Annotated in this window: 35 protein-coding genes and 1 pseudogene (1 of these 36 running past the window's edge); 8 read left to right on the plus strand and 28 right to left on the minus strand. The window is 31.0% G+C overall.

Features of this window, described 5'->3' with window-relative positions:
- Both BED47_RS21630 and BED47_RS23845 read right to left on the minus strand, forming a co-directional pair.
- A protein-coding gene (locus tag BED47_RS21630; RefSeq protein ID WP_069035392.1) for a fumarate hydratase crosses the window boundary here: on the minus strand, nucleotides 1-380 show its 5' end (the start). Its footprint begins 1,144 nt before the window's first position; the window shows 380 of its 1,524 coding nt (coding positions 1-380); its start codon is at nucleotides 378-380; its stop codon lies off the left edge, out of view.
- A 191-nt stretch (nucleotides 381-571) separates the two neighbouring features.
- A complete protein-coding gene (locus tag BED47_RS23845; protein WP_097973332.1) occupies nucleotides 572-739 on the minus strand; it encodes an SE1561 family protein in 168 nt (55 codons plus the stop codon).
- 198 nt (nucleotides 740-937) lie between these two features.
- On the opposite strand from BED47_RS23845, the gene yfkAB reads away from it, so the two are divergent.
- A complete protein-coding gene (gene yfkAB / locus BED47_RS21635) occupies nucleotides 938-2,065 on the plus strand; it encodes a radical SAM/CxCxxxxC motif protein YfkAB (RefSeq protein WP_069035393.1) in 1,128 nt (375 codons plus the stop codon).
- A gap of 116 nt (nucleotides 2,066-2,181) precedes the next feature.
- Here the strand turns inward: yfkAB and BED47_RS21640 are convergent, their stop codons facing one another.
- The 3 genes from BED47_RS21640 to cax form a co-directional block, all read right to left on the minus strand.
- The gene (locus BED47_RS21640) at nucleotides 2,182-2,985 is read right to left on the minus strand and encodes a YfkD famly protein (RefSeq protein ID WP_069035394.1); all 804 of its coding nucleotides are present in this window, start codon (nucleotides 2,983-2,985) and stop codon (nucleotides 2,182-2,184) included.
- A 90-nt stretch (nucleotides 2,986-3,075) separates the two neighbouring features.
- Entirely contained in the window at nucleotides 3,076-3,684 is a 609-nt protein-coding gene (locus tag BED47_RS21645; RefSeq protein ID WP_353615545.1) for a YczE/YyaS/YitT family protein, read from the minus strand.
- A 27-nt stretch (nucleotides 3,685-3,711) separates the two neighbouring features.
- Nucleotides 3,712-4,770, minus strand: coding sequence for a calcium/proton exchanger (gene cax / locus BED47_RS21650; RefSeq protein ID WP_069035395.1), 1,059 nt, complete (start codon nucleotides 4,768-4,770; stop codon nucleotides 3,712-3,714).
- Nucleotides 4,771-5,026: 256 nt separating this feature from the next.
- Between cax and BED47_RS21655 the strand changes: the two genes are divergently transcribed.
- Nucleotides 5,027-5,437 (plus strand): pyridoxamine 5'-phosphate oxidase family protein, encoded by a 411-nt coding sequence (locus BED47_RS21655; RefSeq protein ID WP_069035396.1) that lies wholly within the window; start codon nucleotides 5,027-5,029, stop codon nucleotides 5,435-5,437.
- A 524-nt stretch (nucleotides 5,438-5,961) separates the two neighbouring features.
- Here BED47_RS21655 and BED47_RS21665 read toward each other — a convergent pair.
- From BED47_RS21665 to BED47_RS21695, 7 genes and pseudogenes are all read right to left on the minus strand, one after another.
- Complete coding sequence (locus BED47_RS21665; protein ID WP_069035398.1) at nucleotides 5,962-6,477, minus strand: VanZ family protein; 516 nt, start codon at nucleotides 6,475-6,477, stop codon at nucleotides 5,962-5,964.
- 111 nt (nucleotides 6,478-6,588) lie between these two features.
- Nucleotides 6,589-7,359: pseudogene (tagH, locus tag BED47_RS21670) on the minus strand (teichoic acids export ABC transporter ATP-binding subunit TagH); the annotation flags it as partial.
- Nucleotides 7,360-7,371: 12 nt separating this feature from the next.
- Nucleotides 7,372-8,172, minus strand: a complete 801-nt coding sequence (locus BED47_RS21675; RefSeq protein ID WP_069035400.1) for an ABC transporter permease — start codon at nucleotides 8,170-8,172, stop codon at nucleotides 7,372-7,374.
- Nucleotides 8,169-9,452, minus strand: a complete 1,284-nt coding sequence (locus BED47_RS21680; protein WP_069035401.1) for a nucleotide sugar dehydrogenase — start codon at nucleotides 9,450-9,452, stop codon at nucleotides 8,169-8,171. The genes BED47_RS21675 and BED47_RS21680 overlap by 4 nt, the downstream gene beginning before the upstream one ends.
- Nucleotides 9,453-9,742: 290 nt before the next feature.
- Entirely contained in the window at nucleotides 9,743-10,813 is a 1,071-nt protein-coding gene (locus tag BED47_RS21685) for a glycosyltransferase family 2 protein (RefSeq protein WP_069035402.1), read from the minus strand.
- Between the two features lie 100 nt (nucleotides 10,814-10,913).
- Nucleotides 10,914-12,239 carry a glycosyltransferase gene (locus BED47_RS21690; protein ID WP_069035403.1) on the minus strand — a complete coding sequence of 442 codons (1,326 nt, stop codon included), beginning with the start codon at nucleotides 12,237-12,239 and terminating at the stop codon, nucleotides 10,914-10,916.
- The gene (locus tag BED47_RS21695) at nucleotides 12,232-13,446 is read right to left on the minus strand and encodes a glycosyltransferase family 4 protein (protein WP_069035404.1); all 1,215 of its coding nucleotides are present in this window, start codon (nucleotides 13,444-13,446) and stop codon (nucleotides 12,232-12,234) included. Before BED47_RS21695 ends, BED47_RS21690 begins: the two co-directional genes overlap by 8 nt.
- Before the next feature lie 302 nt (nucleotides 13,447-13,748).
- Here BED47_RS21695 and BED47_RS21700 point away from each other — a divergent pair, with 302 nt between their 5' ends.
- The 5 genes from BED47_RS21700 (at nucleotide 13,749) to BED47_RS21720 (ending at nucleotide 21,453) form a co-directional block, all read left to right on the plus strand.
- Nucleotides 13,749-14,465 carry an IspD/TarI family cytidylyltransferase gene (locus BED47_RS21700; RefSeq protein WP_069035405.1) on the plus strand — a complete coding sequence of 239 codons (717 nt, stop codon included), beginning with the start codon at nucleotides 13,749-13,751 and terminating at the stop codon, nucleotides 14,463-14,465.
- Nucleotides 14,462-15,487 (plus strand): ribitol-5-phosphate dehydrogenase, encoded by a 1,026-nt coding sequence (locus BED47_RS21705; RefSeq protein WP_069035406.1) that lies wholly within the window; start codon nucleotides 14,462-14,464, stop codon nucleotides 15,485-15,487. The genes BED47_RS21700 and BED47_RS21705 overlap by 4 nt, the downstream gene beginning before the upstream one ends.
- Before the next feature lie 90 nt (nucleotides 15,488-15,577).
- A complete protein-coding gene (locus tag BED47_RS21710; RefSeq protein ID WP_069035407.1) occupies nucleotides 15,578-17,890 on the plus strand; it encodes a bifunctional glycosyltransferase/CDP-glycerol:glycerophosphate glycerophosphotransferase in 2,313 nt (770 codons plus the stop codon).
- 175 nt (nucleotides 17,891-18,065) lie between these two features.
- The gene (locus BED47_RS21715; protein ID WP_069035408.1) at nucleotides 18,066-20,378 is read left to right on the plus strand and encodes a bifunctional glycosyltransferase/CDP-glycerol:glycerophosphate glycerophosphotransferase; all 2,313 of its coding nucleotides are present in this window, start codon (nucleotides 18,066-18,068) and stop codon (nucleotides 20,376-20,378) included.
- Nucleotides 20,379-20,508: 130 nt separating this feature from the next.
- On the plus strand, nucleotides 20,509-21,453 hold the full coding sequence (locus BED47_RS21720; protein WP_069035409.1) for a GDP-mannose 4,6-dehydratase: 945 nt from the start codon (nucleotides 20,509-20,511) through the stop codon (nucleotides 21,451-21,453).
- 84 nt (nucleotides 21,454-21,537) lie between these two features.
- Here the strand turns inward: BED47_RS21720 and galU are convergent, their stop codons facing one another.
- The 7 genes from galU to BED47_RS21755 form a co-directional block, all read right to left on the minus strand.
- A complete protein-coding gene (galU, locus tag BED47_RS21725; RefSeq protein WP_069035410.1) occupies nucleotides 21,538-22,416 on the minus strand; it encodes a UTP--glucose-1-phosphate uridylyltransferase GalU in 879 nt (292 codons plus the stop codon).
- A 288-nt stretch (nucleotides 22,417-22,704) separates the two neighbouring features.
- Nucleotides 22,705-23,904, minus strand: a complete 1,200-nt coding sequence (locus tag BED47_RS21730) for a DHHW family protein (RefSeq protein WP_069035411.1) — start codon at nucleotides 23,902-23,904, stop codon at nucleotides 22,705-22,707.
- A 17-nt stretch (nucleotides 23,905-23,921) separates the two neighbouring features.
- Entirely contained in the window at nucleotides 23,922-25,349 is a 1,428-nt protein-coding gene (locus tag BED47_RS21735) for an MBOAT family O-acyltransferase (RefSeq protein WP_069035412.1), read from the minus strand.
- Between the two features lie 329 nt (nucleotides 25,350-25,678).
- Entirely contained in the window at nucleotides 25,679-26,782 is a 1,104-nt protein-coding gene (gene wecB, locus BED47_RS21740; protein WP_439097801.1) for a non-hydrolyzing UDP-N-acetylglucosamine 2-epimerase, read from the minus strand.
- Nucleotides 26,783-27,094: 312 nt separating this feature from the next.
- On the minus strand, nucleotides 27,095-28,078 hold the full coding sequence (locus BED47_RS21745) for a glycosyltransferase (RefSeq protein ID WP_069035414.1): 984 nt from the start codon (nucleotides 28,076-28,078) through the stop codon (nucleotides 27,095-27,097).
- A gap of 12 nt (nucleotides 28,079-28,090) precedes the next feature.
- The gene (locus tag BED47_RS21750; protein ID WP_069035415.1) at nucleotides 28,091-30,205 is read right to left on the minus strand and encodes a CgeB family protein; all 2,115 of its coding nucleotides are present in this window, start codon (nucleotides 30,203-30,205) and stop codon (nucleotides 28,091-28,093) included.
- Between the two features lie 10 nt (nucleotides 30,206-30,215).
- Nucleotides 30,216-30,632: a hypothetical protein gene (locus BED47_RS21755; RefSeq protein ID WP_069035416.1), complete on the minus strand. Its 417-nt coding sequence runs from the start codon at nucleotides 30,630-30,632 to the stop codon at nucleotides 30,216-30,218.
- 436 nt (nucleotides 30,633-31,068) lie between these two features.
- Between BED47_RS21755 and BED47_RS23380 the strand changes: the two genes are divergently transcribed.
- On the plus strand, nucleotides 31,069-32,556 hold the full coding sequence (locus tag BED47_RS23380; RefSeq protein WP_084007034.1) for a DUF6270 domain-containing protein: 1,488 nt from the start codon (nucleotides 31,069-31,071) through the stop codon (nucleotides 32,554-32,556).
- A 36-nt stretch (nucleotides 32,557-32,592) separates the two neighbouring features.
- Here BED47_RS23380 and BED47_RS21765 read toward each other — a convergent pair whose 3' ends face one another.
- The 9 genes from BED47_RS21765 to BED47_RS21805 all read right to left on the minus strand — a co-directional run bounded on the left by BED47_RS21765 (nucleotide 32,593) and on the right by BED47_RS21805 (nucleotide 43,577).
- Nucleotides 32,593-34,773: a CDP-glycerol glycerophosphotransferase family protein gene (locus tag BED47_RS21765; RefSeq protein ID WP_069035417.1), complete on the minus strand. Its 2,181-nt coding sequence runs from the start codon at nucleotides 34,771-34,773 to the stop codon at nucleotides 32,593-32,595.
- A 1-nt stretch (nucleotide 34,774) separates the two neighbouring features.
- A complete protein-coding gene (locus BED47_RS21770; RefSeq protein ID WP_069035418.1) occupies nucleotides 34,775-35,911 on the minus strand; it encodes a glycosyltransferase family 2 protein in 1,137 nt (378 codons plus the stop codon).
- A 491-nt stretch (nucleotides 35,912-36,402) separates the two neighbouring features.
- Nucleotides 36,403-37,413 carry a dTDP-glucose 4,6-dehydratase gene (rfbB, locus tag BED47_RS21775; protein ID WP_069035419.1) on the minus strand — a complete coding sequence of 337 codons (1,011 nt, stop codon included), beginning with the start codon at nucleotides 37,411-37,413 and terminating at the stop codon, nucleotides 36,403-36,405.
- Nucleotides 37,414-37,416: 3 nt separating this feature from the next.
- Nucleotides 37,417-38,277: a dTDP-4-dehydrorhamnose reductase gene (gene rfbD / locus BED47_RS21780; RefSeq protein ID WP_069035420.1), complete on the minus strand. Its 861-nt coding sequence runs from the start codon at nucleotides 38,275-38,277 to the stop codon at nucleotides 37,417-37,419.
- 5 nt (nucleotides 38,278-38,282) lie between these two features.
- The gene (gene rfbC, locus BED47_RS21785; RefSeq protein ID WP_069035421.1) at nucleotides 38,283-38,843 is read right to left on the minus strand and encodes a dTDP-4-dehydrorhamnose 3,5-epimerase; all 561 of its coding nucleotides are present in this window, start codon (nucleotides 38,841-38,843) and stop codon (nucleotides 38,283-38,285) included.
- An 18-nt stretch (nucleotides 38,844-38,861) separates the two neighbouring features.
- Nucleotides 38,862-39,740, minus strand: a complete 879-nt coding sequence (gene rfbA, locus BED47_RS21790; protein WP_069035422.1) for a glucose-1-phosphate thymidylyltransferase RfbA — start codon at nucleotides 39,738-39,740, stop codon at nucleotides 38,862-38,864.
- Nucleotides 39,741-39,953: 213 nt separating this feature from the next.
- Nucleotides 39,954-40,907, minus strand: a complete 954-nt coding sequence (gene tagU, locus BED47_RS21795; protein ID WP_368072861.1) for a polyisoprenyl-teichoic acid--peptidoglycan teichoic acid transferase TagU — start codon at nucleotides 40,905-40,907, stop codon at nucleotides 39,954-39,956.
- Between the two features lie 217 nt (nucleotides 40,908-41,124).
- On the minus strand, nucleotides 41,125-42,081 hold the full coding sequence (gene galE, locus BED47_RS21800; RefSeq protein WP_069035423.1) for a UDP-glucose 4-epimerase GalE: 957 nt from the start codon (nucleotides 42,079-42,081) through the stop codon (nucleotides 41,125-41,127).
- A 92-nt stretch (nucleotides 42,082-42,173) separates the two neighbouring features.
- Nucleotides 42,174-43,577 carry a hypothetical protein gene (locus BED47_RS21805; protein ID WP_069035424.1) on the minus strand — a complete coding sequence of 468 codons (1,404 nt, stop codon included), beginning with the start codon at nucleotides 43,575-43,577 and terminating at the stop codon, nucleotides 42,174-42,176.
- Between the last annotated feature and the right edge of the window lie 240 nt (nucleotides 43,578-43,817).

The raw sequence follows: 43,817 nt of genomic DNA on the forward strand, positions 1-43,817 counted from the left end.
TCAAATTTAACAACAGGAGTACCTGGGCCTAAGTTATTTCCGCTGTTTTTACCAAATAAAGAATCTACAGAGTTAGAACGAAGCTTACCATCTTTTGTAGCTTGTTCAATTGCTGCATAAATTGCTTCTTTTATCACAAGTTGGTTTACCCCAACTGGCGTTTTCACTTTAAAAGTTGGCATACCAGTATCTTGGCAAATAGGTGAAACATCGCCTTCAGCCATCATGATATTGTTTGTAATCGTTTCCAATGCGATGGCACTTCTTGTACCTGCTGTTTCACTTGCTTTAGCTTGTCTGATTGCTTTACGTACGTCTTTTGGTAGATTTGTTGAAGTTTCTACAATTAATTGATAAATACTTTCCTGTATGTGTTGCATTCATGCTCCCCCTTAAAACCCTTTATAAAAATACTGAATGTTCCCCTCTTCATTATAATACAATTTTTAATAAACGGAATAAAAAAAGCCCTTCAGAATTAGTTTCTGATTTGGGCAAATATTTAGCTACTTCTATTGTTAACAATTAAACAATGTGCACTTTCCAATAAAAAAAGCCCATTACAATGGACTCAATCTAGGCGATTAACTTCACGACATTTACTTTCTAAGTCATCTAGAACTGATAATAATTGATCTAGCTCTTCTAAGCTTACTTCTTCAGCTTCTAATGATTCGATTGTTTCCATTACTGAATTAAAACGTTCTTTAATATAGGATAATTGTTCTGTGTTTGACATGAAATGATCGTCCTTTCTAATACAATTGCTAATTATATTATACCCTTATTCTCCTATATATCGTAAACTTTCGACATTTTTTTAAATTTTAGGAAGTTATTCCTATACAAGGTTTCACTTTCTTTCTTATAATAGTTGAGGAAAATTAAATTAGTCTAATACTTATGGGTACAGTTGTGTGCCTAAAGGAGTAATCAAATGAAAAAATTATTACAACAAATAACACCTACATATGATCCTTGGGAAGCATATTTAGATGTTGAAGAGTATGGTAAGAACATGCTGACAAATGTAGAGTTTACGACTACAACGATTTGTAATATGCGCTGTGAGCATTGTGCTGTCGGATATACTTTACAACCTAAGGATCCAAATCCACTTCCTATTGAATTAGTTTTAAATCGCTTAGAAGAGATTGAAAAGCTTCGTTGTATTAGTATCACTGGTGGAGAACCGATGCTTTCAAATAAAATGTTGAACGGTTATGTTGTGCCTTTATTGAAATATGCACATGAACGTGGCGTACGTACTCAAATTAATTCAAATCTAACATTAGATTTTGAAAGATACGAAAAAATAATTCCTTATTTAGACGTGTTACATATCTCTCATAACTGGGGAACTGTTGATGAATTTGTAGAAGCAGGTTTTGCGATGATGGAACGTAAACCGACATATGCACAGCGCGCGAAATTATTTGAAAACATGATTGAAAATAGCCGACGCCTTGCTGATGCTGGTGTTATGGTATCCGCTGAAACAATGTTAAACAAACGTACTCTTCCATACTTAGAAAAAATCCATCGACAAATTATAGAAGAAATGAAATGTCAGAGGCACGAAGTTCACCCGATGTATGCCAGTGATTTCGCTAGTACATTAGAAGTCCTAACTAAATCAGAGCTTCGCGAAGCAATCTCAACTTTACTTGATGTACGTGATGAAAATATTTGGATGTTATTTGGTACTCTACCATTTTATCCATGTAGCGATGATCAAAACGATTTAGACATCATTCAGAGATTATATAATAGTAAAAATGTAACATTACGAAATGACCCTGATGGTCGTTCTCGCTTAAATGTAAATGTATTTGATGGTAGCATCATCGTTACTGACTTTGGTGATGTCCCTCATCTAGGAAATATTCAAACCCATACATTACAAGAAGCATATGATACTTGGACATTATCAAAAACTGCAAATGAACTTAGCTGTCATTGTCCAGCAGTTAAATGCTTAGGACCTAATATTCTTGTAAAAAACAGCTATTATCCAGAAACTGATTTTTCGAATAGAAGTACTAAGATTTTAAAGGGAAATTAAATACTTAATAAAGAGCATGTCAAATTTATGGCATGTTTTTTTTGTATATACAACGCTTAGTATTTGCCCAAAACAAAAACCACAAGGAAAATGATTTACCCTTGTGGATTTCTCTATTATCTAGGGTGTGGCGAAGCGAAATAACCAAATGAAACATAATCCTGAACAGGGATCCATGCACCTACACCTTGTGATACTACATTTTTAACTTGTAGAGTTCTTTTATTACCTTTTAAGATGAGGTACACTTCTCCAAATGTAACTTTTCCTTTTTCGTTAACTGCAGGAGCATAAGCATATAGATAGCCGAGTTGCTTTGGTGGTACATTATATACTCTTTCGTTTTTAGTTCCAGCTCCGACTACTGTTTGGAATGCTAGTGGGAGAGTTGTTTTTTCTGATGCATCATGCATCATTAAATTAATCACGTCATCCGCATTTCTTACTTTAGCAGTTAAACCACCTTTAACGATCTGTTGCGAATTTTGGTAGTATTTTATTCGTCTGTACGCTTTTTCTCCTCTATTATCTAGAAAGTTTGTATTTATTTTTTTATATTGCCAATTAATTGTTGTCTCATTTGATTCGTAATTTAAAGGCCAAACTCCTAAGAAAATTTTCGCATTATATCCTACTGCAAACGGTGCTTTGCTGACATAGGATTCATTAAACATACGAATTAGATTTGGATTCTCAATTTTTACATTTGATGAATTTAATAACTGCTTTGCTAATCCCCCTGGTTGAAGTTCTGGCAGGTCCTGAGTTGGATTAGGGTAAGTATTCTCTTTTGTCACATTTGCAGCCGAACGTGGGACTTTAATATCTGTATTAGCTGCAAAAGTTGTTTGTCCATTATTTAAAGAAATAATTAAAATAGCTATATTAACAAGAACGAATGGCTTAAACCATTTAGACATATTCATGCCCCTTTCACAAATAAGGAAATTATTACTCTTAGCATGAACATTTTATGTAAATATATGTATTCCTTAAAATGAAAAATTTTGCTATGAACTCAGCTTAATATATAGTTTCTCAATTGGACCTCTTAGCTTCTGCAAAATAGGTCCAATACTGAATGTAATTAAGACGGTTCCGATTCCAATTGGACCTTTAAGAAGAAAGGCCAATACTAACGCAAACACTTCACCAATCGTTTTTGCCACACCTAAACTTACTCCGAACCGCTTATTTAGCGAGATCATTAAATCATCTATTGGACTTAACGGAAACTTAGCTTGCAAATAAATCGCAATACCTATAGTCATACTTAAAATAGCTAGTACTAATTGAATATATCTAGTGACCATATTTGAATCAAATAAATGTTCCGACTCGACAGTTAGCCAAAAATCAAGAAATCGTCCAATTAAAATAAACGTAATCGCAGCAAGCCAATCCGGTCTTTTCTTTTGTAAAAAAGCATTAACAAACAACAGTATTGACGAGTTAATGATAATCCAATTTCCAACAGATAAGCCAAAGGTTTTCGACTCACCAACAGCTAATGCATCCCAAGCACTAGCTCCTAGTCCAGCTTTAATCGCTAAACTAATTCCTAAAGTTAAAAATAGTAATCCAATTAAATAAAATAGAATCCTTATTATTATTTTCAAGTATTACCACCTTCAATTTTTTTGTTTTTATAATAAGTAGAAACCGATCCCCATAATTAAATATGCAGCTAATAAGGTTAACCCTTCAAACCAGTTTGTATCTCCGTCATTCATAATCGCAATTGTTAAAAATACAGAAGTGATCATCGAAATTAATTCCGGCATGGAAAATATTAATGGCATTCTTTCTCCAATAAACAATGAACAAATCACTAAAACTGGCGCTACGAACATGGCAATTTGTAATGATGAACCAACAGCAATTTCGACGGAAACCCCTACTTTATTTTTATATGCCATCACAATTGCAGACGCATGTTCAGCAGCGTTACCAACGATTGCTACAACGATAATACCGATAAATAATTCAGTCCATCCGAACTTATCTCCCACAGTCGTAAACGTATGAACTAGCTTCTCTGAAACATATCCAACCGCTACAGTCGCTAACGCTAAAATAATCATGGCTTTCCCTGTTTTCCACTCAGCTTCTTCATGCTCTTCTACGATCTCTTGATTTTTAGCTACGTAAACCCCTCGATGTGTAACTAATTTGAAGTAAAGTGCAGCTAAGTATAAAACCATTAAAACAATCGAAACACCTACACTAAGTGTCATCTTATCATTTGCGGTCATTTTAACTGAAAAAATTTCGGGAATGACAAAGGCTAGTACCACCGCAAAAATCAACAATCCTGAATTATGTCTCGCATCGTAAACATTAAAGCTTTGACGTTTATATTTTAATCCACCAATAAAAAAGGATAGTCCACCTACAAGTAGTAAGTTTCCTATTACAGAACCTGTTAGTGATGCTAACACTACTTCCGATAAGCCATTTTGCAATGCAAAAATCGCGATAATTAACTCTACCGCATTCCCGAATGTTGCATTTAAAAGTCCCCCAATTCTCGGGCCAGCTGCAATCGCTAAACTTTCAGTAGCTCTTCCCATAATGCCAGCTAATGAAATAATCGTTAAACAGTAAATGATAAATAATAAAATCTCGCTCCAATGCATCAAGCTCCCAATTACCGATAATGGTACACCGATAAATGTAACAATAAAAAATAAACGATGAGCCATAATAACCTCCTAATTAAATATCCTTATAAATATCATATGCAAAAGACTTAAAAAAATAGGTTTAAATGTAAAACAATTAACAAACACTTAAAGTGTTGATGGCAAAATCATCGTTCCATTGGATAAAAGTTTCGTTTTTGCTTATATTGCTCAAAGGATTATGACCTTGAGAACTAGAATAACTTATGTTGGAGATTCGGTTGGTAGAAAAGTTTTCTACCTCCTCTTCTTCTGAACTAGGAGGGAGTTAATAAAAATGATTCAACAAAATATTATGAAAGTGCTTAAAGCGAAACAATTAGGTCTATTTACAACCATTCGTGAAGACTTTCCACATAGCTGTTATATGGTATTTTTCTTTAAAGGCCTAACACCTTATATCGCTACAAATAAGAATTCTCAAAAAGTAGAAGATATAAAAAAGAATCCAAACGTACATATACTACTTGGTCATGATGGTGACCGATTAGATGATAACTTTGTTGAGATGTTTGCAAGAGCTGAAGTAATTGAAAATGCAGGTCCTGAAGAGAAAGTTTGGACTGAGGAATTGTCTAGATGGCTTGAAGGTCCCGAGGATCCTAACTATGTATTGATTCAAATGACTCCAGTTAAAATTGGTTATGTTGAGAAAGCAGGTACAGAACCTACTTTTATAAAGCTTTGAAATATGAAATCTTATCTAATTGAATTTAGGTAAGATTTTTTTTTGGTGAAAAAATAATCAAATTTTCGTAAAAGGAGTATAGTGATGTTGATTTCCACTGCGGGATGCTCGCTTTCCATGGGGCGAGATTCTTTAGCCTCCTCGGCAAGCCTGCGGGGTCTCAGCCTTCCCGCTAATCCCATAGGAGTCGAGCATCCCTCCGTTCCAATCAACTTATTCATTAAAATAAGTCTCCATTAAAAAGCTTCTTAATATCTTTTACTTAGAGTAACAAAAGTTCATTAACCAGTTTTACTTCAATTAAGTCGAAAATTAACTTATAAACTAATCATTTGAACTTTTTTCAAAAAATTAGTTCTTTATGGTTAAAATTCCTAAGTTATAAAATGTTTTTATCATTAATAATGTTCACTTAATTTACGCTTTCACTATTAACCCTTAATATTTCATCACTTTGAAATGTTTTGTCTTTATAACGTCTTTCTTACTACCGTTTATGATTTCATACAAAAAAATCCATTCGATTAAACTCGAATGGATTTTTGAACTTTTGCTTTAAGCTTCTTACTTATTAATAAAAATAAAGATGCTCCTATTAGTGCTCCGATCGAATCGATTACTACGTCTTGAACTAGCGGAGTTCGGTTTGCAGTGAAGGATTGGTGAAATTCATCAGAAGCTGCATATAGGATTGAAAAAATCACGCCTATTAAAAAGGCTCTGTTTACATAAAGCTTTGCTAATCTTGTAGCAAAAAAGGCAAGTAAAAGATAGATTGAAAAATGGCATAGTTTACGAATAAAGAACTCTGTAAATCCTGCTACTCCAAGTTCTTTTATACTTACTATATGTCCAGCATAGTTAAAGTGGACAAAGGTGAAATGCTTCATTAGATCATATAAAAATGTAAAATGACTTATTTCTGGTCTTATATCTTGTTTTTCATACGGGGTTGCTGATGAATAAAAGATAATGCCAGCTATAAGGATAACAGGTATCCAATAACCAATAAAAATTCTAAATTTACTTTTGGATTCCATAATATTCCTTTCCAATACAACTTTTGTATAGATAAAACTCTATTAAAATAGACACTATTATGAAAAAAAATCTATTTCATAAAGTGTCTATTTACATTATTGATTTACATGCATGTTCTTTTCACGGTCTGCTGCACGTTCTGCAGGCGTTAATTTATTATAATCAGTTAGGAAATTTTGGTAGTTATCGCATACTTCATTAATTTCACCATACTCAACTAATTTTCCATAATGAATCCATAAGCCTTTTGTACAGAAGCTTCTAACCTGACCTAATGAGTGACTAATAAAGAAGATTGTTTTACCTTGTTCTTTAAAATCATTCATTTTATCTAAACAACGTTTTGTAAAAGTAGGATCACCAACAGATAATGCTTCATCGATTACCATGATGTCTGGGTCGATATTTACAGAGATCGCAAACCCAAGTCTTGATCTCATACCACTTGAATATGATTTTACTGGTTGATTAATAAATTTTCCAATTTCGGCAAATTCAATAATATCAGGAGTGATTTTTTCAATTTGCTTAATCGTAAGACCCATCATCAAACCTTTTAATCGAATATTTTCTAAACCAGTTAATCGGTTATCTAATCCAGCTTGAATGGCAATTAGTGAAGCAACTCCATTTACTTCAACTTCGCCATCATTTGGCATTGTAACACCAGCAATTAAATTAGACATTGTACTTTTACCTGAACCATTTAAACCAATGATCCCTACAATTTCACCTTGTTCAATTTCGAATGAAATGTTTTTTAACGCATGAAAATATTCTCCGCCTCTACCACCAAAGAATAAATCCTTTAGCTTGTCAGTCGGTTTATTATAAATTTTAAATTTCTTTGTAACATTTTTAAAGACAACTTTTTTTGTCATTCAGTTCACCTTCTATAGGAAATCAACAAACTGCTTCCTGAATTTAACATGAAAAATAGAGCCGATAATGAAAAAGGCTAGCAATACACACCAAAAATAAATAGTTATTTTAGAAAAAATCAAATTAGAATGTCCATATAATAAAGCGCCACGATATCCTTCTATAATATAGTAGAGAGGATTTAGCTTCATTAATTTAGTTAAAATATTTGCACCCTTAGGCTCCCATAAAATAGGTGATAAATATAATAGCATTCTAGTTAATGATTGAATTAATAAATGAACATCCCTAACCATCGTTGATAAAGTAGATGTAAGTAATGCAAGTGCGATATTAAACAGTAAGCCCACAATCATAAAATAAATTAGTGCAAAAATATTTATATGTTCGATTCCTCGATTTACAATTACACCAATTAATAAGATGAGCATCATAAATACATGTGTATTAAACCTAGATAAAACTACATATGATGGGATAATACTTAATGGAAAGTTCATTTTAGATACTGTTCCGATTCGGTTAAAAATCGAACTTGATCCTTGCATAATTGCTGCACTAATAAAGAACCACGGTATTAAACCACAAAGCATCCAAATAATAAACGGGATACCATTTACTGGAGCTCCATTTCTTATTCCCGTTCCGAAAGTTACCCAGTAAACAGCTATTTGAAAAAGCGGGTTTAAAAATACCCAAATTACGCCAAGTTGGCTATCTGCATATTCTTTACGTGTCTCATAAGATGAAAGACGAAAAATTAATGATAAGTTTTTAGCATGTTCTTGTAAAACTGTTTTTATACTACTCATAAATCAACCACATTCTTTTTAATTTCTTTATATAAATTTCCGTAATTAACAAATTTCATATCAGAATCATTTGAAGTTGGTACACAATTACGTGTATCAAATAGTACTGCTTGCTTCATTTGTTTAGCAAGTTTATTATAGTCCATTGTTTTAAATTCATTGTGATCTGTTAATACAAGAATTAAGCTTGCATCTTCCACAGCTTCCTCAGCAGATAAAACATCAATTTTCTCAGAAGTTACATGAGGATCGTGAATTGTGACATTTAGTCCCTCTTCGTTCAATAACTCAATAATTTCCATTGCAGGACTTTCCCTCATATCATCTACATTACCTTTGTATGTCACACCAAATGCTGCAATCTTAGGATTTTCTATACCTGAAACTAGTTCTTTTACTGAATCAACAACATATTTAGGCATAGATACATTTGTATCACGAGATAATTTGATCATACCAGCTAATTCAGGAGTTTTAGCTACAATAAAGTATGGGTCAACAGCAAGACAGTGACCTCCAACACCTGGTCCTGGTGAATGAATGTTTACACGTGGATGTTTGTTTGCCATTTGAATAACATCTAATACGTTGATTTCTAATGAGTTACAAATCTTTGTTAGTTCATTTGCCAACGCAATATTTACATCACGGAATGTATTTTCCATTAGTTTAGACATTTCAGCAGTTTTTGCATCTGTTTGAATAATTTCGCCTTCAACAAATGTACGATACACTTTTGCTCCAGCTTCACTACATGCAGCTGTAATCCCGCCTACAATACGATTATTATGAATTAATTCGTGTAAAATTTGGCCTGGTAATACACGTTCTGGACAATGAACAAGATAAATATCTTCACCTACAGTAAATCCAGCTTGTTCTACTAGTGGTTTTACAAAGTCATCCATACTTCTAGGTGCGATTGTTGATTCAACGATTAATACATTCCCTTTTTTTAAGAAAGGAATTACTTTATGAACTGCGTCTAATACATATGATAAATCACAAGATTTATTCTCATCATCATTATTAGGTGTTGGTACTGCAACAATAAATGCGTCAGCCTCTTCTGGTGTTAAAGATGCTCTGAAAAATCCTTTTTCTACAACTTCTTTAACCATTTCGCCTAATCCAGGCTCTTCTATATGAATTTCTCCAGAATTTAATTTATCTACAACGCTTTTTTGTACGTCTACACCTACAACACTTGCGCCATATTTCGCAAACATCGCAGAAGTTGGTAATCCTATATACCCTAGTCCAATTGTGCAAATTTTCATTTTACTATAACCTCTTTCAGAAATTTTACTAATTTCTACTCTTTTGCTTTACTAATAGTTTACTGATATTTAGATTATAGTAAACGTCTTATTAGTAAACTTTTTGGATAATTGGATAAAACTTAAATCACTATAACTTACCTTTTCTATTAAAGAAACGAATAAATTAGAAAAAGCACCAATCATCATTTTAAATTAGTAGAAATTATATTTCAATAAATATCTATTTATTGTTTTAATTAATCTTACAATTAATTTTCATGATTCGACTCTATTTTACATTAAATTAACTAAGATTTAACAAACTTGTATCTTAAAGAAAATAGTGAAAGAAGGTAAACTACTTTTCTTAACTTACTATTCGTCATTTTAGGGTTTGATTTTAAGGATAAATAAATTTTTAAACCTCTTTTATCATTTAATCGTAAAGTCTCAGCAACAAACTTTGGAACAACACTTAGCTCATTTTTAATCGATTCATTTCGAATTGTTTTCATAAATTCATTCCCAACAGATGCAAGATTCAACTTCTCATCATTTGGTAGTTTATTTGCCTTTAGATTAATTGAGTTAATAAAGAATTTAAGTTGTCTTCTTTCGATATGTATTAATTCTTTTGTAAAACCATTTTCTTCATAATAAGATCGTAGCTCTTTTTGTAGCACAACTAATTGTTTAAAAAATTGTATTGTTCCAGATTTGATTAAACTATTTTCTGGATCTTCAATTCGATAACCAATTACATCTACATCGCATACGACTGTGCAGTTTGATTTCAACAATGATTTCTCCGTAAAAAATAAATCTTCGCCGACTCGAAGTTCATCATGAAATCGAATATCCTCGCGTTCTAGTAGTTCTTTTTTAAATAATTTATTACTTGCAGATGGTGTAAGATGTAATTCTGGGTTCTTTAGAATCTGTCTATTTTCAGGTAAACCTTCTTTGAAAATTTCTTTCATATAATTTAAACGCCAAGTTTTTTCGCCGTTAAAACATAAAATATTACCTACTGCCGTATCAGCGTTATATTTTTTTGCTAAAGAATATAATTGGCCATATGCATCGGGGTAAGCAATGTCATCTCCATCTAAAAATGCAATATATTCGCCACTTGCATGAGATAAACCTGTATTTCTTGCAGCACTTGGTCCCTTATTTTCTTGCTTTATAAACTTTGCATTTTGATATTTTTTTGTGAATTCTTCAGCTAAAACACTACTTTTATCAGTCGATCCATCATCGACAACAATCAGTTCAATATTTTCTAATGACTGATCCATGACAGATTGTAAACTTTCCTCAATAAATTTCTCTTTGTTATAGTTAATGACTACAACACTTAACTTATAATTGGTCATTTTAGCTACCTCTCTATGCATAGAAAGGTAAAAAGAAATATGGCATAATCCCTAGTTCTTTTTACCTTCTCTACTAAAATATTCACATAATCAAACTCTTTTAGCTTACCATTGTTGCTTTTTCACCGTATAAAACTTTTTCGTAAATTCCGATGAAAACTTTCTTCTCATTATTCCAATTGTATTTATGTCTTGCTTTTAAACAATTTTTGCTCATTTCGTCACGAACTTCAGGGTTGTCTAATAAATAGTTCACACCTTCAGCGATTGAATTGATATCGTGGGAGTCTACACATACACCAGTATATTCACCTTCAACTACCTTCTGAATTTCTGGGAAGCTACAAGCAACAACTGGTACACCGCTCATCATGTACTCAAATAATTTATTCGAAGACGCTGAATAATGATTGAAATTGATATTATTTAATACTTGAAATCCTAAATAAGCATTTCTTGTATAATTTAGTAATTCATCTACTGGCACTTTATCAATAAATTTCACTCGATTTTGTAGTTGTAACTCTTCTACTAAATTTAAGAGAGTAGGCTTTATCTTTCCATCACCAATAAAAACAATGATCCCTCTTTTATATAAAGGTGCAGCTTTTACAATTAATTCTAATCCACGCCCTTTTTGTATACCACCTTGATAAAGAAGTATTGGTTCATCTTCACTAATTCCTAGTTTTTCATGAAGATTAATCGCTTTACTTTCTTCCGGCTTAGACACAAATGGGTAATTATGAATTACCTCAGGATAGTCAATATCATATAAATCTTGAGTATATTTTGCCCTAGTATTATTTTCGTGAATCATCACATCAATATATTTAATTAAAAACTTCTCAATCTTTCCGAAAATCGGATTCTCATAACCAGATCTACTAGATTGAACTTCATGTGAATCATAAACTAATTTACTTTTTTTGAATACTTTTGCACAAATGATACCTTGAGGTAAAGTATTTAAATCATTCGCATGATAAATATCGTAATCCCTTTTAAGCCCATGATAGATCATTTGTAAAATATTATAGCCTCTAGTTAATAGTACTTTCATATAACGATTACCAAAAAGAACGATCACAGCAGCAATAATAATCGTTGCAACTGCATTTAAAAATAACCCAAGTAAAATCAATAAAATAGCAACTAGTTTCATTAATAAACTACTTTTTACTAAATTAAAGATCTTTGCACAATAATGAACAAGATGATAGATTCCAAATGGTAAACGATTGTTTACTCGGATTACATTAAATCCTTCTTCCATACGTTCTCTTTTTGGTAATTCTTTTGAATCATCATGTAAAGCAATTAAATCAACATCATATCCGACTTCTGCTAAAGCAGAGCATTCACGCAGTACGCGTGCATCATTCGTAAAATGATTAAATACAAACGCACAAACCTTTTTATTCATGGATATCCTCCATCACTTTTAATAACACATTAATATTCGTTTTCCAACGTAGATTTTTGTATGCATATTGATAGCCATTTTCTCCATAATTTTTTCGGAGATTTGGATCATTTGCAAGTTTATATATATTTTCAACCAATTCTTCAGGCGTATCTTCTTTTAAGATCATTCCACAGTTTGCTTCATGAATAATTTCACTTGCATACCCTGCTACATCTCCAATGATTGGTTTCTTAACACACATATAATCAATTATTTTTCCTGGTAAGACGGTTTTAAACACCTCTTGGTTTACTAAGCTTACATAAGCAATATCAGCACTTGCTACAAGTTTTAAAGTTTCGTTTCGGGATTTTGCAGTATGTAATGTTACATTCGATAATCCATTCGATTCAATATAATTTTTAACTTCATTTGTATTTTTTCCATAACCAATAATTGAAAAATTAATTGAAGTATTTTCCTTTAATAATGCAGCTGTTTTCATAAACTTATGCAAATCCTGTGCTAAGCCTAAATTCCCAGTATAAATAACGGTAATATTTTCTTTTTCTAATTGGGCCTCTTTATATGCTAATTCACTTTCAGTTAATGAATTAGGTAGAAATGTAATTTTATCCTTATTTACATTTTTATTTGTCATATATTCAATAAAACTTCGGCTATTAACGATTATTTTCGTTGCTTTTTTATATAATATTTCTTCTACTTTATATGCAGTTTTTAAGATTAATGGATTAGAGAAAACTTGTACGCCGGTTAGAGACTCTGGCCATAAATCTCTTATATCTAATATTAGTGGAGCTTTTAACTTCCATTTAGCAATTAAACCTGCCACACCTACAAATATTGGCGGAGATGTCACAAAAATATAATCAAATTCAGCCTTTTGTTTAAAAATAGTACCGATAAATCGAACCATAACTTCCAGATATAAATATAATCTCTTTAAAATACTTCCAGAGTGTTTTTTTATAGAAGGATCAATTCGAATGATATCCTTTTCGTCGATTAGTGGTTCATTCCAAAATTGTTTATCTTCATATAGTTCACGACTTGGATATCTAGGCTCTAATGTTAGTACCTTTACATCAAACCCCTTTTCCTTCAACTCTATATAAATATTTTTCATACGGTTTGCTGCACTACCTATTTCTGGATAAAAGTGTTGCGAAATAAGTAAAATCTTCTTTTTATGTAAACCCAAGAATGTCTTACCTCCTGAATAGAATTAATCATCAATTCTAACTTGACAAAATATACGATATTTTACCATAAACCTTCCTTTTTTACCATTTTTCTAATAGTCAATCATTTAATTTGAAGCTACTTGTACTATAGCATCGAATAATATAGTATAATGTCGACTAATTATTTTTTATTTGATATTATTATACTTATGTAAATTCAACAATTGACGAAATGTAATTTTTTTGTATACTTTGGGTATTTTATTAAAATATCCTTACTTGACATATTAATTCCAAAATAAAAAAGCAGGTGAAATGAATGATTTATGCAGAAATATTAGCGGGTGGAAAAGGTACTCGCATGGGAAATGTTAGTATGCCAAAACAATTTCTTGCACTGAATAACCGTCCAATTATTATCCATACAATAGAAAAATTCATCTTAAATGACGACTTTAAAAAGATTTTAGTTGTAACGCCAAAAGAATGGATTCAACATACAAAAGATATTATCAAAAAATATATCGGTACGAATGACCGTATAGCTGTTGTTGAGGGTGGTAGCGACCGTAATGAATCAATTATGAGTGGTATTCGCTATTTACAACAAAACTTTGAAATCACTGATGAAGATATTATCGTAACGCATGACGCTGTTAGACCGTTCTTAACTCATCGAATTATAGAAGAAAATATTGATGCTGCTCTAACATATGGAGCTGTTGATACTGTTATTGAGGCTGTTGATACAATCATTCAATCTTCTAATCACGATACGATTACAGATATCCCAGTAAGAAATACAATGTATCAAGGACAAACTCCTCAGAGTTTTAATATTAATCTACTTACAAAACACTATTCTGAATTAGATTCAGAACAAAAAGCAATCTTAACTGACGCTTGTAAAATTTGTCTTCTTAAAGGTGTAGACGTAAAGCTAGTTAAAGGTGAAGTTTTTAATATGAAGATTACGACTCCGTATGACTTAAAAGTAGCAAATGCACTTTTAAAGGATCAGGTGACGGCAAAATGATTAATCAAATCTATCGTTTAGTTTCAACAAAACAAATTGAGATCACTTATAAAGAACAATCTCTAGAAGGTGACTATATCGTTGTACGTCCAACACATTTATCAATCTGTGCTGCTGATCAACGATACTATACTGGTACTCGTGGCAAAGAAGCCATGGCAAAAAAATTACCAATGGCACTGATCCATGAAGGTGTCGGAAAAGTTGTTTATGATCCAAAAGGTGATTTTAAAACAGGCTCTCATGTCGTGATGATTCCAAATACACCTACTCAGGTTGATGATGTCATTGCTGAAAATTATTTAAAAACGAGTAAGTTTCGTTCAAGTGGCTATGATGGTTTCATGCAAGACTATGTATTCCTTGAAAGAGACCGTGTAGTAGGATTATCTGAAGACATTAACTTGCAAGTTGCAGCGTTTTCTGAATTAATCAGTGTAAGTATGCATGCAGTTGTCCGATTTGAAGAACGTGCACATCAACGTCGTGATGTTTTAGGCGTTTGGGGTGATGGAAACTTAGGATTTATAACTGCTCTGATCCTAAAAAAGCGTTATCCAGAAAGTAAAGTATATGTATTTGGTAAAAACCATTCAAAATTAAGCTACTTCTCATTTGCAGATGAAACGTATCAAATTGATGAAGTTCCTGAAGATGTAACAGTCGACCATGCTTTTGAATGTGTAGGTGGTATTGGTAGTCAATACGCTGTAGAACAAATTATTAACCACATTCAACCAGAAGGCTCGATTCCATTACTTGGCGTATCTGAATATCCTGTTGAAATCAATACCCGAATGATCCTTGAAAGAGGAATTACTTTAATAGGTAGCAGTCGAAGCGGACGCTCTGACTTCGTTGAAACTGTTAACTTCCTTCATGAGAATCCTGAAGTAGTCGAATACTTAGAGACTCTAATTGGAGATGTAAATGAAATTCGTAGTATCGATGATATTCATAATGCATTCGAACGTGATTTAACAACTAACTGGGGAAAATCAGTTATGGAATGGAAAATATAATATAAAATTAGAGGGGATACTGCTCTCCTCTTTTTTATGTTAATCATATAACTCATACACTATTTTAATAATGAGGAGAAATTACCTAAAATGAATTTTGAAGTAGTAAGACCATCTAAAATAGATCAACCTAAGGTTAGTATCATTATTCCTGTATATAATGTAGAAAATTATATTAAAGAGACAATTGAATCACTTGCCAAACAAACATTAAGTCCGATTGAAATTATATTAGTTGATGATGGTTCAACTGATCAGACGCCAAACATCATTAATGACCTTTTAAACTTATATCCAAATATACTATATGCAATTCAGAAAAACGCTGGTCCTGGTGTTGCAAGAAATAATGGATTGACTTTGGCTAAAGGTGAATACATTAGTTTTGTTGATTCAGATGATTTATTACCTGAGGATGCATTAGAAACTATGTATCTAGCAGCAAAAACTGAGGATGCTGAAGTAGTTACAGGTGCTTCTCTAAGCTTTAATAGTACTCGTTCTTGGTATATTGCTAGTCATGTCAACAATGGTGTATATACTCCTGGTACGAAATCACTTGTTGCAAATAAAGGACTATTATATTCATTAGGTCCTTGTAACAAAATGTTTAAAGCTACTCTAATTAAAGATATGTCATTCCCAACTGATATTAGAGTAACAGAAGACCATCCATTTATTATTGAAGCTTATTTAAAAGCAAATAAAATTTTTACAGTTGATAAAGTAATCTATCATTACCGTAATCGTGAAGAAGAGTCAAATCTTTCTCTTTCACAAGTAGTACGTGTTGATTCAGTTAAGGTTTTACGTGATATCTTAAAAAGTTTGAGCTATTCTAATCAATTATGGAATAATTTAATACCGAACGAGCTAGAGCGATTAGATGTAATGGGTGTTTATTACCATCGTATCGTTACAGCTGATTTATGGCCTGCTATTATGAGCGCGGTTCGTTCAAAAGATGCTTCAATCCAAGAAGAAGCATTTCAATTAATTTATGATTGGCTAAAGACAATTGACTTTAAGTTATATAATAAAGTACCTGCTTTAACTAGAATCACTTCATACGAATTAGTTCCTCATTATAGCTTATTATCGCAAAAGGCAAAGGAACTGCATTTAAACTGGTTAAAAGAATGGGTAAAACTTAGTAACCCAGGTACTATGCATACATTGAAAAACTCTAATAGAAAATTTGATACACAGTTGTGTTTAAAAGCATTACAAAAAAATTCGATCAAGCCAATTCAGAGTCATATTAGTAAACGAGATCGCAGAAAACGTATTAATAAAGTTAAGAGCCGTCTTAAGAGTGCATTTGCACGTCGAGTAGTTTTTAAGTTTGCTAGTTTACTACCTGCAGATAATACAATCGTTTTTGCATCAAATAAATCGAAAGGTCTTGATGATTCATATCCTTTCATTTACGAGCAAATTAGAACGAAGCGCCCACAATATAAAGTAGTTGATGACTTCTTTAAGAAACGTGAGTTCGCTGATTTATGTAAAACATACTACCAATTTGGCCGTGCTAAATATATTATTCTAAACGACTATCACCGCCAAATTTATAAAATGAATTTTAGAAAAGAAACAGAAGTTATTCAAATGTGGCATGCTTGTGGTGCATTTAAAAAGTTTGGACATAGTGCAGTAGGTTTTGCAGATAGTAATCCAAAACAGTTTGAAACAAATGCTCACAAACCTTATACAAAAGTTGTTGTTTCAACGAATGAAGTTGTACCTCATTACGCTGAAGCATTTGATATTGATCAAAAAAATGTTTTACCTTTAGGACTACCTAGAACTGACCTTTTCTTTGACGACGAAACAAAGGAATATGTTCGTAGAAAATTCCTAAATAGATTTTCAAAATTAAAAGATAAAAAAATTATTACTTATGCTCCTACATTCCGAGGAAACCCAAGAGATCGAAAAACGTTTCATTTAGAACTTGATTTAGCTGCAATGCAAGAAAAATTAGGGGAAGATTACGTACTTGTACTAAAATTGCATCCAGCAGTTACGAATAATGTAAAAATCCCTGAATCTGCTCGTGATTTTGTATTGAATTTAGGTAATGAAAATATTAATGAAGTATTATTAATGACAGATATTTTAATAAGCGACTATTCTTCTTTATTATTTGAGTATACATTACTTGAAAGACCTGTTATTTTCTTTGCATATGATTATGAGAACTACATGAAAGAAAGAAGTTTCTTCTATGATTATCATGATTTTGTACCAGGTCCAATTACTTCAACTACAAATGAGATTATCGATTTAATTCAAAAAGATCAGTTTGATTTAAATAAAGTGAAAGAATTCAACCAACGTTTCAATGAAATAGCTGACGGACGAGCTTCAGAAAGATTCGTAGAAACGCTAATTAAATAATTTGTTAAAGGCAAGTAAACATTTAAATCCGTGGATTTATCTGTTTACTTGCCTTTACTTTTGCTTAACCTATTCATAAATCCTTTAAGAAGGAATAATTTCCAATATTTTTGACAAAATTACTTTTAACTAATAAATAAACTTTTATTTAATCGTTTGAAATGAGGAAAAATTGATGAGTTTTGAATTAATAATCAACCCTGATTTAAAGGACGTTAAAGTTAGTTTAATCATCCCTGTATACAATGTAGAGGAATATATTGAAGTAACCTGTTCATCCTTAGTGAATCAATCACTTAAAAATATAGAAATTATATTTATAGACGATGGTTCTAGTGATCAAAGTGTTGAATTAATAAAACAATATGCAAAAGATTACCCTAATATTGTATTAGGTATTCAAGATAATAGCGGACCTGGTGTAGCTAGAAATAATGGAAAGAAGATTGCTAGAGGTGAGTATATCGGCTTTGTCGATTCTGATGATTTATTACCTCACGATGCGATCGAAGCAATGTACCAAGCAGCTCTTGATGAAAATGCAGATGTTGTTACAGGGCAATCGTTAAGCTTTAATAGTACTCATAAATGGTTTATTGGTAGTCATGTTAGTAATGGAGTAAATATACCTGGAGAAAAGTCATTAATCTCAACCCCAGGACTACTCTATTCTCTTGGACCATGTAATAAACTTTTTAAAGCTACCCATGTCAAAAATATCAATTTTCCTAAAAATATTAAAGTAACTGAGGACCACCCTTTTATTATAGAAGCATACTTAAAGGCCAATCGAATTTTCACCGTTGATAAAGTTATTTATTACTATCGTTCTAGAGAAGCTGAAGACAATATTTCTTTATCTCAAATTGTCAGAGTTAATTCTGTTAAGGTCTTAAATGATATCCTAAAGAGTCTTTCAATTTCCGATCCTCTTTGGGATCAATACATTATAAACAAATTTGAACGCAATCAATTAAAAGCGCATTACTACCAAAGAATTGTAATGGCAGACATATGGCCAGCAGTTAACAGTGCGATTCGAAGTATGGAGACAGAGACACAAGTCGAGAGTTTAAAGCTTTTTTTGGAATTTGTAAATAAAATTGATATTCATCTTTATAACAAAATCCCAGCGATACCTCGGATTCTTTCCTACGAAATCGTTAATCGATATCATTTTATGAGTCCAGAAGCAAAACGAATTCATTTAGACTTACTAAAAGTTTGGGAAGAAAGATTAAATCCAGAAATGGCTCATCAATTAATAACTTCTAAATTTAAACTAGAGGTTAATTCTTGTTTGGAGGCCGTCAGAAAAAATAGTTTATCTCCTATTAATAGCCTTGTTAGAATGAAAGCAAATAAAAAAAGGAAAAACAAATTCTCAAGTCGGTTAAAAAGTGCCTTCGCTAGACGGGTTGTTCTAAATTTTGCAAAAATGCTCCCAATGAAAGATGAGATTATATTTGCTTCAAATAAATCAACTGGACTTCAAGACTCTTATTATTTTATATACGAAGGACTGATTAAAACTAAACCAGAGTACAAAATTATTGGCCATTTTATTCGAAAGCGTAATTTCTCTGAACTATGTAAAATGTATTATGATTTTGGACGTGCTAAATATGTAATACTGAATGATTATCACAGACCTCTTTATAATGTAAATTTACGAAAAGATACGAAAGTCATTCAAGTATGGCATGCATGTGGAGCCTTCAAAAAATTTGGACTTAGCGCAGTAGGCTATAAAGATAGTAATAGTAAGGAATTTGAAATAAAAGCACATACTTCCTATTCCAATGTGATCGTTTCTTGCGATGAAATTATTCCCTTTTATGCAGAGGCATTTAACGTTCCTGAATCGAGGGTTTTAGCTTTAGGCTTACCAAGAACTGACTTTTTTTATAATGAAGAGATGTTAGAGTCAGTAAAAAATAGATATTTTAATAAGTATCCAATGTTGAAAGGTAAAAAAATTATTACTTATGCTCCTACATTTAGAGGTAGCCCTAAAGAGCGAAAGAATTTTAATTTACAATTAGATCTAATCCAAATGGCCAATAAACTCCAAGATGAGTATGTACTAGTCCTTAAACTACATCCAGCCGTAAAAAAAGGGATTGTCATTCCACAAGAAGCAAGAGATTTTGTCATTGACCTAGGCAATCATGATATGAACGAAGTACTTTATCTTACAGATATACTAATCAGTGATTACTCATCCCTTGTATTTGAGTATGCAATTTTGGAACGACCAATGATCTTTTATGCATATGACCTTGAAGAATACTTAGATGAAAGAAGCTTTTTCTATGATTACGATGAGTTTGTTCCAGGACCGATTGTCAGAACAACGGATGAAATCATTAACATTATAAAAGAAGATAACTATGATCTTCAAAAAGTAACTGAATTTAATCATCGATTTAACAAATATCAAGACGGTCAATCAGCTAAACGATTAATTCAAACTTTAATTAAATAATGAAAGCTCTTCAAGTACTAGTTATTTTACATGGTCTAGTTTGTATTACTATGGTAAAATTAATATCATAATTTTAGTTAATATATAAGGAAATCTATGATTGCTAGTCCATTATTTAAGGAGAAGTTTTATGAAAAAGATCTTAATTACAGGCGGTGCTGGTTTTATTGGTTCGAATCTTGTAAAAATGTATATAGACAAAGGTTACCAAGTTGTAGTTGTAGATGATCTTTCAAGTGGAAACATAGCTACTCTTCCACCAAATGTTACTTTTTACGAAGAAAGTATTTGTAATTCTAAATTTATTGATATTGTACTAAAAGAAAAACCAGATATAATCAATCATCACGCTGCACAAATCGATGTTCAATTTTCAATCCAACATCCTTTAGAAGACGCAAAAATTAATATTTTAGGTACACTCAATTTATTAGAGGCTGTACGCAAACTAAAAGAAGAAAAAGAAGTAGCACTTGTCTATGCTTCTTCAGCAGCTGTTTATGGTAATCCGGTTTATTTAGGAGTGGATGAGAACCATCAAAAACACCCTATTTCTTATTATGGCATTTCAAAATTAACACCTGAATATTACATAAATGTATACCATCAATTATATGAAATCCCTTTTACTATTCTTAGATATGCCAATGTTTATGGTATTGGCCAAGATCCAAAAGGTGAAGGTGGAGTTATTAGTATTCTGATGGATAAAATCATATCAAATTCTACTTTTACGGTTTTCGGAGACGGCGAGCAAACTAGAGATTATATCTACGTAGAAGATATTGCTTCAGCAAACTTTAATGCAGGAGAACAACCAGCAAATGATGTATGTAATGTTGGTACAAACATAAAAACATCTTTAAATACATTATTAGAGGTTACTGAACAAATTCTTAACCGAAAAATTGAAGTTCAATACCAAGATGAACGTAGTGGCGATATTCGTGATAGCTATTTAACAAATGAAAAAATACACTCATTATTAAATTGGCAGCCAGCCTACACTTTGTATGAAGGTCTTGAAAAAACATTGAACTATTACATTCAACAAGCTAACAAGGATGTTGAATGATTAAGGAATTAAAACCATATCGAAAAAAACGACTAAACTTTGTTTTACTGTAACAAAAGGTTTAGTCGTTTTTATTTGTAATGATTAAAGCTGAACTTCTACTGAAAGAATCTTTTTTAAATAGTTAATCAAATCTTCTCTTATTTCTTCTTTCTTTAATGCAAATTCAATGTTTGTTTTTATAAACCCTAGTTTTTCACCTACATCATATCTTGTTCCTTCAAAATCATAAGCGAATACACGTTGAATTCGATTTAATTTTTGAATTGCATCAGTTAATTGAATTTCTCCGCCAGCACCAATATTTTGTTCTTCTAAGAACATAAAAATTTCTGGTGTCAGTACATATCTACCCAAAATGGCTAAATTCGAATCAATTGTTCCAGGAGCTGGTTTTTCAACAAAATTCTTTACTTCGTATCTCCTACCATTTTGTAATAATGGGTCAACTATACCGTATCGATGAGTCTCTTCACTAGCTACAGATTGAACACCAATGACCGATGAATAGGTTGTATTGTATTGATCAATTAATTGTTTTAAAGCTGGAATTTCTCCATCAACGATATCATCACCAAGTAAAACCGCAAATGGTTCATCTCCAATAAAATTACGTGCACACCAAACTGCGTGACCTAATCCTCTTGGTTCTTTTTGACGTATATAATGAATCTCAATATTTGAAGGAATTTTTACTTCTTCTAAAAGAGAGTACTTTTCTTTCTCATATAAAGTTTGTTCTAACTCAAATGCTCGATCAAAATGGTCTTCAATCGCGCGCTTTCCTTTACCAGTTACAATGATAATATCTTCTATACCCGATTCAATTGCTTCTTCAACGATGTATTGAATAGTTGGCTTATCTACGATCGGTAACATTTCTTTCGGCATTGCTTTTGTTGCAGGTAAAAATCGTGTACCAAGGCCCGCAGCTGGAATAATCGCTTTTCTTACTTTCTTCATATTAATCACTCCTAGAGTTTAATCATTAGACCCCTTTATTGAATGGCTAAACCATTATATTAGAAATGAAAGACTATAAATCTATTTTACTTTAAAAACGAATAAATGCCTATTAATCTTGTGATTAATGAATAAAGTACAGTATAGAATATGTTTGCAAATTTTTTACTTCTATTTTTCTATTTAATTGTTTTTGAGTTTTCTTCCCAATTAGAAAAAAGGGATGCATAAAGAATTTTCTCTTATGACATCCCTTTTCAATTGTCCCACCCGGAAGATACATTGTATTTATTGATTTTCTCCTTGACCAGGATTATCAAAATTTGTTAATGTCGGTGTTACATAAATAGAATTAACATTATTCATAATGACTACATCATCTATTTTATACTTTTTAATATAATCAATGATAGGCATTTTATTATAATATCTCAAGTCAAGAACCCTTGTTTCTTTATAATGGTTAACAAAAAATTGTATACTTGCATTTGCATAAGAATCTTTAATAATCAATAATTTTCGATTCTTTACTTTATCGTTATAAATCGCTGTTTCAGGATGATCCCCACCCATGTAAGTAACATATCGATTTGTATAGAGACTAACATTTTTCAATGGTTCTTCTGCATATAAACCTCTATTACATATAGCATTGTAACAGACATTTAAATCCTGTTTTTCCTTACTTTTTACGACAGTTATTGTATCTGTTTTCGTTACATTTGCTCTCGTCGTTTTACGAGCATCCGAACCGTAAAAAGGTAAGCCTTCTTCTTTCCAAATGAAATCATCCGCGTTCATTGCTTTTCCAACTTCATTTGAATTCATATAAATTGTATTAATGATTGTTTGATATGAATAAAATGCAGCCTTTGCCTTCCAATGATGATCAGTAAAAGGATATAAATTGGGTTCATTTTTATGTTTATTCATTGTAATTCTGAGATCTAAAGGGTGTGCAATCGGATCAATATAACTAAAAAGATAATCTGACGCCTCATTCCCATAACTAGGAAAGTATGAAGGGAATTGGTCTTCAAATGTCACTGATTTATTTGGTGCTAGACTAAAATAAGTGTTCACTCCAAGTTTTGATGCTTGTAGTGCAAATTTATTAATTCTATTTGCAATGACTTTTGCACTTTCTTTTGTTTGTTTAGGCACAGTAGATAATAATAAACCATTATTGGCAACATATACATCTTGTACAACATTCTGACCTAATAAATCTTTATTGATTGTTGCATTCGCTTCAATTAATTTCAATCTACCAGGAAATTGATCATTAAAATAAAGCTCAAATTCTTTTGAATATTCTCCTGAAGCTAACTTTTTTAAACTCATTTTTGGCATTTGTGCAAGTTCTCTATTTTCAATCGTAGAATACTTCAAATCACCTTTAACCCAAACATAAATAGCCCCAGCAAAAATGATAAATAGGAAACTTATAACTAAGAAATTATTAACCTGAAATCGATTACTTTGCATTTTAAACCTCCAACTTACTAGAAACGGAAATAGATAAATGGATTGAATGTGTTAGAAACAACACAAATAATTGAAATACCAAGAACTAATAAATAATAACCTGTTAACCCAATATTACGACCGAAAATTCTTACAGCAAAACTGGATTCTGACTGAATCATGATTTTATCTGCGAAGATTTTCAATAAAGGAGTTGCCCCAATTATAGCTAGTCCTATTAGAACACCATATTCAACAAAATAATATGCTGCATTTGAATCCCAAACAACTGTATGATTTAAACCGAACATTGTTTTAATATAATCAAACGCATAACTAAATGTTTCTGAACGAAAAAATACCCATCCAATTACGACTAGGAATGTAGCGTAAATATGCTGAATTGCATTAGGCAACTTTCGTAAAATATCACCGAGGAAAGCTTTTTCTAGCATGATTAGTATACCGTAATAAATACCCCATGCGATAAATGTCCAACTTGCTCCATGCCAAAAACCTGTAGCAAACCACACAATAAAAAGATTAATATACGTTCGTAAAGGAGAAATACGATTTCCACCTAACGGGATATATAGATAGTCCCTGAACCATGTTCCTAATGAAATGTGCCATCTTCTCCAAAACTCAGTTACTGATTTTGAAATATACGGGTAGTTGAAATTTTCTAGAAAATCAAATCCGAACATTTTTCCTAAACCAATCGCCATATCTGAATAACCGGAAAAATCAAAGTAAATTTGTAAAGAATAAGCAATAATGCCAATCCAAGCTAAACCAATGGACATGTCATGTGGATTTTGTGCAAAAATTTGATCTGCGACCCAACCGCAATTATTAGCCAAAAACATTTTCTTACCTAATCCAATAATAAATCGCTTCGTTCCATAAGCAAATTTCTCTAAAGTTTCTTTTCGATCTGTAATTTGATGTGAAACAGTTTGATAACGAACAATCGGACCTGCAATTAATTGTGGAAATAATGTTTTATAGGTAGCCATATTCAATGGATTTCTTTGTAGAGCACCATCTTTTCTATAAACATCGACTACATAACTAATTCCTTGGAAAGTAAAAAAAGAAATTCCCAACGGTAAAGGTATTAGAGGAATCGTAATATTTGTGTTAAACAATAAATTTATATTATCAACAAAGAAGTTGGAGTATTTGAAGAAACATAATAATCCCAAATTGGCCACAAGCATCGCTGCCATAATCCACTTTATTTTCGTTTTCTTATTTCGATTTGCATCAACAATTAACGCAAATACATAATTGATAATAATTGAAAGGAACATAACCAATACAAACCTTGGCTCTCCCCATGCATAAAAAACTAAACTAGATACTAACAACCATGCGTTTCGAAAAATACGTGGTAGTACAAAATATACTAGTAAAACGATAGGTAGAAATACAAACAAAAATACAGTTGAACTGAAAAGCATAATCTAGTCCTTTCTATTGTTGAATTTATCACTAACAAACATAAATTTTATCAACAGACACAATTATCATATAGTTAACTTTAGAGATTTAATTTAAATTTATTCAAAATGTAACAAAATAAATAACTTTTTAAATATAGTAATACTCATTCAAACTAAAAACCTAATACACAGAAAAAATCCCTTTTAATCGTATCTATCTTTATTTAGGAAAAGTACTTAATTAAAAGGGGTTATTTTTAATCACGATCTTTTTCCACTTAAAATAGTTAAAAATAAAAAAGACTATCTTTGAAAATTTTTCAAAGATAGTCTTTCCTTACATATGATTACTTTGTTTTATTTTTAAAATGTTGAATAATCACTTCAACAATTCTTCTAGAAGCTTCGCCATCTCCATACGGATTAGATGCCTTTGACATTTTTGCATGTGCCTCATCATCTGACAACAGTTCATCAGCTAACGAGAAAATCACTTCTTCGTCAGTTCCAGCAAGCTTTAAAGTACCAGCATCAATTCCCTCAGGGCGTTCGGTCGTACCACGTAAAACAAGAACTGGTACGCCTAATGAAGGTGCCTCTTCTTGTACACCACCAGAATCAGTTAGGATTAAATGCGATCTTGCCGCAAAGTTGTGGAAATCAATCACATCTAGTGGTTCGATTAAATGGATTCGATTGTCATTTCCTAAAACTTCATTAGCAATTTCACGAACAACAGGATTCATGTGTACAGGGTACACAACTTGAATATCGTTATGTTTTTCGACTAAGCGCTTAATCGCTTTAAACATATTTCTCATTGGTTCTCCTAAATTTTCACGACGATGAGCAGTCATTAAGACTAATCTGTCATTACCAATTTGATCAAGAACAGGATGAGCATACTCTTCTTTTACTGTTGTTTTAAGTGCATCAATCGCAGTATTACCAGTAATAAAAATTGTTTCTTCCTTTTTATTTTCAGCTAACAAATTTTGTGCTGATTTTGTCGTAGGAGAAAAATGTAAATCCGTCATGACACCAGTTAATTGACGGTTCATTTCTTCTGGGTAAGGCGAATACTTATCCCAAGTACGTAAACCAGCTTCAACATGACCAATTGCAATTTGATTATAAAAAGCTGCAAGACTAGCAATAAAAGTAGTTGTCGTATCACCATGAACTAATACAATATCCGGCTTTACTTCTTGCATAATCTTATTTAAACCTTCCAAACCTCGCGTTGTTACATCGATTAAAGTTTGGCGATCCTTCATTATATTTAAATCATAATCAGGTGTGATTTCAAAAATTTCGAGAACTTGATCCAACATTTGACGATGCTGAGCTGTAACCGTCACAATGGATTCTATTTGATCAGGATGCTTAGCTAGCTCAAGCACTAGTGGCGCCATCTTAATCGCTTCTGGTCTTGTTCCAAAAATTGTCATTACTTTAACAGTCAAAATTCTTTCCCCTTTCAAAACAAATCGGCTTATTGAAATATGTATCTATCTATTGTATCTTAACTGAGGAAATAAAGACATTTTTTACCATGAAAAATAACGTTTATTCCTCTATCTACAGGACTAATTTTAAAAGTTAATCGTCTTAATCCCTAAAATGTTCTTTAACTAATAATTATTTAATTCTATACACTTAGTTTCCCACATTTTGAATTCATTCATACTCGATGTAATAATAATAGAAGAAAAAAGCACAGTTCCTTCTACTTAAGAATTCACTGTGCTCTTTCGAAATACTTAATGAACTAATTTTACTTGTAACTCATCAATTAGACTCAAAATCTCTGAACACATTTTATCCATACAGTAATTTTCCTTCACAAATTCAACTAGTTCTTTCCTAGATCTTTTTCTACTATCCGCGATGTACTGCGCTGCTTGATCGAGTGATTCAAAAATATACTCATCAGGGAATATCGTTCGAGCTCCTTCACGATTTAATACAATTGGCACAGCACAAGAAGCCATCCCTTCAACAGGTGCTAAGTGAAAACTTTCATAATCGCTAACTGATAAGACATAACCAATCGACTCGAGCCATTCCGCTGAATCTCCCCACTCTTCAAACTGAACTTGATTACGATAGTGGGATTTCTCAATTTTTCTAAATAAACTTGTATAATAATCCTGCTCTTGTTGATTATTCCAGACCCACGGAAACTCTTTCGGATGCTTTCCTTTTATCGAAAGAGTATATCGGTTGTCTTTTTCGTATAACTTTTCAAATATCTCAAGCGCTCGATCTAATCGTTTTAACTTCGGTACATAACCAAGTAATCCAATTCGAAAATCTGCATCATATTGCTTAGGTAAATGGAATCGATCTACATCAACACCATTTTGAATGACAATCATCTTTTCTCTAGGAACTTTTGCAACTCGATGGAATTCCTCAAATATATAAGAAGAAATCGCAATAATCTTATCAATTTTCGTAAAATCAAATTTTTCCGGGAAAGGCGTATTCATTTCAAAACGATGCATTCTAACAATCAATACTTGATGATCTTTTTTATGCTCCTGATACCAAAGTACATTTCCAAGTCCCCACTCGCAAAAAAGAACATCCGCCCAATTAACGATTTCTAAACTTTTGCCAACTTGATGAATTGTATGGCCTTCCCATAAATCTATTTTTATTTCAATGTCATTTCTAGCTTCAAACCTCTTAATCGCTTCGTTAATAAATTTTAAATCATGCCCTATAACCGCCAGTTTCATAAAAACAGCTCCTTATACTAAAATACTCTCAATTTTGTCTCGGCTAATGGCTTGTTCATAGGCATCTCGATAAAAATTAAACTCATCAATTTCAAAAAATTGAACGCCAGCTTTTGAGAAATGGCCAATTGTTGATTTGTTGTCTAAAAGACTGATAAATTCACTTGGACGAATAAATCTTGTCGCCTTTTTACAAATCAATGCTTCATCAATATGGCAATCATTTACGTAGTTATAGCTATTTCCATTGCCTTTTGCAATAATCGTATCATTCGTATACTTTGTAGCTAACATCATGTCTCTTAAATAATTTTCTCCATAATAATGATCAAGATTAATTGGAGCAATATAATTCGAATCAACAAGATCATTCAAACTAAAATAATGATGGCAGTAGTCAATAAGGTAAGTTTTTATATCCCCGTGATTGTTTTGATTAAAAATGTCTAAATAGCCATCAAATAAATCGAGTAAGATTACTAGCTTTTTTTGTTTAATTCCTTGTCTATCGTAAATCGCGATTAACTTTTCATAATCAGCTTTACTTCTAACAATCCCTACTAACGTAGCACTTTCTGCATATTTCTCATATGGTAGATTGATAATATTTAATAAATCTTCCACTCGATTCGTATAAGTGTGTTCTTCTAATACTTTTCGCAATGTGAGTAAACGATTTTTCTTATAGAAGGTCTCATCTGCATAATAGTTTGAAAGTCGTTGCTTCATCAGTTTTTCATCATCTGTAGCAGTTACAATGTCTCCAAACATTCTGTGAATCCCTTCTGAATGGGAACTAATGATTGGGGTATTACTTGCCAATAACTCAAATACTCTCCGGGCAAACATTGTCGGAGATTTCGTAATACTATTTACGTTTAGTGCTACTTTATATCCTTTATATGCAATGTCGATTTCATTTTGTTTTAAGTTTCCAACAATAAATGGCTTATACTCATCTGGAAATTGATTTGGACTTGATGGATTATGATAGTTTCGGTCATAAATATCCAATCCATATTCCTTTGAAGAATTTACTAGCTTCTCCATCGCACTCGTACGCTCGGGAAACTTTTTACCGTAATATGCTCCAGCGAAAACTACTTTCTCTTTACGTGGAATATATTCAATTGGATTGTGAATTTTTGGTTGAGCTGCAAAAGGTAAACAATAAACATTTTCACAGCCTTCATCTACATAGTTCTGAACTGATTCAAAATCAGTCGTGAATACATAATCAAAGTGCTTAGCAGTATCGATAAAAGCTTGGTAATGGAACGGATCTTCTTTATTCCAAAAAACGGTGGGGATATAGTGTTCTTTACACCAATATACTAATTTTAATAGTTTCGTATGATTTCTGTGATTTTTCGTACCGATCTTATCCTTCCAAGCTCCTTCGTTTCCAAGCCATGCAGACTCACAAAAGAAGAAATCGATTCGATGCTTTTTGAACTCATCTAACCAATTCTCAGGAGTGACTTTTACAAGTTGAAATTCATAATCGAAGCATCGTGTTGTAAATTCGTCCGCAATAAACCCAACTCGAAAGTCCTTAATTTCTTTCTTCTGTTTAATTAGGTGAATATTTTCTCTTTCATTCTTTTTATATGAACCCATTAATTTAGCATGGAATAGATGAAGCGTGGCAGCACCTGTCATGTAAATCGAAAAAGAAACCGATTGAATCCCTTTTTGACTAAATTCAGATAGATCAATTACCTCGTCTATCTGAAAACTTAATGTACTTGAGTTGTTCTCGTAATCTACTAGTCGTAACTCACAAACAACCTCACTTTTACCACTGACAAAGCCTGTGATCGCAAATCTAGTAAATAATTTACTTCTACCTTCACTAAAAAGTAAATTCCTTAATTTTGTTTCATCTATATAATCAATGACAGCAGTCTGCCTTACTAGTTTATTATTAAATAGAACTTCCTTTTCCTTTTGAAATTTTTGAACGCCCTTACTAACTATAAAATCATCCGCTGAAAAAGAAAGTAACTCATGGTTTCTAAAATAGAAGGGTTCATCCACATTCATTAATTTTTGCAGCATCATTTTTGTATCATACTTTTCATTACGTAATCGAGTAATTTGTTTTTCTATTGATTCTTTTAGCATGAATGTCCCCTCATTTTCTTTTTAAATACTTCAACAACTTCCAATACTTCCTTGCCAATTTTCCAAACTTTGAGTTCCTAAACGTTTCATAATTTAATTGCAGCTTTTGATATTCCTCCTGCAATTTTTCATATTCATACGAACCAAACGACTGTTTTACTTCGTTTACAAGAACATAATCATCGAGCCCCATCATAAACTCCTCATGCTCTACAATTAAATCCAACTGCCGAAATAATTGCTCTTCCATTCTTTTTTCCAATTCCATTACCTTATCAGATAGGAACTGGTTTTGTTTCATTAACAATTCATTTTGTCGTTCAAGATTCGCATCGAAATCCTCATTCGAAACCTCTATTAAATTTGGTTTAAAATTTACAGTTGTTGAATCTACATGACTACTATTCAATAATTCACTATTCTTCATTTCAAACCTCCAGAACAATAAGATAAACACCGTAAGTAAGACGTGTTTATTAAAAAAAGAAAATTTTATTAATTAAAGATTAACGATTTTTTGTGAATTTACATGAGTATCCATGTTAAAAGTATGTAAAAAGTATAATGATAAGATTTACTAAATTAGTAGTGCATCAGAATGTTTTAAAATATAAAAAATCCCCAACTGTATTGTTCTTTTCCAATGGTAAGAGAATGCAATCACCGAAGTGTAGCTTCTTGTAATATATGATTCTTAGAAAATAATCTTAAATTCTAGTTAACATTCATTTAGGTAATTATTAAAAAAACTATTGTCTTGTTTAATAATAATAATCATAATGTTAATGTTAATATCTGTTAGCGTTTCGTAAATTTTTTTACGAATTCAAAAAATATTTTAATTAAATGGGATGGGCGGCTTTATGCTAAAAAAAATTGAATACTTAAAAGATGGAATTAGACTTTACATAGAAGATACAAACGGGGTTTTAAATGAATCCTCCTCATTAGTCTTAAAACAGAGGCCAAATAAACATATGAAAGTAAGTAGTGAAATATTGCAAAGCTTAAACAAAAAGATTGATAATCAATATATAGTAGATATTAACTTTTCTGATATAAAAAATATTAAATTATATCCAATCGAGATTTTTGATTTATATTTAGCTAAAGATGCTGAATTATTACCATTAGAAATTAATCGTAATCTTGAAATGCCAACTAAATATATGAGCTCAAAACTTCTAAACATTTATTATGTAAAGACATATATAACAAGTGATAATCGTATTGCTCTTTACTTAACACAAGATAAATTACATTTTAATCTAGTTAAAGCAGATTGTTATGAAGATTTTGTCCAACTTTCTATTACTAATCAAAAACAATTCAATCAAATCAAAACCGAACTAGCGATTAATACTCATTCATATAGTACACATATTGGAAATAACAATGAAATTTTGTGTTCAACCTTTAATGTATTTGATTTATTAAATAGCTATCCTGAATCTACCGACTTAGAACTTTTTGTACAAATTACATTAAACAAAAATATTATAGTTTTAATTAACTTATTAACTGAGAATGAAGCTAATCATCAAACTAAAAATTTTTCTCTTTTATTAAATAAGAACATTATTTCTATAAAAAGCAATGAAAAGAAATTAAAAATCGCTGCATTCGGATCTTGTGTTACACGAGATAATTTTAATAGTAAATTTAACTTAAATTATAGAAATCATTTTGAAGTACTTCGCTATCAAAATCAATCGTCAATCATTAGTTTAATGAGTAATCCGATTCCATATAATAGAGAGAAAATTGACAACTTAAATGAATATGAGCAAAATGATGTTTTCGATGACTTAGAAAAGAACTTTTTAAATGATTTAATCAGTAAGCAGCCTGAAGCTCTCATTCTTGATTTCTTTGGGGATGTATATTTTGGTTGTTTAAAGACGAATAGTTCATATATTACTAATAATCGTTGGAAAATCACTAAAACATCATTTTATAGAGAATTAAACGAAGTCAATACATTTAATTTGAATACTAACCTTAGCGAATATTTTACACTTTGGAAGCAAACAATTGATCAATTTTTACAAATTATTAATAGAGAACTTCCGAATTGTAAAATAATACTTCACAAAGCTAGATTTACTGGTATGTACTATGATAAGGACCATAGCATTAAGAAAATTATTTCTAACACTGATATCGATTTATTAAATGCCTTTTGGGACCAATTGGATGACTACGTGGTTTCAAATTACGAGGTTTCAACAATAAATGTAAAACAAAACTATATTTCTATTGCAGATCATGCTTGGGGTATTTTCCACTTGCATTTTGAACCAAATTATTATAAGAATTTTATTGCTCAATTAATAAAATTAACGAAATAAAAAAAGAGGGTGATATTCAATCACCCTCTTTTTGATTTATTTAATGTTCTTCTTAGTTTTGAAATTGTGATAAGACGTTTCAATTGCTTCAAATATTCTCTTTGAATTATTTGTGTCTTTATATTTAAATATTTTTCTCGAATTTTGTTGATATACTTGATCTGCTGTAAAATCCCTATTTGAGATTTTAATGATTTCATCAAGCAACTTTTCTTCATTATTAACTATAATTCCTAGATCACTATATTTAATTTGTTCAGTAGGTGCATGATGATTTTTATGTGGATCAAATTGATAAAATACTACTGGTTTATTCATATAAAAGAAATCACTTGAAACTGATGAGTAATCAGTCAATAATAACTTCGATTCTTTTAGTAGATCTGAAACTTTGGCATCTTTTTTTAATAAGAATTCAATATTTGGATGTTCTACAATAAAGTTTTCCAAGAACCGTTGCATCTGATGATGAATATAGAATTTAACCTGAATATTTTCCTTACTAATAAAATCTTGAAACTTTTTATTTGATATTAACTTTTTATACGTCTTAAAGTATTCCGAATTAGAGAATTGTTTTTTATTTATTTTAAATAAATGACGTCTCCAAGTTGGCATAATTAATATTTGTCTTTTCGTAATCGCATCATGTAAATTATCAAATCTAGCTAAACCGGTTACTTCAACTTCATCGCTTGGATAGTTTAGAGTTTCCATAATAATTTCTTTTTCAAATTCTGAACTAGCTATAATTAAATTTTGTTGATACTTTTTCTTGGATAAATACGGAGAAATATTATGAATAATAACGCCATGCTGGATACATACTTGAAACTTGTTCTTTAATTGCTCTCTAAATCTTGAGGTGAAATATTTTGAAGGATTTGGAAAACCACTTTCACTAAATGTCCAAGCACTAACATATACATCCGCTAATAGTGTGTAAATTTTATGTTTAAAGGAAGAGTGATGAATAATATTTCCTAATTTAGCTACTTTATCATAATGCGGAGAATTTTTTTCAATTATATAATAGATTTTCCTATTTGGATATTGCTCTCTACAATACTTAAAAAAGAAATATCCATTATCTTCAGCTTGATCGGCTCTTTCACAAACTAACCAAACCACTTTATTTAAATATAGAAGTTTATAGAAAGATACAATTAGAAGTAATAAATATTTAAATATTAATCCTTTTACTTTGCGCATTGCAGGTTTTACTATACGTAATGGTTTCGTCATTTTCCACGTTAAGTCTTCACTGGGATCGCCTGGATGCTTCTCTAAATAGTTACTATATTTATTAGCCGTATGATATTGGTATCTCTTACTCCGGAACAACTTCATATAACTAATGGCTTCAGTATATTTGTTCATGTTTAAGATTGCAAAAAATCCTTTATAGCCTTCTAGTTTTATATTCTTTAAGGTTTCAGGTAAATTTACTTCTTTTATTATTAATTGTAATAGTTCTAATAATTGAATTTGAATCTCTTCATCTATTTCATCGACAAATATCTTTTTATCAACTAAAAATATTAGTTGCTTAATTAATATACTATATGCAAATTTTTGAAGATCTTTATCGGATTCTTCTCTTATTTTTACAAACAAATAGTTAATTTCTTGAAATTGATTATGAATATACTCGTCATTAATCTCAGTATTTTTAATTGCTAATACATCATTCGTTCCAATATTTTTATTTGTAAAATATTGCCTTAATTGAAAATACTTTAATTCAAAATAATTAAACTCTTGAATTTTATTTTTTACAAAATAGTCCTTTAAGGTAATAGTTCTCATTAAATTCATACTCATTAGATCTGAATAAGTAAAATCATTCATATTTACTGGCTTCACTTCTAATTTTTTTGTATTTTCAGTAGGAAAAATGCAATCATATTTACCAGAATCAGCTATTCTTAAAAGTACTTCTAATAACTGCTTATTTATTTTAGTTTTTCGATCATAAATGAAGACATATTTGCCATTTAGGTCATTTGGCTTCAATTTTGTATTTATTACACTTAGGTCATTAAACTGATGCGTTAATGTTTTCTCAGTCTCTTCATTCAGTACTTCATTTTCAGTATTAAAAAGGATTAATTCAATTTGATTTTGTTTAATACTTTGATCCTTAACTGAATTAATACAATCAAGAGTTTGATTGATTTCCTCTTTTACAAATGGAATTATGATGCTAATTTGCAACTTACGACACCCTCTTCACAAGTCTGATAACTTTTCTTAATGGACTGGTCACTTTCCAAAAATTACTATTTCTTATTTTTGATGACTTTTTATAATCTTTCTCTAGTTCTTTGCTTATTTTAAACCACCATCTTCTAGAAATTAATAAAAGATTATAATCTAAAGCTTCCACGATATGACCAGAGCTAATTAAACTAATAATTGGTTCCTCTACTTCCATATATTCCTTAGTTATATCTGAATCATATCCTACCGCTACATCTTTTATTAAATTTAATAGATAATGTTGTTGATCTTTTGTTAACTTCTTAAAATCCGCATCTCCAATTTTCCAAAAAATAGATCTAAACACATTTATTTGAAAATATTTAAATTCTTTTTGTGTAAGTAAAGGTTTAATAATTAAAGCCGATTTTACATCGTTTTCTACAGTACTAATAATATCTCTTTGTGTTAGAGATAAATTTTTCTCATCATTTCTTGCTCGATATAAATAAATTACTTCAGGAATATAACTGAACTTTTTGGCTTTAGAGAATAATTGAATGTCATAATATTTGTCTTCACCATTTTTCATACCTTCAATAAAATTTATTTTATTTTTTAATAAAAACTCAGTTTTAACTAACTTTAAAATAATTGCTGTTTTAACTTGATAGAAAAATGGAACATTATCAATATTTACATCTATATATTTCTTTTGTAATTGGTATTGCTTAAATGTAACGTGTTCATGCCTACGTTTAGTTTCATCATCAAAACTTTGCATCTTACCCATTACAAAATCAGACTCACTATTTTCGATTACGTTAATTAATCTTTCATATGCATCCGCAGGTACAATGTCATCCGGGTCTAAAAAGATTGTATACTTACCTGTGGCATTTTCTATTCCAACATTCCTTGGTTTACCTGGAGCACCAGAATTCTCTGTGAAATGAATTACTTTAAAATTTTCATATTTCGCAGCATATTCATCAATAATGATAGGGGTACGATCTGTAGAGCAATCGTTTACCATAATTACTTCTAAATTTTCATAACCAATCGTTTGGTTTAATAATGAATTTAAGCATTCATGAATATAATTTTCGACATTATAAATAGGCAAAATTACCGAGATTAACGGTTGATTCATCCCTTATCCTCCTTGAATTAAAATTTAATTTCTCATTAAAATAAGCAGTTTTTTTTAATCAGTTTTTAATGATATAACTAGTAATCTACGACATTATATTTTTCTGAAAAAACATAACATTAAGAATTATATTTGAGCATAAAAAAATTGTAAATTTCGCATAAAAAAAACTTACAATTTTGTAATAGAATTGTCATTTATTGATATAAAATGTATTATAACATAAAAAAATGTTACTTATAAACGGTAAATAAAATTATAGTTAGAAAATGATTAAAAGAATCTTATTTAGGGATATTTACCAAAACATTAGAAAAAAATTGGAATTAACTAAGCTATTAGTTCTAGTTAAAATTACTCATAAACCACATATATAAAGAAGCCTAAATTACTATACTCTGAAATAAAAAAAGACGTTTTCAAATGAAAAGAAAACGTCTAAATTACTCTTATTATTTATAATGAAATTTCCTCATCAAGTTCATTTCTATTTATTTACCATATTGTTTTTCAAAATACTGTTTATACTCACCTGAAACAATCATTTCCCACCATTCCTTATTATCTACATACCATTCAACAGTTTGAACAATACCGGTATCAAAATTATAAGTTGGTTTCCAGCCTAGTCTTTCTAGTTTACTTGGATCAATCGCATATCTTTTGTCATGACCTAAGCGATCTTGTACAAATTGGATTAATTCTTCAGATTTTCCAAGAGTAGATATGATTGTTTTAACAACCTCTAAATTTGTCCGTTCATTATGGCCACCTACATTGTAAACTTCTCCATTTTCTCCTTTATGCATTACTAGATCAATAGCTGAGCAATGATCAAGAACATGTAACCAGTCACGAATATTTTCACCAGTACCATAAACAGGAACTTTTTGGTCATTTAGAACTCGTGAAATTGTTAATGGAATTAACTTCTCTGGAAAGTGATAGGGTCCGTAATTATTTGAACAACGTGTGATATTCATAGGAAAGCCATATGTTTCATGATAGGCACGAACTAGTAAATCAGATGATGCTTTACTTGCAGAGTAAGGGCTATTCGGTTGTAGAGGTGTATCTTCTGTAAAAAAGGTTGTAGGGTCAAAATCTAGATCACCGTACACTTCATCTGTAGATACATGTACAAATTTTTTAACGTTTATCGCTTTTGAAGCATCTAGTAAAACTTGAGTTCCTAAAACATTTGTTGTCACGAATATACCTGGGTCTGTAATTGAGCGATCAACATGACTTTCTGCTGCGAAGTGGATGACATAGTCGAACTTTTCTTTTTTAAATAATGTCATGATTTCTTCACGGTTTGAAATATCAATTTTGATAAAATGATATTTTTCATTTTGTTCGATGTTTTTATGCTTTGTTAAGTCACCTGCATAGGTTAATGCATCTAGATTATATATTGAATAGGATGGGTATTTATTGATCATGTATTGAACAAAGTTTCCACCGATAAATCCGGCACCGCCTGTAACAGCTACTTTCATGTTTTACTGTACCTCGTCTCTTTTATTTAATTGAACTAAATATCTAGCTAATGCGTCTTGCCATGAAGGTAAGGATTGAAAGCCATTCTCTACTAGCTTTTGTTTTAATAATCTCGAATTTTTCGGTCTAGATGCTCGAGTAGGGTAGTCTTCGGATGCAATCGATTTTACGAAAGTTTTACTATTGGTTTGTTTAAAAATTTCTTTTGCAAAATTAGCCCAACTAGTATAACCATCATTAGTTGCGTGATAGATTCCATAATTATCAGTTTTAATTAAATCTACTATTAATCTAGCTAGATCAACTGTATAGGTTGGAGAACCGATTTGATCTCCGACTATATTTAATTCATCTCTAGTTTCTGATAACCTTAGCATTGTTTTAATAAAATTATTCCCATTAACCCCAAAGACCCACGAAATACGAATGATAAAATAGTTTTCAATTAATGATTGAACAACTTTTTCGCCTTCATACTTTGTTAATCCATAATAACCGATTGGATCCGGTTGGTCATCTTCATTAAAAGGACTTTCACCTTTCCCATTAAATACATAGTCCGTACTAATATAAATGAACTTGGAATGATGATTTTTCGCAGCTTCAACTAAATATCTCGTTCCTTCAACATTTACATTCCAGCAATTCTCTTTATCATCTTCAGCTTTGTCTACCGCTGTATAGGCAGCACAGTGGATAATAACATCTGGTTCATATGAATCTACTAAAGAAAAAACTGATTCCCTATTAGTAATATCAAGCTCTTGTCGATTGTAACCCTTAACATTTAAACCATGTCGTTCACACTCTCGAACGACATCAAAGCCTAGTTGCCCACCGTAACCAGTTACTAAAACCTTCATATATATTACTCCTTATAGAAAAAATTATTTTCAGCATCCTTTAATAATGGTGCGATTTTGTCTTTTGCGGATAATAATGGAGAAATATTATTTGGCCATTTCACCTGAATTACAGGGTCATTCCAAACAATGCCACGATCACATTCAGGTGAATATAGCTCATCAACTTTATATTGGACTTCCACATCATCTGTTAAAGTCATAAAACCGTGGGCAAACCCTTTTGGAATCAATAATTGTTTTTTATTTTCGGCACTTAACTCGATACCGAACCACTTTCCGTAAGTCGGACTCCCTTTCCGAATATCGACAGCCACATCAAATATGGTACCCCTTGTACAACGAACTAATTTCGTTTGTGCTTTTGGAGACAACTGATAATGTAACCCACGCAATGTTCCCTTCAATGCAGAAAATGATTGATTATCTTGAACAAAATTTAAATCCACTCCATAATCCTTCATTTTAGAATCATTATATGTTTCCATAAACCAACCACGGTGATCACCAAAAACAGTCGGTTCAATAACTACAATTCCTTTTATAAAAGTTTCTGTAATTTTCATTGATAATGACCCCTTAAGCTAATATTTAATCTCTCCATTTGCAACTTTTCGTAAATAGTTACCATAACTTGTTTTACTAAGCGATTCGCTTAAATGTAATAATTGTTCTTTGTTAATCCACCCATTAATATAAGCGACCTCTTCAGGAGCAGATATTTTAATTCCTTGATGCTCTTCAATTGTTTTGACAAAATTTGTTGCCGATACTAAACTTTCATGTGTTCCAGTATCTAACCACGTATAACCGCGACCAAGTAACTCCACTTCTAATTCACCCAAATTTAAATAAGCTTCATTTACAGAAGTAATCTCCAACTCACCACGATTGGATGGTTTTACGTTTTTAGCAATTTCAATGACACGATTATCATAAAAATACAATCCAGTTACTGCATAATTTGATTTCGGAGCAACTGGCTTTTCTTCAATACTCAAAACTTTCCCAGACTCATCAAATTCTACAACACCAAATCGCTCAGGGTCCTGTACATGATAACCGAACACAGTTGCCCCATTTTCTTTCATTGCCGCTTTCTTTAAAATACTGCGTAACCCGCTGCCATAATAAATATTGTCACCTAATATCATCGCAACAGAGTCGTTTCCTATAAACTCTTCACCAATAATAAACGCTTGAGCCAACCCATCCGGACTAGGTTGTACTTTATATTTCAACGAAACTCCAAACTGAGAACCATCACCTAATAAAGCCTCAAAGCGAGGCAAATCCTCTGGAGTCGATATAATTAAAATCTCTCTAATACCTGCCAGCATTAAAGTAGATAACGGATAATAAATCATTGGTTTATCATACACAGGCAATAGCTGCTTACTAGTCACCATCGTTAATGGATAAAGTCGAGTACCACTACCACCTGCAAGTATAATCCCTTTTATCGCAAAGACCTCCTAAACATTTAGGAATATATATATTATTATGATGGTGGTTAAAGGGTTGTGTAGGTTAAATTCTTAGGGGATTTGAATGAAATGGTGAATTCAGTTGAAATCTTCGTAGAGGGAAAGTAGGTTCCTAGGGGTAAAAATGACATAAAAAAAGAACCACCGTTAAAAAGTTATTTTTTAACGGTGGTTCTTGAGAATTAGCTGTTATTTTATTTCTGAAGATAATTCTAAGTGCTGACGAAGATCATTCGATATTTTATCTTTTTCATCTTTCGGAACAATAAAATAATAAATTTTATCAATCATCTTGCCTTCACCTTTAACTTGAGTCTTACTAATATTTTGCGCAGCCTGACGGTAATCCTTTTGAATCGAAACCATATCACCTAGAGTAATATTCGTCACAACATTCTTTTGGATTGCTTGTAAAATCGATTGATAGTTTGTTAAAGAAGAAATTGAAGCTCCCTTTTTAATAACCGCTTCAAGAATTTCTCTTTGTCGAAGCTCTCGACCAAAGTCTCCACGTGGATCTAACTTACGCATACGAGTGAACTTTAAGGCATCATCACCATTTAAATGAAGTGGTCCTTTCGTAAAATGTACACCACCATAAGTAAAGTCTAAGTCATTATTTACATCAACTCCACCTACTGCTTCAACAATATCCTTAAAGCCTTCCATATTAACTTCAAGATAATAATCAATTGGAATATTCAAGAAGTTTTCAACTGTATCAACAGACATTTGAATTCCACCAAATGCATATGCATGGTTAATTTTATCTTCTTTACCTTTTCCAACAATCTCAGTTCTAGTATCACGTGGAATACTTACCATTTTTGTTGTATTAGTATTCGGATTAACCGTTAACACAATCATAGAATCCGAACGACCTTTATCACCAGGACGATGATCCACCCCTAATAGTAAAATAGAGAAAGGTTCTTTCTTTTCAACATTTACTTCTTCTTTTCGTTTATCTGTTTTCTTTATGTCTTTATAAATTGCGTCTGATGTTTTATTTACATTGTGGTAGATTGAATATGCATAACCGCCTATTCCTAGACCGATGACAACTAGTACACTTAGTACGATTATAAGTACTTTTTTTGCTGTGGACATTTTTTTAGATGAGCGTTTTTCTGATTTGGACAAGATTTTTCTCCTTTAATTATGAACTTATTTTCCGATGAAAAATAGTCAGAATTACTTACCTTTATATCTTACTTGTTTAGATAGGTATTTGCATAATTTTTATCGGTAAATTTCTTGTAATATTAAGTAAATAACATGGCCTCTTCATAAAAAGAAAGTCGTGTTAAATTTAGTTCATAATATATTTTTTATGGCACTCCTATCTAAATTACAACAATTAATAATTTTCCCAAGCATCCAAAATTATTTCTTCTAATTTATCGTATTTAGGTTTCCATCCTAAATTTTTCTGAGCTTTCTCACTAGAAGCAACGGATTTTACGGGATCTCCTATCCTACGTTCCGAAAACTCGAACGGAATATTTATTCCTGTAACTTTTTTGGCAGTTTCATAGGTTTCTAAAACTGAGAATCCTTTACCATTACCTAAATTGTAAATCCCAACTTCTGTTGTTCCATTAAATAATCCTTCAGCAGCTAAAATATGAGCATTTACTAGGTCTTCTACATGAATAAAGTCTCTAATACATGTACCGTCAATAGTGTTATAATCATTCCCAAATATAGTCACTTTATCAACTAATCCCTTAGCAACATTTAATATTCTAGGTATTAGGACAGTTTGATTTAATGGTGAATATCCTGTTTTCTTCCCTCCAGCTACATTAAAATACCTAAAAATTATATACTCAAGCCCATAAGATTTGTGACTCCATTGAATCATTTTTTCACTTGCTAACTTTGTTTCGCCATAAGGATTTATACAATTAGTAATATCATTTTCATTAATTAACTCTTTGTCAAGTAATCCATAAACTGCAGCAGTAGAAGAAAATACAATCTTTGTAACGTTATGTTTCTTCATTGAAGTTAATAGTGAGTTTACACCATTAACATTATTATCATAATATTCTAATGAATATTGTATACTTTCAGGTGCGATTAACTTTGCTGCAAAGTGCATGACAAGATCAATTTTTTCGTTTATAAATATTTCGTCTAATACATTGCTATCTCTAATGTCGCCCTTATAGAACGGGATATCTTTTACTAAAGCTTCTTCTGATCCTGTAGAAAGATTATCAAGGACAACTACCTCATGATTTTGCCTTAATAGTGCTTTTACAGCATAACTTCCAATGTATCCCGCACCACCTGTAACTAATACTTTCATCTTACATTCTCCTTACAAAAATTTAATTTTTTTTATTGAATCGTTTGAATTTATGTAATACCAAAACTATCAAATGCAAAAATATTATAAATTTATTTTAAAAGGACACTCTTTAACCTGCTTTTTATCTTTTGAATAGTGGTCTTTGGGTTAAATGGGTACGAAAGTAATTTATCGTAATTTAGTTTGGTAATAACTCTAAATAAACTTGAACCATCTGAATAAATATCTACATTTTTCAAACTTAGTCCTATCATAATGAAATCTCTGTTATTCATAGGTGATATTTCTTCTAAAGAAATATCTTGTTCAAATGGAAATTGACTGCCCCATATCCCTTGCCTCTGCTCCCAATAAAATAGATCTTTAATATTAATATTGTATTTTTCACAATACGAAAAATTATTCTTATACCATTTCCGTGCATTCTCAATTAAAAGCTGATTTTTAATAATTTTAATGGAGTTTATAAAATCATTCTCATCTTTTGGAAAACTAGCCCCATAATAAGATTTCAATACTTCTCCGCCGTTTCCATTAATATTTATTAAACCTTTAATCTGTCTGTTATTATGATAATGATATTGAATAATACCAATCTTTGGTAAAATCCTTGGAAATATATGAGATTGGAAATATTTTTCAGTAAAGTCTGGTTTTAGAGACTTTATATCATAATCACTAAAATCAAGATTAAAATCTCTCGAAATTGTTTTAGCTATTATTCTATCCATCTTTGTATTTGGCAAATTAAATAAATAATATTTTATTTGATTTTTATATTCTAAAGAAGCAGATAGTAATAATCTTGAATCATACCCAGCTGTTAAAGGCTGTATTAGTTTAAATTCATTTGAAAGAAATCTATAAGTCCCTTTCAATATTTCATTCATATAATTAATCTTATCTTCATTACTCAATTCATACTTAGAAATTCCACGTTTTTTAACAGTATTTTCTTTAAATGTATAATAATAATTAGGTAAAACTTGAAATATATCGTTATCATACCAATTTGGCCCTATCCATGGGCTCTCCAGATATTTATACAACTTACTATTAATAATTTGTTTAACATTTTTGGAAATTTCTAATTCTTTATTGCTGATTTCTATAAGAATTTTTTCGCTGGAAGAGATATATGTTTCATTTTTTTTTGAATAAACTAATATTCGTTTAGACGCAAAGGCATCTGGAAATATATATAAGTCGTCATTAAACTGAATTAAAATAACGTATCTTCCACTAATTCCATTAATCTTATTTATAAGAGTCTCAAAATTATCTGTATCACCAAGATAATTCGCCAATGTTTTTTTATTTAAATTTTTAATTGGATCAAACGCTATACCAATAATACACACTTTGCATTCATTTGAATAATAAGTGACTAAGTTATTATCACAGTAGACATACAGTCCGTTAAAGATTTCTTTCCTAAATCCCCTTAAAGTCTTTACTTCCTTTGTAGTAATATAGTACTGATTCCTATACATCTTTAATCCTTTCAATATAGTTTTTATAAAATAGTTTTTATGATTTAATTTTAATCGCTATATTTAAAACATAAAAAAGCTTCATAAATTCGGTTATTCCTAAAACCAAATTTATGAAACTTTTTATTAAAAATAATATTTTAATTTATTTATTTCTTATATGACTTTTTATTTTTTTGAGGAGGAAGCAGAGTTGGTGGAAAGAAATAAAGAGCTTTTATTTAAGCTGATTGTCGTAAT

Origin of the sequence: Gottfriedia luciferensis, assembly GCF_001712755.1 — a bacterium.
Taxonomy (GTDB): domain Bacteria; phylum Bacillota; class Bacilli; order Bacillales; family Bacillaceae_G; genus Gottfriedia; species Gottfriedia luciferensis_B.

Bases quoted from the DNA above. Each gene is read 5' to 3' on its own strand.
- BED47_RS23845 (WP_097973332.1), bottom strand. From the start codon at position 739: ATGTCAAACACAGAACAATTATCCTATATTAAAGAACGTTTTAATTCA.
- yfkAB (WP_069035393.1), top strand. From the start codon at position 938: ATGAAAAAATTATTACAACAAATAACACCTACATATGATCCTTGGGAA.
- BED47_RS21640 (WP_069035394.1), bottom strand. From the start codon at position 2,985: ATGTCTAAATGGTTTAAGCCATTCGTTCTTGTTAATATAGCTATTTTA.
- cax (WP_069035395.1), bottom strand. From the start codon at position 4,770: ATGGCTCATCGTTTATTTTTTATTGTTACATTTATCGGTGTACCATTA.
- BED47_RS21655 (WP_069035396.1), top strand. From the start codon at position 5,027: ATGATTCAACAAAATATTATGAAAGTGCTTAAAGCGAAACAATTAGGT.
- BED47_RS21665 (WP_069035398.1), bottom strand. From the start codon at position 6,477: ATGGAATCCAAAAGTAAATTTAGAATTTTTATTGGTTATTGGATACCT.
- BED47_RS21675 (WP_069035400.1), bottom strand. From the start codon at position 8,172: ATGAGTAGTATAAAAACAGTTTTACAAGAACATGCTAAAAACTTATCA.
- BED47_RS21680 (WP_069035401.1), bottom strand. From the start codon at position 9,452: ATGAAAATTTGCACAATTGGACTAGGGTATATAGGATTACCAACTTCT.
- BED47_RS21685 (WP_069035402.1), bottom strand. From the start codon at position 10,813: ATGACCAATTATAAGTTAAGTGTTGTAGTCATTAACTATAACAAAGAG.
- BED47_RS21690 (WP_069035403.1), bottom strand. From the start codon at position 12,239: ATGAATAAAAAGGTTTGTGCGTTTGTATTTAATCATTTTACGAATGAT.
- BED47_RS21700 (WP_069035405.1), top strand. From the start codon at position 13,749: ATGATTTATGCAGAAATATTAGCGGGTGGAAAAGGTACTCGCATGGGA.
- BED47_RS21705 (WP_069035406.1), top strand. From the start codon at position 14,462: ATGATTAATCAAATCTATCGTTTAGTTTCAACAAAACAAATTGAGATC.
- BED47_RS21710 (WP_069035407.1), top strand. From the start codon at position 15,578: ATGAATTTTGAAGTAGTAAGACCATCTAAAATAGATCAACCTAAGGTT.
- BED47_RS21715 (WP_069035408.1), top strand. From the start codon at position 18,066: ATGAGTTTTGAATTAATAATCAACCCTGATTTAAAGGACGTTAAAGTT.
- BED47_RS21720 (WP_069035409.1), top strand. From the start codon at position 20,509: ATGAAAAAGATCTTAATTACAGGCGGTGCTGGTTTTATTGGTTCGAAT.
- galU (WP_069035410.1), bottom strand. From the start codon at position 22,416: ATGAAGAAAGTAAGAAAAGCGATTATTCCAGCTGCGGGCCTTGGTACA.
- BED47_RS21730 (WP_069035411.1), bottom strand. From the start codon at position 23,904: ATGCAAAGTAATCGATTTCAGGTTAATAATTTCTTAGTTATAAGTTTC.
- BED47_RS21735 (WP_069035412.1), bottom strand. From the start codon at position 25,349: ATGCTTTTCAGTTCAACTGTATTTTTGTTTGTATTTCTACCTATCGTT.
- wecB (WP_439097801.1), bottom strand. From the start codon at position 26,782: ATGACAATTTTTGGAACAAGACCAGAAGCGATTAAGATGGCGCCACTA.
- BED47_RS21745 (WP_069035414.1), bottom strand. From the start codon at position 28,078: ATGAAACTGGCGGTTATAGGGCATGATTTAAAATTTATTAACGAAGCG.
- BED47_RS21750 (WP_069035415.1), bottom strand. From the start codon at position 30,205: ATGCTAAAAGAATCAATAGAAAAACAAATTACTCGATTACGTAATGAA.
- BED47_RS21755 (WP_069035416.1), bottom strand. From the start codon at position 30,632: ATGAAGAATAGTGAATTATTGAATAGTAGTCATGTAGATTCAACAACT.
- BED47_RS23380 (WP_084007034.1), top strand. From the start codon at position 31,069: ATGCTAAAAAAAATTGAATACTTAAAAGATGGAATTAGACTTTACATA.
- BED47_RS21770 (WP_069035418.1), bottom strand. From the start codon at position 35,911: ATGAATCAACCGTTAATCTCGGTAATTTTGCCTATTTATAATGTCGAA.
- rfbB (WP_069035419.1), bottom strand. From the start codon at position 37,413: ATGAAAGTAGCTGTTACAGGCGGTGCCGGATTTATCGGTGGAAACTTT.
- rfbD (WP_069035420.1), bottom strand. From the start codon at position 38,277: ATGAAGGTTTTAGTAACTGGTTACGGTGGGCAACTAGGCTTTGATGTC.
- rfbC (WP_069035421.1), bottom strand. From the start codon at position 38,843: ATGAAAATTACAGAAACTTTTATAAAAGGAATTGTAGTTATTGAACCG.
- galE (WP_069035423.1), bottom strand. From the start codon at position 42,081: ATGAAAGTATTAGTTACAGGTGGTGCGGGATACATTGGAAGTTATGCT.
- BED47_RS21805 (WP_069035424.1), bottom strand. From the start codon at position 43,577: ATGTATAGGAATCAGTACTATATTACTACAAAGGAAGTAAAGACTTTA.